Origin of the sequence: Lentzea pudingi (assembly GCF_014646255.1) — a bacterium.
GTDB classification, from domain to species: Bacteria; Actinomycetota; Actinomycetes; order Mycobacteriales; family Pseudonocardiaceae; genus Lentzea; species Lentzea pudingi.
This window is the reverse complement of the sequence record NZ_BMNC01000003.1, coordinates 171185-226578: the sequence shown is the minus strand read 5'-3', so window position 1 is coordinate 226578 and position 55394 is coordinate 171185. Positions and strand designations below refer to the sequence as shown.

58 protein-coding genes (1 of these 58 cut by a window edge) are annotated in these 55394 nt (G+C 70.2%); 22 read left to right on the top strand and 36 right to left on the bottom strand.

The annotated features are described in order from the left end of the window. A protein-coding gene (locus IEY88_RS11965) for a carbamoyltransferase family protein (protein WP_189154765.1) crosses the window boundary here: on the bottom strand, positions 1-640 show its 5' portion. Its footprint begins 956 nt before the window's first position; only the first 640 of its 1596 coding nucleotides appear in the window; the start codon lies at positions 638-640; its stop codon lies beyond the left edge, outside the window. Between the two features lie 9 nt (positions 641-649). Next, the gene (locus IEY88_RS11960) at positions 650-1579 is read right to left on the bottom strand and encodes an NAD-dependent epimerase/dehydratase family protein (RefSeq protein ID WP_189154764.1); all 930 of its coding nucleotides are present in this window, start codon (positions 1577-1579) and stop codon (positions 650-652) included. 172 nt (positions 1580-1751) lie between these two features. On the opposite strand from IEY88_RS11960, the gene IEY88_RS11955 reads away from it, so the two are divergent. The 3 genes from IEY88_RS11955 to IEY88_RS11945 are packed head-to-tail and all read left to right on the top strand — an operon-like array spanning position 1752 to position 4328. After that, the gene (locus tag IEY88_RS11955) at positions 1752-2294 is read left to right on the top strand and encodes a hypothetical protein (protein ID WP_189154763.1); all 543 of its coding nucleotides are present in this window, start codon (positions 1752-1754) and stop codon (positions 2292-2294) included. A 10-nt stretch (positions 2295-2304) separates the two neighbouring features. Beyond that, the gene (locus tag IEY88_RS11950) at positions 2305-3951 is read left to right on the top strand and encodes an AbeC-like domain-containing protein (protein WP_189154762.1); all 1647 of its coding nucleotides are present in this window, start codon (positions 2305-2307) and stop codon (positions 3949-3951) included. A gap of 14 nt (positions 3952-3965) precedes the next feature. Continuing rightward, positions 3966-4328 carry a hypothetical protein gene (locus IEY88_RS11945; protein ID WP_189154761.1) on the top strand — a complete coding sequence of 121 codons (363 nt, stop codon included), beginning with the start codon at positions 3966-3968 and terminating at the stop codon, positions 4326-4328. Positions 4329-4334: 6 nt separating this feature from the next. Here the strand turns inward: IEY88_RS11945 and IEY88_RS11940 are convergent, their stop codons facing one another. After that, positions 4335-6110 (bottom strand): sugar phosphate isomerase/epimerase and 4-hydroxyphenylpyruvate domain-containing protein, encoded by a 1776-nt coding sequence (locus IEY88_RS11940; RefSeq protein WP_189154760.1) that lies wholly within the window; start codon positions 6108-6110, stop codon positions 4335-4337. Further along, positions 6100-6948, bottom strand: coding sequence for a shikimate dehydrogenase (locus tag IEY88_RS11935; protein WP_189154759.1), 849 nt, complete (start codon positions 6946-6948; stop codon positions 6100-6102). Before IEY88_RS11935 ends, IEY88_RS11940 begins: the two co-directional genes overlap by 11 nt. A gap of 109 nt (positions 6949-7057) precedes the next feature. On the opposite strand from IEY88_RS11935, the gene IEY88_RS11930 reads away from it, so the two are divergent. Both IEY88_RS11930 and IEY88_RS11925 read left to right on the top strand, forming a co-directional pair. Further along, positions 7058-7702, top strand: a complete 645-nt coding sequence (locus IEY88_RS11930) for a TetR/AcrR family transcriptional regulator (RefSeq protein ID WP_189154758.1) — start codon at positions 7058-7060, stop codon at positions 7700-7702. Between the two features lie 75 nt (positions 7703-7777). Beyond that, complete coding sequence (locus IEY88_RS11925) at positions 7778-9082, top strand: MFS transporter (protein ID WP_189154757.1); 1305 nt, start codon at positions 7778-7780, stop codon at positions 9080-9082. Between the two features lie 25 nt (positions 9083-9107). On the opposite strand, the gene IEY88_RS11920 is transcribed toward IEY88_RS11925, so the two are convergent. Genes IEY88_RS11920 through IEY88_RS11900 form a run of 5 tightly spaced genes read right to left on the bottom strand, consistent with a single transcriptional unit; the run spans position 9108 to position 13865 of the window. Beyond that, positions 9108-9938 carry a class II fructose-bisphosphate aldolase gene (locus tag IEY88_RS11920; RefSeq protein WP_189154756.1) on the bottom strand — a complete coding sequence of 277 codons (831 nt, stop codon included), beginning with the start codon at positions 9936-9938 and terminating at the stop codon, positions 9108-9110. Then, positions 9935-10849: a 1-phosphofructokinase family hexose kinase gene (locus IEY88_RS11915; RefSeq protein ID WP_189154755.1), complete on the bottom strand. Its 915-nt coding sequence runs from the start codon at positions 10847-10849 to the stop codon at positions 9935-9937. Before IEY88_RS11915 ends, IEY88_RS11920 begins: the two co-directional genes overlap by 4 nt. Beyond that, positions 10846-11769 (bottom strand): DMT family transporter, encoded by a 924-nt coding sequence (locus tag IEY88_RS11910; RefSeq protein ID WP_189154754.1) that lies wholly within the window; start codon positions 11767-11769, stop codon positions 10846-10848. Before IEY88_RS11910 ends, IEY88_RS11915 begins: the two co-directional genes overlap by 4 nt. Positions 11770-11779: 10 nt before the next feature. Next, positions 11780-12733 carry an N-acetylglucosamine kinase gene (locus IEY88_RS11905; RefSeq protein WP_189154753.1) on the bottom strand — a complete coding sequence of 318 codons (954 nt, stop codon included), beginning with the start codon at positions 12731-12733 and terminating at the stop codon, positions 11780-11782. A gap of 1 nt (position 12734) precedes the next feature. Continuing rightward, the gene (locus tag IEY88_RS11900) at positions 12735-13865 is read right to left on the bottom strand and encodes an SIS domain-containing protein (protein ID WP_189154752.1); all 1131 of its coding nucleotides are present in this window, start codon (positions 13863-13865) and stop codon (positions 12735-12737) included. A 231-nt stretch (positions 13866-14096) separates the two neighbouring features. On the opposite strand from IEY88_RS11900, the gene IEY88_RS11895 reads away from it, so the two are divergent. Next, the gene (locus IEY88_RS11895; protein WP_189154751.1) at positions 14097-14903 is read left to right on the top strand and encodes a DeoR/GlpR family DNA-binding transcription regulator; all 807 of its coding nucleotides are present in this window, start codon (positions 14097-14099) and stop codon (positions 14901-14903) included. A gap of 44 nt (positions 14904-14947) precedes the next feature. Here IEY88_RS11895 and IEY88_RS11890 read toward each other — a convergent pair whose 3' ends face one another. Genes IEY88_RS11890 through IEY88_RS11880 form a run of 3 tightly spaced genes read right to left on the bottom strand, consistent with a single transcriptional unit; the run spans position 14948 to position 16639 of the window. Next, a complete protein-coding gene (locus tag IEY88_RS11890; protein WP_189154750.1) occupies positions 14948-15487 on the bottom strand; it encodes a carboxymuconolactone decarboxylase family protein in 540 nt (179 codons plus the stop codon). Between the two features lie 29 nt (positions 15488-15516). Continuing rightward, complete coding sequence (locus IEY88_RS11885; RefSeq protein ID WP_229693299.1) at positions 15517-16044, bottom strand: redoxin domain-containing protein; 528 nt, start codon at positions 16042-16044, stop codon at positions 15517-15519. Between the two features lie 4 nt (positions 16045-16048). After that, complete coding sequence (locus IEY88_RS11880; RefSeq protein ID WP_189154749.1) at positions 16049-16639, bottom strand: protoglobin domain-containing protein; 591 nt, start codon at positions 16637-16639, stop codon at positions 16049-16051. 157 nt (positions 16640-16796) lie between these two features. Here IEY88_RS11880 and IEY88_RS11875 point away from each other — a divergent pair, with 157 nt between their 5' ends. Continuing rightward, complete coding sequence (locus tag IEY88_RS11875; RefSeq protein ID WP_189154748.1) at positions 16797-17438, top strand: MarR family winged helix-turn-helix transcriptional regulator; 642 nt, start codon at positions 16797-16799, stop codon at positions 17436-17438. 6 nt (positions 17439-17444) lie between these two features. Here IEY88_RS11875 and IEY88_RS11870 read toward each other — a convergent pair whose 3' ends face one another. Further along, the gene (locus IEY88_RS11870) at positions 17445-18119 is read right to left on the bottom strand and encodes an MOSC domain-containing protein (protein WP_189154747.1); all 675 of its coding nucleotides are present in this window, start codon (positions 18117-18119) and stop codon (positions 17445-17447) included. Continuing rightward, positions 18116-18784, bottom strand: coding sequence for a type 1 glutamine amidotransferase (locus tag IEY88_RS11865; protein WP_229693298.1), 669 nt, complete (start codon positions 18782-18784; stop codon positions 18116-18118). Before IEY88_RS11865 ends, IEY88_RS11870 begins: the two co-directional genes overlap by 4 nt. A gap of 112 nt (positions 18785-18896) precedes the next feature. Here IEY88_RS11865 and IEY88_RS11860 point away from each other — a divergent pair, with 112 nt between their 5' ends. Together IEY88_RS11860 and IEY88_RS11855 are read left to right on the top strand one after the other, a co-directional pair. Beyond that, positions 18897-19301: a Fur family transcriptional regulator gene (locus tag IEY88_RS11860; RefSeq protein ID WP_189154745.1), complete on the top strand. Its 405-nt coding sequence runs from the start codon at positions 18897-18899 to the stop codon at positions 19299-19301. A gap of 17 nt (positions 19302-19318) precedes the next feature. After that, positions 19319-20785, top strand: a complete 1467-nt coding sequence (locus tag IEY88_RS11855; protein ID WP_189154744.1) for a catalase — start codon at positions 19319-19321, stop codon at positions 20783-20785. 3 nt (positions 20786-20788) lie between these two features. Here IEY88_RS11855 and IEY88_RS44135 read toward each other — a convergent pair whose 3' ends face one another. Together IEY88_RS44135 and IEY88_RS11845 are read right to left on the bottom strand one after the other, a co-directional pair. Next, complete coding sequence (locus tag IEY88_RS44135) at positions 20789-20971, bottom strand: hypothetical protein (protein ID WP_229693297.1); 183 nt, start codon at positions 20969-20971, stop codon at positions 20789-20791. A 163-nt stretch (positions 20972-21134) separates the two neighbouring features. Further along, positions 21135-21578: a YdeI/OmpD-associated family protein gene (locus IEY88_RS11845; protein WP_229693296.1), complete on the bottom strand. Its 444-nt coding sequence runs from the start codon at positions 21576-21578 to the stop codon at positions 21135-21137. A gap of 94 nt (positions 21579-21672) precedes the next feature. Between IEY88_RS11845 and IEY88_RS11840 the strand changes: the two genes are divergently transcribed. After that, positions 21673-22191, top strand: coding sequence for a GNAT family N-acetyltransferase (locus IEY88_RS11840; RefSeq protein WP_229693295.1), 519 nt, complete (start codon positions 21673-21675; stop codon positions 22189-22191). Between the two features lie 64 nt (positions 22192-22255). On the opposite strand, the gene IEY88_RS11835 is transcribed toward IEY88_RS11840, so the two are convergent. Both IEY88_RS11835 and IEY88_RS11830 read right to left on the bottom strand, forming a co-directional pair. Continuing rightward, positions 22256-22549: a DUF4342 domain-containing protein gene (locus IEY88_RS11835; RefSeq protein WP_189154741.1), complete on the bottom strand. Its 294-nt coding sequence runs from the start codon at positions 22547-22549 to the stop codon at positions 22256-22258. Further along, complete coding sequence (locus tag IEY88_RS11830; RefSeq protein ID WP_189154740.1) at positions 22546-23814, bottom strand: CynX/NimT family MFS transporter; 1269 nt, start codon at positions 23812-23814, stop codon at positions 22546-22548. Before IEY88_RS11830 ends, IEY88_RS11835 begins: the two co-directional genes overlap by 4 nt. Before the next feature lie 248 nt (positions 23815-24062). Between IEY88_RS11830 and IEY88_RS11825 the strand changes: the two genes are divergently transcribed. Both IEY88_RS11825 and IEY88_RS11820 read left to right on the top strand, forming a co-directional pair. Continuing rightward, the gene (locus IEY88_RS11825) at positions 24063-24965 is read left to right on the top strand and encodes a DUF1996 domain-containing protein (RefSeq protein WP_229693294.1); all 903 of its coding nucleotides are present in this window, start codon (positions 24063-24065) and stop codon (positions 24963-24965) included. A 32-nt stretch (positions 24966-24997) separates the two neighbouring features. Further along, positions 24998-25483, top strand: a complete 486-nt coding sequence (locus tag IEY88_RS11820; protein WP_189154739.1) for a DUF305 domain-containing protein — start codon at positions 24998-25000, stop codon at positions 25481-25483. Here IEY88_RS11820 and IEY88_RS11815 read toward each other — a convergent pair. From IEY88_RS11815 to IEY88_RS11785, 7 genes are all read right to left on the bottom strand, one after another. Continuing rightward, positions 25474-27615, bottom strand: coding sequence for a pectate lyase-like domain-containing protein (locus tag IEY88_RS11815; protein ID WP_373294067.1), 2142 nt, complete (start codon positions 27613-27615; stop codon positions 25474-25476). The genes IEY88_RS11820 and IEY88_RS11815 overlap by 10 nt on opposite strands. Before the next feature lie 146 nt (positions 27616-27761). Beyond that, a complete protein-coding gene (locus IEY88_RS11810; RefSeq protein ID WP_189154737.1) occupies positions 27762-28775 on the bottom strand; it encodes a LacI family DNA-binding transcriptional regulator in 1014 nt (337 codons plus the stop codon). A 39-nt stretch (positions 28776-28814) separates the two neighbouring features. Further along, the gene (locus tag IEY88_RS11805; RefSeq protein WP_189154736.1) at positions 28815-31907 is read right to left on the bottom strand and encodes a PA14 domain-containing protein; all 3093 of its coding nucleotides are present in this window, start codon (positions 31905-31907) and stop codon (positions 28815-28817) included. Positions 31908-32070: 163 nt separating this feature from the next. Continuing rightward, positions 32071-32709, bottom strand: coding sequence for an HAD-IA family hydrolase (locus IEY88_RS11800; RefSeq protein WP_189154735.1), 639 nt, complete (start codon positions 32707-32709; stop codon positions 32071-32073). 8 nt (positions 32710-32717) lie between these two features. Next, positions 32718-32975, bottom strand: a complete 258-nt coding sequence (locus tag IEY88_RS11795; protein ID WP_189154734.1) for a DUF6510 family protein — start codon at positions 32973-32975, stop codon at positions 32718-32720. A gap of 13 nt (positions 32976-32988) precedes the next feature. After that, entirely contained in the window at positions 32989-33726 is a 738-nt protein-coding gene (locus IEY88_RS11790) for a ferredoxin reductase (protein ID WP_189154733.1), read from the bottom strand. Next, complete coding sequence (locus IEY88_RS11785; protein ID WP_189154732.1) at positions 33696-34295, bottom strand: sulfite oxidase-like oxidoreductase; 600 nt, start codon at positions 34293-34295, stop codon at positions 33696-33698. Before IEY88_RS11785 ends, IEY88_RS11790 begins: the two co-directional genes overlap by 31 nt. A 294-nt stretch (positions 34296-34589) precedes the next feature. Here IEY88_RS11785 and IEY88_RS11780 point away from each other — a divergent pair, with 294 nt between their 5' ends. Further along, positions 34590-34910 carry a hypothetical protein gene (locus IEY88_RS11780; protein ID WP_189154731.1) on the top strand — a complete coding sequence of 107 codons (321 nt, stop codon included), beginning with the start codon at positions 34590-34592 and terminating at the stop codon, positions 34908-34910. Further along, positions 34907-35413, top strand: coding sequence for a YceI family protein (locus IEY88_RS11775; protein ID WP_189154730.1), 507 nt, complete (start codon positions 34907-34909; stop codon positions 35411-35413). The genes IEY88_RS11780 and IEY88_RS11775 overlap by 4 nt, the downstream gene beginning before the upstream one ends. On the opposite strand, the gene IEY88_RS44130 is transcribed toward IEY88_RS11775, so the two are convergent. Together IEY88_RS44130 and IEY88_RS44125 are read right to left on the bottom strand one after the other, a co-directional pair. After that, a complete protein-coding gene (locus IEY88_RS44130; protein WP_229693293.1) occupies positions 35401-35580 on the bottom strand; it encodes a hypothetical protein in 180 nt (59 codons plus the stop codon). The genes IEY88_RS11775 and IEY88_RS44130 overlap by 13 nt on opposite strands. Beyond that, the gene (locus tag IEY88_RS44125) at positions 35577-35894 is read right to left on the bottom strand and encodes a class I SAM-dependent methyltransferase (RefSeq protein WP_229693292.1); all 318 of its coding nucleotides are present in this window, start codon (positions 35892-35894) and stop codon (positions 35577-35579) included. Before IEY88_RS44125 ends, IEY88_RS44130 begins: the two co-directional genes overlap by 4 nt. Before the next feature lie 152 nt (positions 35895-36046). Between IEY88_RS44125 and IEY88_RS11765 the strand changes: the two genes are divergently transcribed. Further along, a complete protein-coding gene (locus tag IEY88_RS11765; protein WP_189154729.1) occupies positions 36047-39640 on the top strand; it encodes a discoidin domain-containing protein in 3594 nt (1197 codons plus the stop codon). Here the strand turns inward: IEY88_RS11765 and lgt are convergent. The 4 genes from lgt to IEY88_RS11745 form a co-directional block, all read right to left on the bottom strand. Next, positions 39561-40475, bottom strand: a complete 915-nt coding sequence (gene lgt, locus IEY88_RS11760) for a prolipoprotein diacylglyceryl transferase (RefSeq protein WP_189154728.1) — start codon at positions 40473-40475, stop codon at positions 39561-39563. The two genes, IEY88_RS11765 and lgt, sit on opposite strands and share 80 nt — an antisense overlap. A 102-nt stretch (positions 40476-40577) precedes the next feature. After that, positions 40578-42362 carry a CocE/NonD family hydrolase gene (locus tag IEY88_RS11755; RefSeq protein WP_189154727.1) on the bottom strand — a complete coding sequence of 595 codons (1785 nt, stop codon included), beginning with the start codon at positions 42360-42362 and terminating at the stop codon, positions 40578-40580. 120 nt (positions 42363-42482) lie between these two features. Beyond that, the gene (locus IEY88_RS11750; RefSeq protein ID WP_189154726.1) at positions 42483-43601 is read right to left on the bottom strand and encodes a fatty acid desaturase family protein; all 1119 of its coding nucleotides are present in this window, start codon (positions 43599-43601) and stop codon (positions 42483-42485) included. Positions 43602-43677: 76 nt separating this feature from the next. Beyond that, a complete protein-coding gene (locus IEY88_RS11745) occupies positions 43678-44745 on the bottom strand; it encodes a ferredoxin reductase (protein ID WP_189154725.1) in 1068 nt (355 codons plus the stop codon). Positions 44746-44861: 116 nt separating this feature from the next. On the opposite strand from IEY88_RS11745, the gene IEY88_RS11740 reads away from it, so the two are divergent. Then, complete coding sequence (locus IEY88_RS11740) at positions 44862-45974, top strand: PucR-like N-terminal domain-containing protein (protein WP_229693291.1); 1113 nt, start codon at positions 44862-44864, stop codon at positions 45972-45974. Here the strand turns inward: IEY88_RS11740 and IEY88_RS11735 are convergent. Then, the gene (locus IEY88_RS11735) at positions 45971-46609 is read right to left on the bottom strand and encodes an 8-oxoguanine DNA glycosylase OGG fold protein (RefSeq protein WP_189154723.1); all 639 of its coding nucleotides are present in this window, start codon (positions 46607-46609) and stop codon (positions 45971-45973) included. The genes IEY88_RS11740 and IEY88_RS11735 overlap by 4 nt on opposite strands. Positions 46610-46720: 111 nt before the next feature. Between IEY88_RS11735 and IEY88_RS11730 the strand changes: the two genes are divergently transcribed. The 6 genes from IEY88_RS11730 to IEY88_RS11705 all read left to right on the top strand — a co-directional run bounded on the left by IEY88_RS11730 (position 46721) and on the right by IEY88_RS11705 (position 51575). Continuing rightward, positions 46721-47269 carry an RNA polymerase sigma factor gene (locus IEY88_RS11730; RefSeq protein WP_189155379.1) on the top strand — a complete coding sequence of 183 codons (549 nt, stop codon included), beginning with the start codon at positions 46721-46723 and terminating at the stop codon, positions 47267-47269. A 25-nt stretch (positions 47270-47294) separates the two neighbouring features. Then, positions 47295-48080, top strand: coding sequence for a cupin domain-containing protein (locus tag IEY88_RS11725; protein ID WP_189154722.1), 786 nt, complete (start codon positions 47295-47297; stop codon positions 48078-48080). After that, positions 48077-48835, top strand: coding sequence for an ABC transporter ATP-binding protein (locus tag IEY88_RS11720; RefSeq protein WP_189154721.1), 759 nt, complete (start codon positions 48077-48079; stop codon positions 48833-48835). The genes IEY88_RS11725 and IEY88_RS11720 overlap by 4 nt, the downstream gene beginning before the upstream one ends. Before the next feature lie 78 nt (positions 48836-48913). Then, the gene (locus tag IEY88_RS11715; RefSeq protein ID WP_189154720.1) at positions 48914-49666 is read left to right on the top strand and encodes an ABC transporter ATP-binding protein; all 753 of its coding nucleotides are present in this window, start codon (positions 48914-48916) and stop codon (positions 49664-49666) included. Continuing rightward, positions 49663-51015, top strand: coding sequence for an ABC-2 family transporter permease (locus IEY88_RS11710; protein ID WP_189154719.1), 1353 nt, complete (start codon positions 49663-49665; stop codon positions 51013-51015). Before IEY88_RS11715 ends, IEY88_RS11710 begins: the two co-directional genes overlap by 4 nt. Then, on the top strand, positions 51012-51575 hold the full coding sequence (locus IEY88_RS11705) for a hypothetical protein (protein WP_189154718.1): 564 nt from the start codon (positions 51012-51014) through the stop codon (positions 51573-51575). Before IEY88_RS11710 ends, IEY88_RS11705 begins: the two co-directional genes overlap by 4 nt. A 54-nt stretch (positions 51576-51629) precedes the next feature. On the opposite strand, the gene IEY88_RS11700 is transcribed toward IEY88_RS11705, so the two are convergent. The 4 genes from IEY88_RS11700 to IEY88_RS11685 all read right to left on the bottom strand — a co-directional run bounded on the left by IEY88_RS11700 (position 51630) and on the right by IEY88_RS11685 (position 55288). Continuing rightward, the gene (locus IEY88_RS11700; protein ID WP_189154717.1) at positions 51630-52286 is read right to left on the bottom strand and encodes a response regulator; all 657 of its coding nucleotides are present in this window, start codon (positions 52284-52286) and stop codon (positions 51630-51632) included. Beyond that, positions 52283-53407, bottom strand: a complete 1125-nt coding sequence (locus IEY88_RS11695; RefSeq protein ID WP_189154716.1) for a sensor histidine kinase — start codon at positions 53405-53407, stop codon at positions 52283-52285. The genes IEY88_RS11700 and IEY88_RS11695 overlap by 4 nt, the downstream gene beginning before the upstream one ends. Beyond that, positions 53404-54231 (bottom strand): CPBP family intramembrane glutamic endopeptidase, encoded by an 828-nt coding sequence (locus IEY88_RS11690; protein WP_189154715.1) that lies wholly within the window; start codon positions 54229-54231, stop codon positions 53404-53406. Before IEY88_RS11690 ends, IEY88_RS11695 begins: the two co-directional genes overlap by 4 nt. Positions 54232-54298: 67 nt before the next feature. Beyond that, a complete protein-coding gene (locus IEY88_RS11685) occupies positions 54299-55288 on the bottom strand; it encodes a helix-turn-helix domain-containing protein (protein WP_229693290.1) in 990 nt (329 codons plus the stop codon). Positions 55289-55394 lie beyond the last annotated feature (106 nt).

Genomic DNA, 55394 nt, shown 5'->3' with positions numbered 1-55394 from the left:
AGTGCTCGCGCATCAGGTCGAGGTGCGTCGGCTTGGCGTGCGAGGCGAGGGCCATCACCTTGTACTCGTCGCTGGAACGCAGGAAGCCGAGGTGCTCGGTCAGTTCCTCGTACATCAGGCCGAGCGAGTGCGGAAGCCGCTGGGACGCCAGGGTCGTCAGCGTGTGGCCGACGTACCGGCCGGCGAGGTGCGAGCCGCACTCGCCGCGGCCGTCGGCCACGAGCACGGCGCAGTTCCCGCCGAACGGTGCCGCGAGCCCGGCGGACGCGGCGTGCGCGACGTGGTGCGGTACGAACCGCACGATCTCGGGATCGAGGCCGGGCAACGAGGTCGCGAGGAACTGCGGGGCCTGGCGCGCGTAGGTCGTCCGGAGTTCCTCCCACGGCGCGTACTCGGCGTCGACCAAAGTGGGGTCGTACGAGTACGCGACGGCGTCGAGGTCCGCCGCGGTGAGCCCGGCCTGGTCCAGGCACCAGCGCGCGGCCAACTCCGGCTGTTCCCACGCGGAGAACGGCACCGGTCGCTTGCCGTGTTTGCGGCGGGAGAAGCGTTCCTCCTCCGCCGCGGCGACGACGACTCCGTCGATCACCAGCGCCGCCGCCGGGTCGTGGAAGATCGCGTTGATCCCGAGAACTCGCATGACCTGCGGCTACCCGGCGAACTTCCCGGCAAACGAACGAAGTCCGTCCTCCAGTGAGATCCGCGGTTCCCAGCCTAGGACCTCCTGTGCCAAGGCGATGTCCGGCCGCCTGCGGCGGGGATCGTCCACCATCGACTCGACGTGCCGCACGCACGACGAACTGCCCGTCACCTCGATGCTGCGGTGGGCGACGTCGAGGACGGTGACCTCGTCGGGGTTGCCGAGGTTGATCGGCCCGGGGTGGTCGCTGCGCGCCATCGCGAGCAGGCCGCGCACGAGATCGTCCACATGGCACAGTGACCGGGTCTGCAGCCCGTCGCCGTGCACGGTCAACGGCTCCCCGGCCAGCGCCTGCCGCAGGAACGTCGGGATCATCCGGCCGTCGTGCGCGCGCATCCGCGGCCCGTAGGTGTTGAAGATCCGCACGATGCCCGCGTCGACCCCGTGCTCGCCCCGGAACGCCACGGTCAGCGCCTCCCCGAACCGCTTGGCCTCGTCGTAGACGCTGCGCGGCCCGATCGGGTTCACGTGGCCCCAGTAGGACTCCCGCTGCGGGTGTTCCTCCGGGTCCCCGTACACCTCGCTGGTCGACGCGACGACGATCCGGCATCCCTTGCGGCGGGCCAGGTCCAGCGCGTGGTAGGTGCCGAAACCGCCGGTGCGCAACGTGTCCACCGGCGTGCGCAGGTAGTCGGCGGGCGACGCCGGGCACGCGAGGTGCAGGATCAGGTCGACCGGCCCGAGCAGGTCGAGCGGGCGGGTCACGTCGGCGGTGACCACCGAGACGCCGTCGGGCACGTTGCGCAGCGAGCCGGTGCGGAACGAGTCCACGCACACCACCCGCTTGCCCTCCCGCAGCAACGCGTCGCAGACGTGCGAACCGAGAAAACCCGCGCCTCCCGTCACCACCACCCGGTCCGGCACCGCTGTCGTGGCCATCACGGCTCCCGTCGCGTGGAATCCTCTTCGGTCGCGATCGGCTACCCGTGCCGGATCGCGGCAAACTGATCCGGAACCCGTCACTCCTACGCCGATCGGCCGTCGCCGGGAAACGGCCGGGAGTTCTAGGTTTGCTGGTGTGACCGGGCAGGGGGAACCTCATTCACGGCGCATGTTCGCGCCTGGCGTCACCGTGCTGGCGGGCTTCGTGCTGCTGGTCGGCAACCCCTGGCTGAACCTGGAGATCGCCCGCGTGACGGTCGGTGCCGACTCGATCTTCCGCTTGGTCGGCGTGGTGGTGGCGTACCCGGTCTGGCACGTGGACGTCGACCGGGCAGGGCCGTTCCTGTTCTGGTTCGCGAACCTGCGAACGGCGCTGTTCGTGCTGCTGGCCGTCATGGGGCTGTCGAGGGTGCGGCGCTGGGTCGCCGAGACGGCGGGCGGCGCCGGTCTGTTCGTCACCACTGTCGGGCTGACGACGCTCAGCGCCGTGTCCGCCGGCCTGCTCTCCGCGCTGGTCACGGTCGCGTTGTTCGACGCGCGCACGACTGCCTCCTACGTCGGCGACTCCGAGGAGTTCTTCCTGACCCAGCTCGGCTCGTCGGCCTTGTTCGGCGTGCTGTTCGGGTCGGTGCTCGGCGCCGTCGTGGCCGCGCAGCGCAGGAGACCGGTGCGCCGCGAGCGTCCTGCCAACGCACCGAAGTCGTTGTGGTGAAGGGGAAACGATGAGCCGGCCGACCGCTTTCTCCCCTGACGACACGACCCGGTACCTGTGCGTCGCGGCCAGGACCGACGAGGCCTTCGCCGAGCGGATGACCAAGGCCCTGGTCACCGACGACCTGCACGCGGTGGCCCCGTCGGTCGGGTTCTCGCTGCGCCCGGTGCTGCTGCACGCGCTGGCCGGCGTCCGCCAGCGCCGGGTGCGCGACTGGGGCCTGCTCGCGGCGACGGCGCTGGCCCTCGTGCTCTCTCCACTGTGGACGGTCTTGGCCCTGCTGCTGGTCCTCCCGATCGCCAGTGCCATGGCCAAGCGCGCGGCCGAGTCCCGCAGGCTGCGCGACGTCGTCACGGCGCTCGGCGTGCTGGCGGTCCTGCTGCTGGTGACCGTGTCGATCGTGTCCGCGCTCGGCACCACCCCGGCGGCGACGCGGTCCCGGCCACGCCCGGAGCCCCCGGTCGACGACTGGCTGGTCGGCCTGCCCTGGCTCGCCCTGCTGACCGTCCTCGGCATGTACGCGCTGGTCGTCTGGAGCGAGTGGCATACCCGCCAGACTCTGCTGAGCGAGCTCACCCGTGCCGCGTTCCGCCCGGAATCCGCACCCTCACTGCCGGCGAGCCAAGCCTGGCTCGCCGACCGGCTGGCCGCGATCGACGAGACCGAACGCGGCAACGTCACGGTCTACGACGGCTTCGCCCCGTTCATCGGCCACGGCCCGCTCGTGTCGACGTGGTCGTTCGCCCTGCCGTCCCTGCGCCCCGGCTCCGAGGGCAGCACCGAGAGCGTGGTGCCGCTGGACGCCGTCGAACTGGTCGCGCACGTGCGGGACCGCTTGGCGGGCATCGGTGTGGAGCCCGACGAACTGCCCGGCCTGGTGCTCACCGAACGCGCGTTCGTCAGCGGCAACGCCCTCACCATGCACCCGGCCCTCCTGCCGGAACGCGACCAGCCGCCGTTGCCACAACTGCCCAGCGAGGACCTCGCCCGGCTCGCCGCACGTCCCCACGGCTCGGCGAGGCACTACCTCTGCGCGCAGGTCCCGTCGTGGGGCAGCGAGGTCGTCGCCAGCACGTTCCTGCACTTCTCCACCGACGGCAGGCTTCTCTACCTGCAGTGCGACCGGACCGTGCTGGGTCCGCTGTGGCAGCAGTACCACGACGTCGACCGGATCAGCCCGGTGCTCACCGCGGGCGCGATCGGCCGCATGCTCGCCCGGGCGGCGAGCGGCCTGTCCAGCGCCGTGCCACGTGCCCCGTTCCGGGTGGTGCGCGACCTGACCTTCCACTGGCGCTGGCAACGGCACCGAACCGTGGAACGCGCGATCGCCCAGCAGGACCTCGGCTACAGCTACGGCGCCCGGTTCAGCGTCCGCGAGGAGGCCACGGACGCCAACTACCACAACTACTTCCAGAAGACCGACGCCGCGAAACACCTCAAGCTGATCGAACGGCACGTGCTGGCCGCTCTGCTCGACTTCCTCGACGAACGCGGCGTGGACACCACCGAGTTCCGCCACCGCCAGATGACGATCCTCAACCAGGGCGTCATCCAGACGGGCGGCATCAGCAACGTGGGCAACCAGGCCATCGGCAGCGAGGCCACCGCCACGACGCACTTCCCCACTCCCGAGCCCGCCGCGGGCAAACCGACGTGACAGAAGGATTCCCCATGCCGGACAACTCCCCGAACTACGGCATCCAGCAGTCCGGCGGGGTGAGCAACGTCGGCAACCAGGCGGTCGGCCAGCACGCCCGCGCCATCAGCCACGGCCTCCAGTTCACCGCCGCGCCGTCGACCGGCGACCTGATGACCCAGCTGATGACGTTGCTGGAACGCCATCGCGCGGAGCTCCCCGACTCGGTCGACGAAGCCGCCGCGGAACTGCAGGACGAACTGGAGTCGCCCGAACCCGTTCGCGGTGTGATCGCGCGGGTCCTCGAGCGGCTCAACGGCATGGTGAAGCCGGTGGCACCGCTGGTCGAGACCGTGGGTGAGCTGACGAAGGCGGTCGACACGGCGTTCGGCGGGTGACTCGCCTCAGCCCGTGCCGGCGGCTCTCCGCGCATCGTGATGGGCCGCCATGCGCACGGGTGCGTTGACCACACCGAACCCGCTGTAGCCGCCGATCCGTTGCACCACCTCGAAGAACACCCTCGCGCCCACCAACTCGGTGTAGAAGTGCAGGTACTCACCGCGTTCGTCGCGGTCGTACAGCACCGAGTGCTCCCGCAACGCGTCGAGACGATCGGTGGCCATGCCCGTGCGTGCCGCGAGGTCGTCGTAGTAGTTGTCCGGGATGCCGAGCAGGTGGGCTCCCGACTCGCGCAGTGCCTGGGCGCACGCGACCGCGTCGGCACAGGTGAACGCGATGTGTTGTGGCGCCTCGACCGCGGGCGCCCACCCGCCACGGCGCACCAGCGCGGCGTCCAGGGTGAGCCGCACCCCGCCGCCGCTGACACCTCGGCCGCGCACCAGGCCGAACGGGGCCGCGAACTCCGCGGTGACACCGGGCTCGAGACCCAGCACCGAACGGTAGAACAGCGTGGCCTCGTCGAAGTTGTCGAACGGCTGGGTGAGCGCGACGTGGTCGATCCCGGTGATCCCCGCACCCGGCGCGGACTCCCCCGTTGGCAGGAAGTCGCCGGTCCAGTCGTCGTCCGCGCACAGGAAGATCTGCGTCCCGTCGGGCGCGGCAATCGCGGTCAGCGGTGCCTCGTCCGGCCCGGCCGTCCGCTCCAACGGCGGTGCGAGCAGTACCTTCGCGCGCTGGGCCGCCGCTGCCGGGTCCTCCACCGAGAGGCCGAGAGCGCCGATCGCGCCGGGTTCTCCCCGAGCGTTCACCAGCACACGTGCGTCGCCCTGGGTCCACAGCTCCACCGGTTTCGAACGGTGCACGCCTGCTCGGGTGAAGCCCAGCGCGGCGAGGTCCGACTCCCCCACGACCTCGGCGAAGGCGTAGCCGCTCAGGTCGGGTGCGGCCGGAACGTCCAGCAGGCCCAGCGAGTCCTGCAAGCTGATCAGCGACCGCATCGCGTCGACCGCGGCACGGTAGGGGTCGGACTGGCGGAAGACGTCGTTGAACACCTCGAGCGAGAGCGGGCCGCGGTAGCCGGCGTCGAGCACGTTGCCGGTGAACGTCCTCAGGTCGAAGTCGCCCTGGCCCGGGAAGAGCCGGTGATGACGGCTCCACTGCAGGACGTCCATCGGCAACGTCGGCGCGTCGGCCAGCTGCAGGAAGAAGATCTTCTCGCCGGGGATGGCGCGGATCGCCCGCGGATCGTCCCCTTTGGACAGGATGTGGAAGCTGTCGAGGCACACGCCCAGCGCCGGGTGGGCGGCGCGGCGCACGATCCGCCACGCGTGCTCGTAGCCGTTGACGTACCTGCCCCACGCCAGCGCCTCGTAGGCGATGCGCAGGCCGCGTTCACCGGCACGGGTGGCAAGCAGGTGCAGTTGTTCCGCCGCGAGATCGTCGTCGTCGATGGCGTCCGGCGACACAGACGAGCACACCAGCACGGTGTCCACACCGAGCTCGGCCATCACGTCGAACTTGTGCTCGGCGCGGCGCAGGTTGGCGGCGAGCACGTCCGGCGGCACGGCCTCGAAGTCGCGGAAGGGCTGGTACAGGTCGATGGTCAGGCCCAGGCCGGCGCAATGCCGCCGGATCTCCGCCGGGCCGCGGCGGGACGCGAGCAGGTCGTTCTCGAACAGCTCGACACCGTCGAAACCGGCCTTGGCGGCCGCGGCGAGCTTGTCGTCGAGCGTGCCGGACAGGCACACGGTGGCGATGGCGGTACGCGGGTCAGGACGCATGCGCGGGTTCTCCCTCCAGCTCCTCGAAGTGCGCGAGCATGCGGTCGGCGTCCGGTTCGGCGCCGGTGAACAGCCGCAGCGACTCGGCGGCCTGCAGCACGACCATCCCGCCGCCGTGCAGCACCCGGCAGCCCTTCGCACGAGCCACCGCCAGCAGCGCGGTCTCCAGCGGCCGGTAGACGATGTCCGCGACCCAGAGTTCCTTGCGCAGCAACGACTCGTCGATCGGCAGCCCGGGATGTGCCGCCATGCCGGTGGGCGTCGCGTGGACGAGTCCGTCGGCGGTCCGCACGGCCTCGGGACCGCAGGTGACGGCCCGGCCGGCGCCGAACCGGCGTTCCAGCGCCTCCACCAGTCGTTCGGCGCGTCCAGGATCGACGTCGTGCACGCCCAGGCGGCCGGTGCCGAGCGACAGCAGCGCGTGTCCCACCGCGGCACCCGCCCCGCCCGCGCCGAGCAGGACCACGTCGTTCATGCGCGCGTCCGGGAGGCCCCGGCGGAGGCTGCGCGCGAAACCGGTGGCGTCGGTGTTGTGGCCGATCGCCCTGCCGCTCCGGAAGACCACGGTGTTGACGGCGCCCAGTGCTTCCGCCTCGGGGACCAGTTCGTCCAGGTGCGGGAGGACCGCCTGCTTGCCCGGATGGGTGATGTTGAGGCCGTGGAACCCTTCGGCCCGAGCCGCGGCGAGCACCTCGGCGACCGGTTGCCGGAGCATGTCGAGGTCGAGCAGGCGGTAGGTGTAGGCCAGCCCGAGTTCGCCGGCCTCGCGTTCGTGCAGCGCCGGGCTCAGCGACGGGCCGATGCCAGAGCCGACAAGCCCGATCAGGTAGTGGGTCACCCGGCCCTCCCCGTAATGTACGAACTAGTGAGTTCACGGTAGCGCACCGGGCCCGCCGCCGGGAAGGCCCTAGAATTGGCTGGTCATCCGCAGAACCGAAGGGGGCCCGGTGGCCGCACCGTCGTCATCCGATGCCGAGCGCCAGCGGGACAAGGACCGCACGCGCGCCGACATCCTGGACGTTGCCACCCGGGAGTTCGCCGACAAGGGCTACACGGGCGCGCGCGTCGACGAGATCGCCGAGCGCACCAGCACGACGAAACGGATGATCTACTACTACTTCGGCGGCAAGGAACAGCTCTACATCGCGGTCCTGGAGCGCGCCTACCTTGCCATCCGAGCTCTCGAGGCCGAGCTCGACGTCGAGCACCTCGCACCCGAGGACGCCATCCGCCGGCTCGCGGAGCTGACCTTCGACCACCACGAGGCGCACCCCGACTTCATCCGGCTCGTCAGCATCGAGAACATCCACCGCGCCGAGCACATCGCGCGCTCGGAGGTGCTGGCGGGCCTCGCGAACCCGGCACTCGACGGCCTGACGCAGATCCTCGAACGCGGCCGCGCGGAAGGCCGCTTCCGCGACGACGTCGACCCGCTCGACGTGCACATGGTGATCAGCGCGTTCTGCGTCTTCCGGCTCGCGAACCGGCACACGTTCGCCGCGATCTTCGGGCGGGACATGCTCGACCCGTCCCGGCGCGAGCACCACCGACGCATGCTCGGTGACATGCTGGTCGACTACCTGACCAGCTGAAATCTGACCCTTGACACACGGGGGTGGCGTATCCGACCTTGTATTAACTAACTAGGTCGTACATGGGAGTACGCCGTGACCACATCGATGGCCCGCAAGACTGCGCTGGCAGCCTGGATCGGCAGCGCCCTCGAGTACTACGACTTCTTCATCTACGGCACCGCCGCCGCGCTGGTGTTCAACAAGGTCTTCTTCCCCGCCACCTCGCCGGCCACGGGCACCCTGCTCGCCCTCGCCACGTTCGGCGTCGGTTACCTCGCGAGGCCCCTCGGCGCGTTCGTCCTCGGCCACGTCGGGGACCGCTTCGGCCGCAAGAAGGTCCTCGTGTTCACGCTGCTGCTCATGGGCGTGGCGACCTTCGCCGTCGGCTGCCTGCCGACCTATGCCACCGCCGGTGTGCTGGCGCCGATCCTGCTCGTCGTTCTCCGTCTGCTGCAGGGACTTTCGGCGTCGGGTGAACAGGCCGGCGCGAACTCGATGTCGCTGGAGCACGCGCCAGAGCACCGCCGGGCGTACTTCACCAGCTTCACGCTCAGCGGCACGCAGGCCGGGCAGATCCTCGCCACGGCGATCTTCCTGCCCGTGGCCGCGCTCCCCGAGCAGGACCTCCTGACGTGGGGCTGGCGCGTGCCGTTCTGGTGCAGCGCGGTCGTCGTGGTGGTCGGGCTCGTCATCCGCAGCAAGATCGACGAGACCGCGGAGTTCAAGCGCACCAAGGTGGCCAAGCTGCCCGTCGCCGTGTTGTTCCGCACGCACTGGGCCGACGTGCTGCGCGTCGTCGTCGCGGCCACCATCGCCTCGGTCAGCACGATCTTCACCGTCTACGCCCTGAGTTACGCGGTGAACACGATCGGACTGGCACGCACACCCATGCTGTGGGTCGGCGTCCTCGCCAACGTCGTCGCGCTGGCCGCGATCCCTTTGCTCGCAAGCCTTTCCGACCGAGTCGGCCGCAAACCCGTGTTCCTGGCCGGCTGCGGGGCGTGCGCGATCTTGATCTTCCCCTACCTGTGGTCGATCTCCATCGGCTCGTACGGGCTGGTGTTCGCGCTCGGCATCGTGCTGTTCGGAGTCGCGTACTCCGCCATCAACGGCATCTGGCCCTCGTTGTACGGCGAGATGTTCAGCACCGAGGTGAGGCTGTCCGGGATGGCGATCGGCACGCAGATCGGTTTCGCCATCGCAGGTCTCGCCCCCAGCGTCGTAGCGGCGATCGGCTCCGGTCGTGACGACTGGATCGGCGTCGCGATCTTCACCGCAGCGGTGTGTGCGCTGAGTGCCGCAGCGATCGCGACAGGCCGTGAGACGTTCAACGCCCCACGGCGGAACTCGGTCGCACGGCGCAAGAATCACACGTTCCCGCAACGGCCTGAGGTGTAGCCGTGCGCGCCTCGGCGCGCACGGCTCACTTCGCCAGCACAGTGAGCAGCCTGGAGACCTCGTCGCGGACCGCGTCCCGGCCGGGTGCCAGGTAACGACGCGGATCGGTGAGCTGTTCGCGTTCCCCGAGCACCGCGCGGACCGCCTCGGTCAGCACCTGGTTCAGCCGCGTCCCGATGTTGACCTTGACGATGCCGGCGGCGACCGCTCCCCGCAGTCCGTCGTCGTTCACCCCGGACGAACCGTGCAGCACCAACGGCACCGGAACCGCCGCCGCCAGCGCGGCGATCAGGTCCTCGTCGAGCACCGCGCTGCGGTCCGTCATGGCGTGGGACGACCCGACGGCCACGGCGAGCGAGTCGACGCCGGTCGCCGCGACGAACGCCGCCGCCTCGCCGGGGTCGGTGCGCACGCCGGGCGCGTGGGCGCCGTCCTTGCCGCCGACCTCACCCAGTTCGGCCTCGACGAGACATCCGTTGGTGTGGCAGCGTTCCACGACCGCGCGGGTCCTCGCCACGTTGTCGGCGTAGTCGAGTTTGGAGGCGTCGAACATGACCGAGGTGATGCCCAGGCCGAGCCCCTCGTGGATGAGGTCCTCGTCCTCGACGTGGTCGAGGTGGACGAGCACGGGCACGGTCGCGTCGGAGGCGAGTTGGAGGCACGCGCGGGCGAACGGGGCGAGCGTGCCGTGGTAGCGCACGGCGTTCTGCGAGATCTGCAGGATCACCGGGAGCCCGCTCAGTTCAGCACCGGCGACGATCGCCTCCGCGTGCTCGATCATGATCGCGTTGAACGCGCCCACCGCACGGTGCTCGGTTCGCAGCCCGCCGAGCAACGTGGTCCATTCCGCGGTCATCGCGTCTCCTTCACGGTCGTCAGGGGAATCCAGCGGGCCCTCGCCTCGCGGTCGATCTCGCCGGCCACAGGTCGCAGCACGGCCGCCGCGGAGGTCGCCACCACGTCGGCCAGTGCGGCGGGCCAGTCGACCTCCTGTCCCGCACGGGCCAGGTGCAGTGCGAGCGCGGCGGCGGCCGCGTCCCCCGCACCGGTCGGGTTGCCGGTGACCACCTGTGCCGGGCGGGCGTGCCACGTGCCCCTGGGGGTCACCGCGGTCGCGCCGTCCGGGCCGGCGGTGGCGACCACGGCCGCCGCTCCCCCGGCCACCAGGTCCTCGGGGCTGGCGGCGAGCTCCGCGAGCTCGTCCTCGTTCGGCATCAGCACCGCCCCGCTGGACGCGGCCGCGCGCAGTGCCGCACCGGACACGTCCGCGATGACCGGCACGCCGTGCTCGGCGCACAGCCGGGCGAGCCGCGCGGGCACCTCCGGGTCCATCGACGCCGGCACGCTGCCCGAGATCACGACGGCACCTGCGCCTGCTTCGAGCTCTTCCTGCAATGCCGCGAGAATCTCCACGGCAGCCTCCGCGCGAGCCGGAAAGCCGTTCTCCTGCAACATCGTCGTGCTGCCGTCGTCGGCCACCACCGCGATTGTCCGGCGCACGCAAGCGAGCGCGGGCACGAGCCGATGTGCGATTCCCAGTTCCTGCAGGCCTTTGCGGAACTCGTCCAGCTCCGCAGTCGTGGTCAATGCCAGCACAAGGCTGTCCTCGCCCAGTGCGTTGACCACGGCCGCGACGTTCACGCCCTTCCCGCCCGCCCTCGACCGCACCTCCGGCACGCGGACGGTCTCCCCCACCCGCAGCGCCTGCACGCGGTAGGTCACGTCGATGGCGGGGTTGAGCGTGACGGTGACGATCCGGCCCGTCACGTCGTCGTCCCAGCGGGAACCGCCTCGCTGCTCTTCTCCGCGCGGTAGACCATCAGCGTGGAACCGGCGAGGGCCAGTACGATGCCCGCGACCTGGAACGCGCTGGGCTGGGCGCCGAACACCAGCAGCGACAGCACGATGGTCAGGACGGGAGCCAGCGCGTTCGTGACCGGTGCGACGATCGAGGCCTTGCCGCGGCTCATGGCCATGACGAGGAACAGCGCGCCGACGGCGTTGAGCAGCTGGGTGCCCGCGGTGAGCGCCGGTGCCTGCCACGGGAAGTCCAGCGGCAGCCCGCCCATCATCAGCAACGCCACCGGGATCAGCACCAGGCCGCTGATGGTCATCCAGCCGAACGTCGTCGCGTCGTCCACCCCGGCGACCGCCGCCTTGCGCATGAAGAACGCCTGCACACCCCACGCCACGCAGACCAGGACCGCGAGCAGCAGGTAGAGCCAGCCGCCGTCGGCCGAGTCCCCGGTGGACACCGAGAACAGCACCACGGCGACGAGTGCGAGCACCACGCCGGTCCAGGACAGGGCCCCGAGCCGTTCGCGCAGCAGGCCGAACGCCATCAGCACGGTGATCGCGGGCGACAGCGCGACGATCGGGAAGATCACGTACGCGGGCCCGATCGTGAGCGCCTTGAACAGCAGCAGCTGTCCGCCGGCACCCGTGAGCCCGATCAGCAGCCCGTACCCGGCGGCCGTGCGGCTCCGGTCGAACTTCTTGCCGCGCAACGAGACCCACGCGGGGATGAGCATCGTCAACGACCACACGACGTACACCATCGGGTCGGGGTAGGCGTAGAGCTTCGTGGGCAGCGCGGAGAAAGCGCCCCACACACCCCAGAACAACACCAGCAGTCCCGCGTAGGGAACCCAGCTGTTCGCACGGAAGAACGAGCCTGATGTGGCCATTTTCGGCTCCTCAGAGGGAGAGCGTGGCGGGAGAGATGTCCTCGGCCCGCAACGGGTGCCCGTGCAGGCGTGCCGCGTGCAGAGCGGCGCCGATGTGCGGTTCCAGCAGGGGTTCGCGCAGGTCGAAGTCGTGGCCGAGCGACTCGCGGAACGACGTCAGCACGTGCGCCGAGCCGAACATTCCGCCGGAGTACGACACCGGGACCTGCTGGGAGGCGGGAAACTCCAGTGCCTCGCGGCCGATGTTGACGAGCAGCGCGAGTTCCTGGCCCGCCTGACGCAGGATCTCGCCGGCGGTCGCGTCACCGGCGTCGGCCGCCGCGACCACGATCTTGCTCAGGCTCGCGATCCGGCCCCGGTCCCCGTTCCAGCGCATCATCACGACGTCGATGGCGTCGAAGTCCGCGGTCAGGCCCAGAGCCGTGCGCATCTCACCGACGAGCGGCCCGACCGGCAGCCGTCCGTCGACCATGCGGCTGAACGCGTTGAGGCCGTTGATCGCGACCCAGTAGCCGGACCCCTCGTCGCCGAACAGCTCACCCCAGCCACCGCCGCGCCACTGCCGGCCGAGTCGCTCGCCGTAGGCGATGGAACCGGTGCCCGCGACGACGTTGATGCCGTCGACCGCGCCGAGCGAACCGGCCCAGCCGCAGATCATGTCGTTGCCGCAGCGGTAGTGGTCGCCGCCGAGGATTTTCGCGGGCAACGCGTCGAGGAGCGGGACGTCCCCGCTGATCTCGCCGTAGGCGGGCAGGCCGAAGAACGCGTAGGTGATGTCCTGCACCCCGATGCCCGCGATGCCGCAGACCTCGGCGATTCCCTGGCGCAGCAGGGGTTCGACGATCTCGAAGCCGTCGTTGAGGTAGTACACGCTCGCGGTGCGGGCCTCCGCGAGCACGCGGCCGTGGAGGTCGATCAGGCAGAACGCGGTCTTGGTTCCTCCGCCGTCGACGCCGAGGAACATCTCAGCTCACCTCCTCGGGGAACTCGTGGATGACCACGCCCTGCACCACGCGGTTGACCTCGCCGCCCGGGAACGGGTTGTCCGGCGTCAGGTCCAGCGCGAGCGAGCACGCGAGCGCCGTGGCCTGGGCGGTGATCACAGCGACCAGCGCCCACACGGACGGCGAGGAGAACCCACCGCCGACCGGCCACACCTGCGCGCCACCGCACTCGGCGGAGTCCGCCTCTCCCACCACGACCACGCGATCGGCGCCGAGCGACTGCACGAGCTCCCGTGCGATGTCGACGTCGTACGAACGCGAGTACGGGTCCGGGGAGAGGAAGACGATCGCGATCGTGCGGTCGTCGAGCACCGACTTCGGGCCGTGCCGGAACCCCAGCGACGACTCGGCGAGCCCGACCACCTCACCGCGGGTGAGTTCCAGGCACTTGAGCGCGGCCTCCCGCGCCAGCCCCCGCAACGGTCCCGAACCCAGGTACACCAGGCGGGCCGGCTTGGCCCCGGCGATCGCCGACGCCCGTTCCGCTGCCTCGTCGAGCACCGCGGATCCCTGCCGTGCCAACGCTTCCACGTCGACGTCCACCCCGAAGGCGAGCAACGCGGCCAAGGCCATCCCGGTGAACGACGACGTCATCGCGAAGCCGCGGTCGTTCGTCTCGTCCGGAAGCGCGAGCACGACAGCGTCCTCCGCGCCGGACCACCGCCGAGCCAGCTGTCCCTGCGGGTCGCACGTGATCACGAGGTGCCGCAGACCGGGTGCGAGCCGGTGCAGGAGTTCCGCCGCGGCAAGGGATTCGGGACTGTTGCCGCTCCTCGCGAAGGACACCAGCAGCACGGGCCGGTCGTCCACGACCGCGCCCTGCGGGTCGGCGACGACCTCCGTGGTGGCGATCGCCTCCACCGGCCTGCCCAGGTGCCGCGCCACGGCCGGGGCCACGACCTCGCCGATGAACGCCGACGTGCCCGCGCCGGTCAGGACGACCCGTGTCCTCGCGTCGGCCAGCGCCGCGCCGACCAGGCCGTCGACCTCCACCCGGGCCTGCTCCACCGCTTCGGCCACCCGTGGCCAGACGGACGGTTGCTGACGGATCTCCGCCGCGGTCCAGCTGGTGCCGAGCCCACGTTCACCCATGGTGTCGCCTTCCGATTACCCAGGACGCTTCCCCGCCGCATTCGGACGATTTCTTCGAATGCCGTTGAGCGGTGCATTCGTACGTCCGGGGCTGCGGGAGCAGCAAGGTTCGCCGCCCAAATGAGCAATCCGAATGAGCGTTTCGCCGCGTCGGCCCAGTTCAGGGGTCCGCTGGAGTGAGCAGAGCGCGTACGATCGCTCACCCGGAAGAGTTGTCGTAGGCTCCGCGCCATGGCCGAGCGGAAAAGGCGGACGACGCGCGCGGAACGCATGTCCGAAATACTGCAAGTGCTCCGAGAAAGCGGTTCCCTGCAGGTCGGTGACCTCTGCGCGCGCCTGGGCGTCTCATCCGCGACGTTGCGGCGTGATCTGGCGCAGCTCGAAGAGCAACGGCTGCTGACGAGGACGCACGGCGGGGCGAAGCCGCAGGGTGGCGTGAACGAGGTGCCGGTGCGGTACCGCGGCGGCCGCTCCCGTGACGCGAAGCGGGCGATCGTGCGTCAGGCGGTCCGCATGCTGCCGTCGGGGTCGCACGTCATCGCGCTGACCGGAGGGTCGACGACGAGCGAGCTCGCGAAGCAACTGCCGGGCCGCGCCGACCTGACCGTGGTCACGAACGCGTTGAACATCGCGATGGAGATGGCGTTGCACCCCCGGCACAAGCTCGTGGTCGTCGGCGGTGTGGCCAGACCCCGTTCCTACGAGCTGGTGGGTCCGTGGGCGGAGCACGTGCTGGCGTCGATCAGCATCGGCACGGCGTTCATCGGCGTCGACGGCATCGACGCGGTCGCGGGCATCACCACGCACGACGAGAACGAGGCGCGCACCAACCACGCGATGCTCAGCCGTGCCGCGCGGGTCGTCGTGATGGCCGACGGCAGCAAGCTCGGCAAGGCCACGCTCGCCCGCATCGCCGACATCCACGACGTCCACGAGGTCGTCACGGACATGTCCGCCGATCCCGTCGCGGTGGCGGCGATCCGGGCGGCCGGGGTCCGCGTCACGGTCGTCGAGGTGGCGTCGGCGAAGAACGGCTGACGCCTCGGGGCACCGGGATCGCCCGGTGCCCCGAGGCGGGTCACTCACTTGCGGAGCGGCACGCGCGTGAAGTCGACGGGGACGTCGAGGGCCACGTTGATGTAGTTGGTGAACACGTTGAGGGCCACGTGCGCCACCGTCTCGACGATCTCCTCCTGGCTCAGACCGGCGTCCCGCGCGGCCTGGACGTCGGCGTCGTCGATCTGCCCGCGCTTCTGGACCAGTGCGGTGGCCAGCGCCAGCACGGCCGCGGTGCGCGGGTCGTCGGACTTGCCGCCCTGCGCGTTCGCCATCTCCTCGGCGCTGGCACCGGCCTTCCTGCCGAGCATGGTGTGCGCGGAAAGGCAGTAGTCACAACGGTTCTGGTCGGCGACGGCCACAGCGACCATCTCGCCGATCTTGGCGCCGAGCGTGCCGCCGCCCAGCGCGCCGAACTGCGCCCACATGCTGCGCAGGGCGGCGGGCGAGTGCGCGACGGCCTTGAACATGTTGGGCACCACGCCGAACGCGCCCTTGATCTGGGCCAGGGTCTCGGCGCGCTCGTCGGTGATCTGGTCGGGGTTGGTGAGTTCGATGCGGGACATGGTGTTTCTCCTTCTCGGGGTGATGGGTGTCAGGTGCAGGTGCCGTCGACGGCGCAGACGGCGGGCGGGACGGCGCCGTCGAGCAGCCGCGTGACGGCCGAGGCCAGCGACATGTCGTCGACCGGGCCGAGTTTCTGGCCGCGCAGCATGCCGTCGCGGTCGATGAGGACCGTGGTGGGCGTGCCCTGCATGCGGTAGCGGCTGAACGTGACCGGTGCGGGGTGCGCGCTGCGGAGCGCGTCGACGCCGACCGGGAAGGGGATGCGGTACTCGTGCAGGAACGCCTTGAGGCTGGTCGGGGTCATCGCCTGGTGGTGTTCGAACACGGTGTGCAGGCCGACGACGGCGAGCTCGTCACCGAACGCCCTGGACAGCCGGACGGCCTGCGGCAGCGCGTGGCTCACGCAGCTGGGGCACAGCATCTGGAACGCCTCGAGCACCACGACGCGGCCGTGCAGCTGGGCCAGGTTCAGCGGGTCGCTGTTGAACCACTCGGTCGTCTCCCAGGGCATCGCGGGCGCCAGGAGTCCGCTCGACGGGGACAGGAGCAGGCTCACGTCGTCACCACGCCTTGCCGGCATAGGGCTGCGACCACAGCGCGACCTGGAGGGTGACCGCCTTGAACCACGCCTGGTGCATCGCGTCCACCTGCTCGGCGTCGTGCCCGCCGGCGGCCAGGAACGGCCGGATCGTCGCGGTGATCGGGTAGATGAACGCGATGATGTGGCGCAACGGGATGTGCGGCACCGAATCGGCGTGGTCGGTCTGGTTCTTCTTCGGCTCGGTGTGCCGCAACGCGATCTCGTGCTGGTAGGCGAGCCAGCGCTCGTCGTACGGCCGCCGGCAGGTGTCCATGATCCAGCGGCCGAACCGGGCCCGCACCCGCCCCAGGTAGTCGCCGATCGGTTCGCCCTGGGGCGTGGAGAAGTAGGCCACGAGGTGCGGGTGCGCCCCGACGAAGCCGTACCAGACGTCCAGGACCTGCTCGATCTGTCCACTGAGGACGTCACCGGCGAGGCGCAGCGCCTCCTGGTCCGCGAGGCCGAAGAGGACGCTCGCGAGCAGCCCCTCCAGCTCGGCGGGGGTGACGGGCGACGGAGGCAGACCCGGGTCGTCGTGGGTGTAACCGGGTACGGGTTCGGGGAACGTCATGTCGCTTCCTTCACGAAGTCGGCTGCCAGAGCGGCTGAACGACACTCTGCCACAAAGTAAGTAGGAGTCCTACCTACTTTGCTCCACGGTGATCCGGGTCTCAACGCGGACGGCACGTACCATCGACGCGGAAAGCACTACGGGCGAGGCGGATCGCATGACTGACACCGACGGCACGGCCGGGCTCGACCGGCGGCTGGCCGACGCGCTGGAGCGGCTCGGGCACGGCATGCGGTCACTGGCGCAGCGCACGGCACGGGAGCACGGGCTCTCCCCGTTGCAGCAGCAGGCCGTGCTCGCACTCGCGCAGCACCCGCGCAACCGACACGAGGTGGCGGCGCTCGCCGCGGAGTTCGACGTCACCACGCCGACGATGTCCGACGCCGTGGCGGCGTTGGAGCGCAAGGAGATCGTGACGCGCTCACCCGGCACGGACGGCCGCCGGCGCTCACTCACGCTGACCGCCACCGGCGAGGAGGTCGCACGTGGACTGTCCTCCTGGGACGATCCGCTGACCTCGGCCCTGGCGGGGATCTCCGAGCACGACAGGGCGATCACGCTGCACACCCTGCTGCGGGTGATCGGGGGCTTGCACAGCGCGGGCGTCGTGAGCGTGACGCACATGTGCACGACGTGCCGCTTCTTCGGCCGCGACGAGTACCCCGATCCGGCCGTGCCGCACCACTGCCACCTGTTGCGCATACCGCTGCCGCTGGCGGGCCTGCGGACCGACTGCCCGGAACACGAACCGGCGGACGCGCCGGCGTCGAAGCGGAAGCAGCGCGCCACGCCACAGTGAGGCGGGTCAGCCGTGCAGGCGGGCGGCCTGGTCTTCGAGACGTCCGTCCAGGCGCCGGTGCAGCAGCTTCACCCACGACTCGGGCAGCACGCCGTCGTGAGCCAGCAGCCGCCGGGCCGCGGCCACGTCGTCCAGGTCCACGTTGAGCACGCGGTGCACCTCGGCCGCGGTGATCCCGTGCGAAGGTTCGCTGTCCAGCACCAGCGCGTCACCCGCCCCGACGTGCCCCTCTCGCAGCACCCGGCAGTAGAGACCAGTGCGGCCCGTGCGCTGGGTTCGCACGGCCATGTCCCCGACGTCGTGCCGTGCGGCGAGCTTGAAGCAGGGCCTGCGTGGCTGGCTCACCTGCAACAGCACCGAACCCACGGCGTGGACAGCACCGATCACGGCGTCGCTTTCCAGCAACCCGGACGTGGTCAGGTTCTCCCCGAACGCGGGGGTGACGAGCGGTCCGATCTCCTCCGCCCAGGCCGCGTAGTGCTCACTCGGGTAGAGCAGGACCGCCTTGTCCGGCCCGCCGTGGTTCACCTGGTCCCCCTGCTCGTCCCCGGCCAGGCCGAGGAAGCCGACGTCGACCCGGCCTGACACCGGCGACTTCGCGATCGCGGTGCTCACCTCCCGGCCTCGCCAGGGAAGTTGCCGCACCACACCGGTCGACACGACGACCACCCGCGCGCTCATGACCCCACCACCGCAGCGGCGAACGCGGCCCACCGCGCGAGCACCTGCTCCCCCACCGCGGACACCGCGTCGACCTCGGCGAGGGAGATCTTGCGGCCCGCCGGCAGGTACGGCGTGATCTCCCACAGCTCCGCGGAACCGATCTCGACGTGGAACTGCAGGCCGTAGGCCGTGCCCGCCCGGAAAGCCTGGTGCGCGTAGAGATCCGACCGTGCGAGCAGTTCCGCGCCGTCGGGCAGGTCGAACGTGTCCTCGTGCCAGTGCACGACCGGTAGCCGGGGCCCGGACGGCGACAACACCGGGTCGTCGGCGGAGGTGAGCTCGACCTCGCCGGCCCCGATCTCCGCCACCGGTCCGCGGTGGACGGACGCGCCCAGCGCGGCGGCGAGCAGCTGTGCGCCGAGGCAGACGCCGAGAACCGGTTTGCCGAGCCGGACGCACTCCGCGATCAACGCCCGTTCCTCCACCAGGTGCGGATGCTTCAGGTCGTCGAACGCCCCCATCGGGCCGCCCATCACGACGAGCACGTCGAGCTGTGCGGCGGCGGGCAGCGCGTCCCCGAGGTCGGCGCGGACCACGGACACCTTGCTCCCCACGGCGAACAACGCCGGTGCGATCAGACCCGGCCCTTCGAACGGAACGTGCTGGATGACCACCGAGCGCACGGAAGACCTCGTTTTCTTGAACCGGTCCGGACTACTTGCCCCGAGCGCGCCCAGCATGCCACAGTCTAGCTAGGAGTCCTAACTATCTTTGCCGCTCGCCGAGGAGACCGACTTGCCCGCAGAAGACCCGGTCGCCGCCCTGCGCAGCGTCTCGCTGAGAGTCACCAAGCAACGGATCGCCGTGCTGACCGCGTTGGCACACCACCCGCACGCCGACGTCGACCAGCTGGGCCGGATCGTCCGGGAGGACATCGGTTCCGTGTCCACGCAGGCGCTCTACGACGTGCTGGCGGCGCTGTCGGACGCGCGGCTCGTGCGTCGGCTCGAGACCGGCCAGCGGGCGCGGTTCGAACTGCGCGACCACGCCCACGACCACGTCGTGTGCCGCGGCTGCGGCGCGGTGGCGGACGTCGAGCGCGCTCCCCTGGAGTTCCCGCGGACGCACGGTTTCCGCGTCGAAGAGTCCGAGGTCCTGCACTGGGGGCTGTGTCCCTCGTGCGGCCCCGGCGACCACTGATCGGAGAAGTTCACCAGATGGCGTTCGAAGACAACACCGACCCGCTGACCACGGCCGCCGGCGCGCCGGTCGCCGACAACCAGAACAGCCTCACCGCGGGCCGGCGCGGTCCGGTCCTGCTGCAGGACCTGTGGCTGCTGGAGAAGCTCGCCCACTTCGACCGCGAGGTGGTCCCGGAGCGGCGGATGCACGCGAAGGGCTCCGGCGCGTTCGGCCGGTTCACCGTCACCGGCGACCTCACCGCGTACACGAGAGCGGCGCTGTTCAGCCAGATCGGCAACGAGTGCGAGATGTTCGTGCGGTTCTCGACGGTGGCGGGCGAGCGCGGCGCCGCCGACGCCGAACGGGACATCCGCGGCTTCGCGACCCGCTTCTACACCAGCGAGGGCAACTGGGACGTGGTCGGCAACAACACGCCGGTCTTCTTCTTCCGCGACCCGCTGAAGTTCCCCGACCTCGCCCGCGCCGTGAAGCGCGACCCGCGGACGAACCTGCGCGACCCCGAGAACAACTGGGGCTTCTGGACGAACCTGCCCGAGGCGCTGCACCAGGTGACGATCGTGATGAGCGACCGCGGCATCCCCCGCTCGTACCGGCACATGCACGGGTTCGGGTCGCACACCTACAGCATGGTCAACGCCGACGGCGTGCGGCACTGGGTGAAGTTCCACTTCCGCACGCGGCAGGGCATCGAGAACCTGACCGACGAGCAGGCGGGCCAGTTGATCGGCCGCGACCGCGAGTCGCACCAGCGCGACCTGTACGAGTCCATCGACAACGGCGACTTCCCGGCCTGGAAGCTCTACGTCCAGGTGATGCCGGAGGCCGACGCCGCCGGGTACCGCTTCCACCCGTTCGACCTCACGAAGGTGTGGAGCAAGAAGGACTACCCGCTGATCGAGGCGGGCGAGATGCGTCTGGACCGCAACCCCGGCAACTACTTCGCCGACGTCGAGCAGGCCGCCTTCACCCCGGCCAACGTCGTCCCCGGCATCTCGCTGAGCCCGGACCGGATGCTGCAGGGCCGGCTGTTCTCCTACGGCGACGCCGCGCGGTACCGGCTCGGCGTCAACCACCACCAGATCCCGGTCAACCACCCGAACGGCGCGCGCCTGGTGAACACCTACCACCGCGACGGCGCCATGCGGGTCGACGGCAACCAGGGCGGCGTCCCCGGCGTGCAGCCGAACAACTTCGGCCGCTGGGCCGAGCAACCCGCCTACGCCGAACCGGCGCTGTCCGCCGGTGACACCGCCGACCGGTTCGACTTCCGCGAGGACGACGACAACTACTTCGAGCAGCCGGGCGATCTCTTCCGGCTCATGACGGGCGAGCAGCAGCAGGCGTTGTTCGACAACACCGCGCGGGCGATCAAGGGCGCGCGGAAGGAGACCGTCGAGCGGCACGTCCTCCACTGCGGCAAGGCCGATCCGGCCTACGGCGAGGGAGTGCGCAAGGCCTGCGAGGCCATCGGGGCGTTGTGACGCTCAGGAGGTCAGCGCGGGCAGGCGCTTCGCGGTGATCTCGCCCAGGCGGGCGACGTCCTCGTCGGACAGGTGGTCGAAGACCAGCCTGCGCACCTCGGCGAGGTGACCCGGTGCGGCGGCGACGTCCCCGGTGAGGCACTCGCTGCGAGGCCGCACGAGCGGTGCGGCGCCGGTGGCGAGCACGGACCGCCACTCTCCGAGGGCCAGTGCCAGGTGTTCGCGGCCGTCGCCCGGTAAACGTGAACACCTCCGCGGTGGTGTACCCGTCGGGGGGTTCGAGAGGCACGGTCATCTGCGTGCGGACGTCCACACAGGAGGCAGTGGGCTGCGTCACCGCCGCCTGAGGTCAGGCCAGGTCGGCGACGATCTTCGCGATGCGTCGCGCACGGGTCTCGGCCTGTTTCGCCGCCGCCACCGCCTCGGTCCGCTGCCGCTGGTTGCTGTAGGACAGCGCGGTGAACGCGGCTCGGGCCGCGGGGTTCGCGTCGAGCGCGGCGGCGAGGTCTTCGGGCACCTCGACGGTGCGTTCGGCGAGGTCCGGTTCCAGCGCGACCTCGACGGTGTCCCCGGCCGCGACGCCCGCGGCCTCCCGGTTCGCGGCGCTCAACGGCAGCATGAAGTCACCGCCGTAGACCGCGACCGTGCTGCGGTAGGTGTGGGCTCCGATGGTCACCAGCACCTTGGGTTTCCTGCCCTGCCCCAACGCCTCGACGACGTCCGCCGGGACGCGGAGGCCGGTCGCGGTCTTGCCGTTGAGCTCGACGGGGGTGGTGAACGTGTGGCGCGTCAAAGGTCCGTCCTCCCGGGAGTCGTCAGCTCGGATGGTAGGCACCGGGAGGCGAAATTGGATGGTGACGGGCCGGGGCCTTCTGCAGGATGAAGCTGTGCAATCACCTGGAACCAAGTCGGCCGTCGCGATCCGCGAGGCGGGCGACGACGACTGGCCGCAGATCTGGCCGATCATCCGCGACGTCGTCACCGAACAGCGGACGATTCCCTACGACCCCGGCATGAGCGAGCAAGACGCCAAGCGGATGTGGCTGCTGGCCGCACCGGCGAGGGTCGTCGTGGCCGCGGACGGCGACCGGGTGCTCGGCACCGCGAACATGTACGCCAACCGGCCGGGGCCGGGGAGCCATGTCGCCTCCGGCACGCTGATGGTCGCCGAGCAGGCACGGGGCGCCGGCGTGGGGCGAGCCCTCACGACCGACCTGGTCGACTGGGCGCGGCGCGGCGGCTTCGCGGCCGTCCAGTTCAACGCCGTCGTCGACACGAACACGGCGGCCGTCCGCCTCTACGAGGACCTGGGATTCGTCACCCTCGGCACCGCTCCCGGCGCGTTTCGCCACCCCGACCTGGGAGACGTCGGCCTGCGCATCATGTGGCTGGACCTCACGAGCTGATCGTGAGAAAACCGCGGCGAGGACGCCAGATCCCCCTGGACGTCCTCGCCGCGGCGACTGCGGACTACACCCGCTCGGACTCGACCGTCGTCGTCGCGGGCTGGCTGGTGGGCTGCTCGCGGTTCTCGATCTTGATCCCGCACTTGCCGACCAGTGCGACACCGGCACCGATGGTCGTGACCACCGGGGCCGCGAAAGCCGCGACCACCCCGAGAGCCACCGGCACCTCCAGCACCACGTCGTCCTTGCTGTCACGCACGACCACGCGACGGTTGAAGCCCTCGCTGACCAGTCCGCGAACGGCATCGACCACCGAGTCGACGGCGGTGCGGGCGGACTCGGGCTTGGATTCGCTCATGTCTCTCCTCGAACTGCGGAATTCCCCTTACGAACTCCAGCCTGCCCGTGACCGGGCGCGCTGCCATCAGGGTTCCCCCTGAACTCCGCCTGATCTGCCCCTGGGGGCGACGAGGGGACACGGCCCACCGCGAAGGCGACGGCGACCTGCGCGACACCGAGCGCACCGACCAGCACGAGCGACGCCGTCCACGAGCCGGTGCGCTCGGCGAGGTGTCCGGCCAGGACCGGGCCCACCGCGGCCAGCAGATAACCGAGGGACTGGGCCATTCCGGACAGTTGCGTCGTGCCGTGCTGGCCGTGGCCGCGCAGGCTGATCAGCGTGAGGGCGACGACCAGCGACGCGCCCGTGCCGAGGCCCGCGATCACCGCCCACACGACGCTCCACGCCGGCAGGAGTACCAGCCCGATCACGCCGACGACCATCGGGACGCTGGCGGTGACGGCGGCGACCACCTGGTCGTCGTGTTTGAGCAGATGCGGGATCGCAAGCCCCGAGGCGACGCCGACCAGTTGGTAGACGAAGAGGTGGACACCGGCCCGCTCGGCCGGCACGCCCGCCGAGATCTCGACCGTCGGGAACCAGGTGACCATGATGTAGAAGGTCGTGGACTGGAGTCCCATGAACGCCGTCACCAGCCACGCGGTCGGCTGCCGCCACACGCTCACCGCGGGCCGCGAGTTCGCCGTCACGGGCTCGGCGACCGGTCCGCCGTTCCAGGCGCGCGGGAGCCACAGCACCGCGACGACCAGCGCCGGGACCGCCCAGAACGCCAGTGCGCCCCGCCAGCCCCAGGCGTGGGAGAGCGGCACCGCCACCGCGGACGCGATCGAGGCCCCGACGGTGATGCAGGCGGAGTAGACGCCGGTCGCCGGCGACACGTGGTCGCGGTAGTCCCGTTTGACGATCGTCGGCACCAGCACGTTGCCGATCGCGATCGCGCAGCCCGCGACGGCCGTGCCGATCCACAGGCCGGCGTCGCCCGTGCCGGAGCGCAACGCCGTGCCGAGCGCGAGGAGCACGAGTGCCGCCATCAGCGAGCGCTCCGCCCCGAACCGCCGGGCCGGGTGCTGGATCAGTGGCGAGATGGCCGCGAACGCCAGCAGGGGCAGCGCGCCCAGCAGTCCCTGCATCCCCTCGGTCAGACCGGCCTCCGCGCCGATCCGGGGCAGCAGCGGACCGACCGAGGTCAGTGCCGGCCGGAGGTTGAGCGCGACCAGGAACACCGACGCGACGAGCACAGGCGCCCACGTGCGCACCTTCATCGTTCGACCTCCAGAAGTGCGGATGTCGAACATTTGCACGTTTCCGCGCCACCGTGGTCGGCAGCCTGCCGACGATCGGTTCTGGTGAGGATCCGTGAGGAGAGCGCTCTCACAAACCTGCCGCCGCACCGTACGACCAGACCGCCGAACCTGTCAAAGAACCGGTCTTGACACCTCGCCCGAGGTGGCGGGAACCTGGCTGGGAGAGCGCTCTCCAAGCCGGAACCCCACTCGGCAGGAGGACAAAGGTGTCCCGAAAACTCAGCGCGTTGACGATGGCGGCCGCCCTGGCGGCGGCCGTGGTCGTGACCCAGTCGGCTCAGGCGGACGACCTGGTCACGCACCACGAGTTCCAGGCGAACTGCTCGGTCACGACCCACCTCCCGGACGACCCGATCGTCTTCCCGGGACTACCGGGCGCGTCGCACATGCACACGTTCCTCGGCAACAGCTCCACCAAGGCCGGCAGCACCAACGACTCCCTGAAAGCAGGTCAGACCAACTGCAGGACGCCCGACGACAAGTCCGCGTACTGGTTCCCGTCGGTCTACAACGGCGACCAGATCGTGCCGCCGAACTTCCCGCAGGTGATCTACTACAAGTCCGGCATCCTGCGGTACCAGGACGTCGTGCCGTTCCCGGCGGGCATCCGGTTCGTGGTCGGCAGTCCCACGGCCACGCAGGAGCAGTTCCGCACCGCACCCGGCGCGGTCGAGGGCTGGGAGTGCGGCGACAGCTTCCACAACTGGGACTTCCCGGCGTACTGCCCGCCCGGTACGCAGCTCAACGTCCGTTACCAGGCACCGAGTTGCTGGAACGGCCGTGACCTCGATTCGGCGGACCACAAGTCGCACATGGCCTACCCGGACCGCGCGACGCTGGTCTGCCCGCCGTCGCACCCCGTGGGGGTACCGATGATCGAGTTCAAGATGGCGTTCCCGGTCTCCGGCGACATGTCCCGCGTGCGGCTCGCCAGCGGTCGCGGGTACACCTGGCACTACGACTTCATGAACGCCTGGGACGCACCCACCCAGGCCGCGCTCGTCCGCCACTGCGTCAACGGCGGCCTGCAGTGCGACCCGCGCGGGTTCGACCTGTACAAGCCGAATCGAGGTGCCGCGCTCGGACCGGACTACCGGTTGCCGCGGTGAGGTTCCTCGCCTCATGCACCCCAGGGCGGCGCGTGCCCTGGGGTGTTCCCGCGTTGCTGCTGCTGGCGGGGTGCGCCGCGCCCGCTCCCCCACCGGCGCCGGTGTCCTCGTTCAACGCCACGGACACGGCGTGGGTCCAGCTGATGATCCCGATGAACGAACAGCTGCTGCCCGCCCTCGACTCCGCCCCACCGGCGCTGGCCGAGTTCGCCGCGGCGCTCAGAGCGTCTCACTCGGCCGAGCTGGTCCACTTGCGGCAGTTGCGGGACCGCGCCGGGCTGCCGGACACCAACCTGCACGCCGGCCACCAGATGCCGGGTCTGATCTCCGAGGCCGACCTGCTGGCCATCCGGACGGATCCCACCTCACTCGCGAAGAAGCTCCACGAGCACCTCGACCAGACCGTGAAACTCGCCCGCAGTGAACAGGAAGGCGGAACGGACGCCGCGACCAAGGAGTTCGCGGCGTCCGTCGAGTCATCCCGCAGGGATCAGCTCGGCAAGCTCGGTCACGGGTAGCTGACGACGTAGCGGACCTGGTTCGCCAGGTCCGCCTGACCACCCGTGCCGTTGATGACGTTGGCGATCGTGCCCACTCCGCCGAGCGACACCGCCACGAGGTGCGTGAACCGGACTCCCGGCCGGTTCGGCGCCTCGAAGCCGTTGTCGGTGACCACGCTCGGATCCGCCTGGTTGAAGGCGTAGACACCGACACCGAACGCCTCGTGCGTCGTCACGGCGTCCGCGACCTTGTAGCCGGCCCAGCCCCGCTTCGAGCCGTTCATCCACGCGGCCTGGTTCGGCGGGTCGTACGGCAGTTCGTTCTGGTAGAGGTAGACCCGGCCGCCGTTGCCGTTCCAGACCAGGTTGTGCTGCTGGTAGTGCTCCACGAACAACCCGTACGCGATGACGTTGTCACCGTTGACGACCACACCGTTCTGGCCCGGGTTCGCCGTCCAGCTCACACCCTCACCGTGGTCCGCCCGCCACACCCAAGTGTGGTCGATGATCGTGTTGCGGCTGTTCACACGCATGCTGACCGTTGCCTTGCCCGCCTGGGAGCCGCCGACACGCAGGTACACGTCGTGCAACGAGGTCGGGTTGGCCGCGTGCGAGTTCGCGCTCGAGTCGCCGATCTCCAGCAGCACCGGGGAGTTCTGCACCCCCGCGTCGACCAGGAACCCGGCCAGCTTCACACCGTCCACATCGGACGTCGTCAGCGCGGCCTTGCCCGTCGTGGGCGTCAGCGTCGCGAGACCCAAGCCGAGCACGACCGTGTTCGGCCTCGTCACACGGATCGTGTCGTCGACCTGGTGGATACCGGGCGTGAGCAGCAGGTGCTTGCCCTGCTGCAACGCCGCGTTGATCGTCGCGGTCGGGGTGCCTGGCTTGACGATGAAGAAGTCCGCGAGCGACACCGACGTGCCCGGGTTGCCGTTCTCCCAGCTCGTGCCACGCGAGTTCTGGCGCAACGCGGGCAGGAAGACGCGGTACTCACCGGAGTTGTCGAAGTACAGGTACGGCTTCTCCCGCGTCACCGGCGAGGTGTCGACCGTGGTGTGTGAGGGGTTCGGGAAGTTGTTCGGCGGCGCGCCCTGCGTCCCGGCGAACACCATGTTCCACACCGAACCCGACCAGCCGCCCGCGAGGTTGCTGTTGCGGGTCAGGAACTGCTGCTGCGAACCGGACACGGTCACACCATCGATCTTGCTGTCCACGATCAGACCACCGCTGGCCCAGCCGTCGTAGCCGTTCCACAGGTGCGCCTGACCGCGCAAGTGCATCCGCCGGTACGCGGTGGCCTGCGAGACCGCCCAGCGCTCGATCTGGTTGGGAGGCAACGTGACCGAGAGGTTCTCCGCGCCGCGCCAGAAGTTCTGGGTCGCGTTGCCGAGGTTGTTCGGGTCGCTGCCCTGCTGCAACCAGTCGGCCTCGACTCGGATGTGCCCGTTGATGTTCACATCGTCCGGCATGAGGCCGAGACCGACGATCTGGGTGTAGAAGCGCAGGTTCACGTCGGCGTTGTAGCTGCCCGGCTTGAACAGCACCGCGTGGCGCTGCGGACCGAACTGGTTCGTCTTCATCTGCGCCGAGATCGCGTCCAGCCGCGACTGCATCTCCGCCTGCGACGAACCCGGCCCGTAGACGTACACGTTCGGACCGAAATCAGGATTGCGCGGATCAGTCGGCGTCACACCCGGCGTGTCCGGGGTGCCGGTGAAGACACCAAGCTCCCACAACGAGTAGCCGTAGCCGGTGCCGCGCTGGGTGCCGAGCACGCGCAGGTAGCGGCCAGACCCGCTGACGTCGAGCGACTGGTTGCCACCCGTGCTCGTGGTGGTCGAGTAGACGTCACGCCAGGAGTTCGCGGCCGCCGTGTCGGACAGCTGGACCTGGAAAGCCTTGCCGTACGCGCCCTCCCAGCTCAGGGCCACGCGGCAGACCTGCTGGGTGGAACCGAGGTCGACCTGCAGCCACTGCGGGTCGGAGAACTGCGAGGACCAGCGGGTCCCCGCGTTGCCATCGACGGCAGCCGACGCGGGTGTGCCGCCGTTCTCGGTGGACGAGGTGGTGGCGGGGCGGTTGAGAGCGACGTTGCCGGTGCCGCACGCGGCGGCTCCGGCCTGAGATGTGGCGCTGACAGTGGTCACCAAACACAAGGCGGCAGCGGCGAACGCGGCGGCCCTGGACAGGGTCGATCCCATGATCCTGCCTGACGGGGAAGGGCGGAAGCCTTGGACAGGGGCGTGAGAGCGCTCTCCCAGGGGACGTTAACGGCAGGTGTCGGGCAGGTCAATCAGGCGGAGGCCCTGACGACGAGTTCCGGTTCGAAGATGACGGATCTCGGCCGTTGTCCCGGTTTTTCGAGGTCCGCGAGCAGCAGGTCGGCCATCTGCGCGGCCATCCGCTCCACGGGCTGCCGGACCGTCGTGAGCTGCGGACGGCACGCGAGGGCCGGGGCGCTGTCGTCGAACCCGACCACCGCGACGGCGTCGGGCACGCGCAGCCCGTGCTCCAGCAGCACGTCCACGGCCGCCTGCGCCATCAGGTCGTTCGCGGCGAACACGGCGTCGAGGTCGGGGCACTCGGAGAGGAGCTGGTGCATCGCCGCCGCGCCGCTCTCGGCGGTGAAGCCGCCCTCGACCGTCGGTACGTACGGGAAACCGTGGCGGGCCATGGCGTCGCGGAAGCCTGCGTGCCGGTCCTGGCTCGCCAGGACGTCCATCGGGCCGGAGATGGCGGTGATGTTGTACCTGCCCGCCGCCACCAGGTGGTCCGCGGCGAGCCGGCCGCCCGCGCGGTGGTCCATGTCGACGTAGCTGACCGGCATCGGGCTGCCGGGCCGCGCGTAGAGCACCGAGGGCACGCCGGCGTCGAGCAGGCGGGCGGGCAGCGGGTCGGCGGGGTGGGTGGAGACGAGCAGGGCGCCGTCGGCGCTGCCCTGTCTCAGGAACTCGACGACCTCGGTCCGCGCGTGGTCCGAGTCGGCGAGCATGAGGACCGGGTGGACGCTGTGGCCGCGCAGGAAGTCGACCACGCCCGCCGTCACGCGGCCGAAGAACGGGTCGGTGAAGACGTCCGACCCCCCGCCAGCGCCGGAGATCACCAGCGCGACGGTGCCGGTGCGGCGCGTGACGAGAGACCGGGCCACGCGGTTGGGCGTGTACCCGGTCTGCTCGATCGCGTTGCGCACCGTCTCCTGGATGTCAGGATCGACGTTCCGCGTGCCGTTGACGACACGCGAGACCGTCGCGCGGGACACTCCCGCGACTTTCGCGACGTCCTCCAGCGTGGGCGCAACCTTGCTCATACGACGGTTGTACCACGTCCGGAGAGCGTTCTCCCGAGATCAGGAGGTGACGCGGACGTCCTTGATCGCACCAGGCCAGAAATCGACGTTCTGGCCGTTGTACTTCGCACGTCCCACGGTGAACGCGCCGGTGCTCACGATCGCCGGTCCCGCCGCGGCGGTGGCGACGAGCGCACCGTCCACGTAGAGCCGGATCTCGTTGCCCTTGCGCTCACCCTTGAGCTCGTACCAGCGGCCGATCTCCGGCGTGGTCTCGAACCGGGCCCGGTTGCCGCCCGGCGTGCTGAACGCGAACGCACCCTGGCCGTACTGCAGGTAGAAGGGGTTCTCCCGCTCCCTGCCGTCCTGGCTCACCGCGGAGGCGTAGTTGCCCGGCACCTCGTCGAGGCGCACCTTCGCGGACACGGTGTAGTCCTTGGTCGTGTCGACGACCGGGCCGTAGGTGTCCGCCGAGCCGTTCTTGAACTGCAGCGCGCCGTCCTTCCACGTGGCGCCGCTCGGGCTGAGCGTCAGCGGGTTCTTGCCGGTCGAGTCCTTGGCCGTGGATCCCTTGGTCTCGTTCAGCTTCCACTCGCCGCTGCCCGCGTACGGGTACGGCTTGCCCGCGTTCGCCCCGGCCTCGATGACGCGCCGGTTGATCTCCCGGACGGGGCCGGGGTCGACCTTGATGCGCTTGCGGTCGTAGGTCCAGAGCCCGTTGAGCTCGCCTTCCAGGTCGGTGACCTGCGTGTAGACCGACGCGGACATCTCCTGCCGCGCCTGACCGAGGTAGAACGTGCGGGTGTTGTCGACGTACTTCGCCGTCAGCGCCGCCTTGTCGGTCACGCCGCTGTAGATCGCGATCGGCGCACCCGGCCACTGGTGACCCGGCGTGCGCAACGTGAAGCCGCCGTGCTCGCCGTCCATCACGACGCGCTTGCCGTCCGGGCGGGCCGGGTCGGTGTTGTTGTAGTCGTGGTGGTCGATGACGTCGCCCTTGCCGCTGTCACCCTTGGAGGCGCAGCAGTTCACGCCGCTGTGGGCGCTGACGACGCGGCTCGGGTCGAGCGCCTTGACCTCGTCGGTGATCTGGCCGGTGACGGTGCGGTCCCACTCGCCCCAGCCCTCGTTGAACACGATCCAGGCGTAGATGGAGGGGTAGTTCTGGAGCTGGTGCATCAGCTCCTTGCCCTCCTTGACGAACCGCTCCTGCGAGAGCGGGTTGTTGCCGTCCTCGAGGGCCACGAAGTCCTGCCACACCAGCAGTCCGAGCCGGTCGGCGTGGTAGTACCAGCGGGCGGGTTCGGCCTTGATGTGCTTGCGGACCGAGTTGAAGCCGAGGTCCTTCTGCGCCTTCAGGTCGAACACGAGGGCCTCGTCGCTCGGCGCCGTGTTCAGGCCGTCCGGGTAGAAGCCCTGGTCGAGCTGCATCAGGTTGAAGATCGGCTGGCCGTTGAGCGTCAGCTTGGGCGTGCCGCCGACGTTCGCGATGCCGGTGGAGCGCATGCCGAAGTAGCTCTTGACCTTGTCCTTGCCGAGCATGATGTCGAGCTTGTAGAGGTACGGGTCGTCCGGCGTCCACAGGTGCGCGTCCGGCACCGGCAGCGTCAGGTTCGAGTTCGCGGGACCGGTGACCGTGCCGACCTGCTTGCCCCTGGCGTCGCGCGCGACGGCGGTGACGGTGGCGGTGCCGGCGGACTTGACGTTGACCTTGAGCGAACTCGTGGTGAGGTCGGGGGTCGTCTTGATCTCGTCGATGCCCTTATCGGCCACCGGCTCCAGCCACACAGTCTGCCAGATGCCCGACGACGCCGTGTAGAAGATGCCGCTGGGGTTGGGCGACTGCTTGCCCTTGGGCTGGTTCGGGCCGGTGGTGTCGGTGACGCCGACGACGATCTCCTGCTCACCGCGCTTGAGCACGTCGGTGATGTCCGCGCTGAACGCCGTGTAACCACCGGTGTGCTCGGCGACGAGCTTGCCGTTCACCCAGACCTTGGCCTCGTAGTCGACCGCGCCGAAGTTGAGCTTCAACCGCTGGCCGTTGCCGATGCGCCAGTCGTGCGGCACGGACACGGTCCTGCGGTAGAACATGTGGTCCTCGTGCCGTTCGAGACCGGAGAGCTGCGACTCGATCGGGTACGGGACGATGACCTTCTCGCGCAGCTTCTTGCCGAACGCGGGCTGCTCGCCGGCCTTGGCCGCGGCGAACTCCCACGGCCCGTTGAGGTTCAGCCACTTGTCGCGTTCCAACTGCGGCCTCGGGTACTCCGGCAGCGGGTTGCGCGCGTCGAAGTTCTCGCCCCACGGCGTGCGGAGCCGTTCCGTGGAGACGTTGCCGGTCGTGCGCGCGGTCTTCCCGACCTTCTGACCGTCGACCGCGAGCGCGCCCGCGCCGTCGTAGTAGATCCGGACCCGCTGGCCCTTCAGCACCCGCTCGCCCAGCCGGATCGTCGCCCGGTTGCGGTTCGTGGTGATGAGCGAGATCGGGAACGGAGTGGCGTCGACCTCGACGCGCAGGTGGTCCTTCAGGTCGTTGGTGCCCGTGACGCGGCCACCGAAGTCGGCGGTGAGCGTGCGCCCGTCCCTGGAGACCTCGGCGGTGCGCGGCACGACCTTGAAGTCGGCGGGCGGCGTGAACGCGGACTCCGGCACGAGCTGCTTGGGCGTGTTCGCGCTGGACCAGCGCAGGAACATGTTGGCGCCGCCCACGTCCTGGAACATCTCCAGCTTGAAGGCGTACTGGCGTCCGGCGGTGAGCGTCACCGGCGCACTGGTCTGCTCGCGGTCCCAGTCCGGCACCCAGTGGTCGATCACGGACTTGTCGTCGATCAGCAGCCGGAAGCCGTTGTCCCCGATGGCGTGGAAGGTGTAGTCGCCGGTCTGCGGCACCGCGATCTGCCCGGTCCAGCGGGCGGTCGTGTGTTCGGTGCGGCCGGCCAGGAACCCGAACACACCGGTCAGGTCCCCTTGGTTCACGTCGGCGTCGAGCACGGTGCCGGCCAGGTTCGCGAAGTCCCGCGCGCCCGGTGCCGACATGGTGAAGTACTCGCCCTTCAGGCCGTGCACGGGCTCGGCGGCAGCTGCGGACGGCACGCCGGGCGCTATGCCCAGCGCCAGCAGCAGAGCGACGAGTACGGGGGCGGCTTTCTTCATCGGCGAAGATCCCCTTCGTTTTTACAACGTTGTAAGAGCGCTCCCACACATCAACGCACACGATTCAACATCGCGGCTACGGCCGTTCGGAGGTATCGGGCATGTCAAACCGGACAAGTTTCGGGGAAACGGCCCCAGGTCTGGAGACGTTCCAGGCCTGGGGCTAGTGCCTGAGGTTCTCGCTCACCTGGAGACCGCCGCCGATCCATCGGACCGAACGCAGATCCCTCACGACCACGGGCGCGGGTGTGTCCAGCGCGCCCTCGCCGACGCCGACCACGGCGGCGGGTCCGGCGGCGAGACCCGCGGCGATCCCGTTGCCGCTGTCCTCGAAGATCACGCACTCCCCGATCGGCAGTCCGAGCTTGCCGGCCGCCTTCAGGTAGCCCTCGGGATCGGGCTTGCCGCGCGTCACGTCGTCGCCGTTGATGACCACCGACGGCAGCGGGATGCCCACCGCGGCAAGCCGGACCGTCAGCAGCTCGGGCGGAGCGGACGTGACCAGCGCCCAGTTGTCCGGCAACGAGTCCACCAGTTCTCGGGCGCCGGGGATCGGGGAGGTCGAACCGGCGTCGGCTACCTCGATCTCGTTGATCCGCGCCAGCGCCTCGGCGTGCGCCGAATCGGGCACGTACAGGCGAACGGTGTCCGTGGCGCGACGGCCGTGCAGTCCGCGCAGGACGTCCTCGGGGTCGACGCCGTACTCGTGCGCCCATCGCGTCCACGCGTGTTCGGCGGACACCGTCGAGTCGGTCAGCACGCCGTCCATGTCGAACAGCACCGCCTGGCAGGCCAGGTCCATCGTTCTCCTCAAGGCAGTGGGATCTCCAGGCTCACCGTGCCGCGCAGGTCGAGCCACGCGCGGTCACGGCCGCGGACCAGCCGCAGCACGACCTCCTCGCAGTGCGGGCAGCGCGCCACGATCCCCGGAGCGTTCTGGTAGACGCGCAGGCTCGCGACAGAACCCTTGTAACCGCAGCCCGAGCACTGTCCCGTCGCCACCGTCAGGTCGACCGCGAAGATCTCCCGCAGGTCGCCTGCCAGCGCGTTGCCGTCCACGTGGGTCATCGGTGCTCTCCTGTCAGCCGAAGCGTTCCGTGCGGACGCGGCGGGGGTCGTGGCCGAGCGCCACGAAGATGTCGGACACCGTCTCGACGAACCCGGTCGGCCCGCACACGAAGACGTTCGGCGTGAAGTCGGCCGGCCAGGCGTGGGTGTTGAGCGTCGCGAGCCCCAGGCGCTTCGGTTCGGGCGCGCCTTCCGGGGCCTGGCGCGTGTACACGATGTGGACGTCGAGCCCGCTGTCCTCACGCGCACGCCGCCGCAGCTCGTCGGCGTAGTAGACGTCGTCGGGAGTGCGCACCGAGTAGATCAGCCGGAACGGGACGCGGCTGCCCTCCGCCGCCCGCGTGCGGATCATCGCCATCAACGGCGCGATGCCCGACCCTCCCGCCACGAGCGTGACCGGCGCCTGGTCCGCCGCCCGCCACACGAACCAGCCGCCGACCGGTCCGCGCAGCTCGATCTGGTCGCCCGGTGAGAGCACATCGCACAGGTACGGCGACACCTCACCGTCCTCGACGCGTTGCACGCTCAGCTCGAACCGCTCCCCGTCCGGTGCGGAGGAGATCGAGTAGCTGCGCTGCACCGAGTAGCCGTCCTCGGCGGTCAGCCGCACATCGACGTGCTGGCCCGGCAGGTGACCGGGCCAGCCGGGCACGTCGAACACCAGGCCGCGCGCGCTCTTCGTGATGTCGTCCGTTGAGGCCAGTTCGGCCACCCGCCAGGTCAGTCGCCCTGGTACCGCTGCTCGCGCCATGGGTCTCCGTAGTCGTGGTAGCCCGCGCTTTCCCAGAAGCCGGGTTCGTCCTCGAGCAGCAACTGGATCCCGCGGACCCACTTCGCCGACTTCCAGAAGTACAGGTGCGGCACCAGCAGGCGCGCCGGTCCGCCGTGCTCGGGCGTCAGCTCCTCGCCGTCGTACCGGTACGCGATCCACGCCTGGCCGTCGATCAGGTCTTCGAGCGGCAGGTTCGTGGTGTAGCCGCCGTAGGACTGCACGAGCGCGAAGTCCGCGGCCGTCTCGACGTCCTCCAGCAGCACGTCCAGCGAGACGCCCTTCCAGCGGGTGCCGAGCTTGGACCACTTGGTGACGCAGTGGATGTCCGTGGTGATCTTCTCCGCGGGCATTTCGATCAGCTGCTGCCACGACCAGTCGTAGCGCAGGCCGGCCTCGGTGTTGATCGTGAACTGCCACCGGTCGGTCGTCACGCGCGGTGTCGGCCCCGCCGTGAGGACCGGGAAGTCCTCTGCCAGGTACTGACCGGGCGGCAGTTCGACGTCCGGTGACTGGCGTCGCCCGGTGAAACCGGGAGAGACGATTGGCATCGTGTCAGTAAAGGACAGCGGCGAACCGAACGCCACTGCTGATCACGGAGGTCACATGGACGTCGAGGTCGAGATCACCGGCACGACGACGTTGATCAGGATGAACCGCCCGGACCGGCGCCGACGAGACCCGCCCGCAGCGAGGCCAGTTCGCGGTCGCGGCCGAAGATCGGGAGCTCCTCCACACCGGGAGTATCGCCGACCGGTGGAGGTTCAGCACCGGACTCCGTACTGGCACGGATCCGCATCGCCCCGCGCGAGCAGAGACTCGGTGCACCAACCAAGGAGGCGACCATGTACGCGCAGCTCACCTACTTCGACGGCCCCCGCGGCCCCGAACAGCTGGCCGCCGCGGACTTCGCGGCCAGGGAGCGCATCGCACCCGCGGCCACGGCGGTGCCGGGCAACATCAGGACCTACGTGCTGCGCCGCGAGGACGGCTCGGAGGTCGTGCTGACGATCGCCGAGTCCGAGCAGGTGCTGATCGACACGCAGAAGGCGATCATGAGCACCCGGCTCCTGCCCGGCGAGGACCCGGCCCTGCTGCGAGGCGCGGACCGCGTCGAGATCTACCCCGTGCTCCAGGTCTTCGAGTACGACGGGGTGCGGTCATGACCGCCACCCGAGCACTGGCTCTTGGCGTGTGGCAGGCCGACGTCACCCGCAGCACCGCGTCGTTCGAGGTCGGCAACCTGGGCCGCAAGACCCACGGCACCGTCCCCGTCACCGCGGGCACCGTCGAGATCGGCACGGACGGCACGCTGCTGGCCGCGCACGGAACGCTCGACCTGGGCGCCATCGACACGGGCAACACCAAGCGCGACCAGGACCTGCGCAAACCCGGCCTGCTCGACCTCGACCGGCACCCGTCGATGACGTTCACCGCGACGTCCGCGCGGACCACCGGCGACGGCTGGCAGGTCACCGGCACGCTCGCCGCCCGCGGCACCGAGACGGTGCTCGACGGCACCGTCGCACTGTCCTCGGAGGACGGTCAGGTGGTGATGACCGCGACCGCCCGGCTCGACCGCAGGACGCTGGGCATCCGCGCGCCGGGGTTCCTGATCGGCAGGTACGTCGACATCACCGTGACCGCGGTGATCACTCACTCCGCCTGAAGGACGAAGAACAGGAAGCTCGGGGCCGTGGCGAGCAGGTGGTGCTCGTCGGGGAACAGGTCGCGGGCCTGCGGGACCGGCGGCGGCTCGCTGATCCGGGAGGTCCGGAACCCGGCCGCGGTGAACGCGTCGGTCATCGCGTGCGGCGGCCGGTTCCGGAACGTCACCTCGACGACCTGGTCCCCACCGGCCACTCCGCGGCCTGCGCCCTGGTCTCGAAGTAGTCGGGCCGGCACCCCTGCAGGCGCTCGATGCAGTACTTGGCGGTGGGATGGTTGACCGACGCGATCAACCGCCCGCCGGTGCGCGGCGCCTCGGCCAGCACCGGGCCCCAGTCCTGCAGGTGGTGCGGCACCAGCGACGCGAAGACGACGTCGAACTCGGCGTCGGGACACGGCAGCGGGCCCGCTAGCCGGCAGACCGCCCACCCGTTGTACCGGTCTTTTACCCGTGCGAAACCGGGAAGACCCGACCCCAGCACCGTTCTCCCTGGCCAACCCGCATGACTCGATTCCGAGGCGATGACATCGATGTCGGCGCCGTGAATTCCTGTCTCGCTTGTCTCGTTGACCAGCACGCCAACGAGATCAAAGCTTCCTGGCAACGTTGTCAGCACAGGGATCGGAGCTCGCAATGGCGCAGGACTTCGGCAGTGCCGTCTCGCGCAGACAGGCGCTGGCCATGGGAGGCGGACTGCTCGCCGGCTTCGGCCTGGGCTCCGTGCTGCCGGGGTCCGCGTCGGCCGCGCCGGAGCAGGCCGCGGCCCAGAAGAAGGCCGTCGACCTGGCCCTGTTCCGCCCGGTCTCGGTGTCCTCCACGGACTACGCGGCGACCCCGGCGAAGTTCGCCGTGGACGGTCTCGCGCAGGTCGGCGTGCGGGGGTCCGGGTGGCGGGCCGCGCAGGGCGACGGGCAGTGGCTGATCGTGGACCTGCAGGGCCGGTGCGAGGTCAGTTCGATCGTCCTGACGTTCGAGGCCAAGCCGGGTGATCAGCCGTTCGACGCCAACGGGTCTCGCGCCGACACCATCGGCACCGAGATCCAGTCCAGCTACGCGACGGTCTTCGACCTCGACGTGTCCGACGACGGCAAGGTCTGGCGGACGGTCCACGCCACCGAGGCCGGTGCCGGCGGTGTGGTCACCGTGCCGTTCGCGCCCGCCGTGAAGGCGCGCTGGGTCCGGTTCTCCGCCTCGCGCCGGTCGACGTCGAACCCGTTGGGGCTCAACGGGCTCCAGGTCTACGGCACCAGCCGGGACAACCGGCCCGCGGTGAAGGGCTGGACGAACTGGCCGGTGCGGAACCACGAGAACCCCGCGCTGACCGTCGCCCCGGACGGTTCCGTGCCGCTCGAGTCGGGCTGGGTGCTGACGATGCAGGACTTCGCGCCCGCCGAGGACGGTGCCGCGCTGTCCGGCCCGGACGTCGACACCCGTGGCTGGGTGCCCGCGACCGTGCCCGGCACGGTGCTCGCGTCGCTGGTCGAGCAGGGGCACCTGCCCGACCCGGTGCACGGGATGAACAACCTCGAGATCCCGGAGGCGTTGTCGCGGCACGTGTGGTGGTACCGGCGCACGTTCGGGCTGCCGCGCGGGCTCGACACGGGCGCGGGCCGGCACGTGTGGCTGGAGTTCGACGGCATCAACCACGACGCCGAGTTCTGGCTCAACGGAGCCAGGATCGGCTCCATCAGCAACCCGTTCGGCCGCGCCGCGCTGGACGTCACCTCGGCGTTGCGCCAGAGCGGTGACCAGAACCTCGCGGTCAGGATCGCGCCGATGCCGTTCCCCGGCAGCCCCGGCGACAAGGGGCCGCGCGGTGAGGCGTGGGTCGGTGCGAACAGCACGATGTTCAAGAACTCCCCCACCTACCTCGCGGTGTCGGGCTGGGACTGGATGCCCGCCGTCCGCGACCGCGCCTCGGGCATCTGGAACCACGTCCGGTTGCGCTCGACCGGTGCCGTGGTCGTCGGTGATCCACGCATCGACACCGTGCTGCCGGACGCCACGACCGCCGAGGTCACGTTCACCGTGCCGGTCCGCAACGTCGAGTCGAGCGCGAAGACCGCCACCGTCACGGCCGAGTTCGACGGCGTCAAGGTCAGCAGCACCGTCACCGTGCCCGCGAACTCCGAGGCCAGCGCGGTGTTCAAGCCCTCCACGCACCCGCAGATGCGCATCAGGAACCCGAAGCTGTGGTGGCCCAACGGGTACGGCGACCCGACCCTGCACGAGCTGACGCTGACGGCCACCGCCGGCAACGCGGTCAGCGACCGCAAGAAGCTCAAGTTCGGCATCCGGCAGGTGACCTACGAGTACGACCTGCCGATCACGATCGTCGACGGCGCCGCGGACCAGACCGTCGACGTCGGCCCCCAGCAGGCCCGTTACGTCCGGATGCAGGGCGGCAGGCGCGCCACCAGCTGGGGCTTCTCGGTGTTCACGATGTCCGTGGTGGACAGCAGGTCCCCGGACGTGGACCTGGCGCGGGGAAAGACCGCCACCGCGTCGTCGGCCGCCGACTGGACCTCGCCCGGCGCCGTGACCGACGGCGACCCGAAGTCCCGGTGGACCTCGAACTACAACGACAACGAGTACGTCCAGGTCGATCTCGGCGCGGCGACCGCGTTCGACCGGGTGGTCCTGCGCTGGGAGACTGCCTACGCGGCCACGTTCACGATCCAGGTCTCCCAGGACGGCCAGACCTGGACCGACGTCGCGTCGAAGGACAACTCGCCCAAACCGCTGATCATCCATGTCAACGGCGTCAAGATCTTCGCCCGAGGCGGCAGCTGGGGCTGGGACGAGCTGCTGCGCCGCATGCCCGGTTCGCGCGCGGACGCCGCCGTCGCACTGCACAAGGACATGAACTTCACGGTGATCCGCAACTGGGTCGGCTCGTCGTACCGCGAGGAGCTGTTCGAGGCGTGCGACAAGTACGGCATCCTGCTGTGGAACGAGTTCTGGCTCGGCTGGTCCGCCGACCCCGCGAACCACGAGCAGTTCTTCGCGCAGGCCAAGGACACCGTGCTGCGCTACCGCTCGCACGCCTGCTGCGTGGTGTGGTTCGGCTGCAACGAGGGCAGCCCGCCGTACGCGGTGGACAAGGTGCTGCGGGAGATCGTGCACACCAACACCGACCTGATGTACCAGCCGAACTCGGCCGGCGGCGTGATCACCGGCGACGGCACGTACCGCTGGGTGGATCCGCGCACGTACGGCACCGGTGAGGCCACCGGCGGGAAGTTCGGGTTCTGGAGCGAGATCGGCCTGCCGACCGTGTCCGTGGTCGAGAGCATGCGGAACCTCGTGGGGCAGGGCAACTCCGGCTGGCCGATCGGTGACGCCTGGTACATGCACGACTGGTCGGAGAACAGCAACCAGCAGCCCAAGGGCTACCAGGCCGCGATCGACGCCCGCCTCGCGCCGTCGAGCAGCATGGAGGAGTTCTGCCGCAAGGCGCAGTTCGTCAACTACGAGAGCATGCGCGCGATCTTCGAGGCGTGGAACGCCAGGCTGTGGAACGACGCGACCGGCGTGCTGCTGTGGATGTCGCACCCGGCGTGGCACAGCACGGTGTGGCAGACCTACGACTACGACATGGACGTCAACGGCAGCTACTACGGCTCCCGCAAGGGCTGCGAGCAACGGCACGTGCAGGCGAACCTGACCACCTGGCAGATCACGGCGGTCAACCACACGGCGACCGCGCTCACCGGCGTGACGGTCAAGGCACAGCTGTACACCTTGGACGGCAAGGCGATCGGGCGGGCGCAGGAGCAGCAGCTCGACGTGGCCGCGACCTCGGCCAGCAGCCTGTTCACGGTGCCGTTCGACGCGGCGCTGCCCGCGTTCCACCTGCTGCGCCTCACGCTGACCGACGCCCAGGGCAAGCAACTGTCCGAGAACACCTACTGGCGTTACCAGACCGAGGCGTCGATGCACGCTCTCAACCAGTTGGCGTACACGCAGCTCACCACCACGTTGACCGCCAACAAGAACGGCTACACCGCGATCGTCCGCAACACCGGCAGGACGGTGGCCGCGATGGTCCGGCTGTCCCTGCGCGAGCGCAACGGGACCGACCGCGTGCTGCCGACCCTCTACAGCGACAACTACTTCTGGTTGCTGCCGGGTGAGAGCCGGACGGTCACGATCGATCCTCAGCGGTCCGTCCGGACGCCGCGCCTGCTGGCGGAGGCGTACAACTCGGCGCCGAAGCTGAGCTGAGGTCCTCCCGGCCCGGGTGCCGTCGCGCCGACCAGAGGGTCAGCGCGGCGGCGGCCAGCCCCACGAGCACCGACGTCCAGATGTTGAGGCGCAGAACCAGGACCGTGTTCGCCTCGTCGATGCGCAGCGCCTCGATCCACAGCCTGCCCAGCGTGTAGAGCACCACGTACAGCCCGAACGCCCGGCCGTGCCCGAGCCGGAACCGGCGATCCGCCCAGATCACCACGGCCGCCGCGGCGAAGGTCCAGAGCAGTTCGTAGAGGAACGCCGGGTGGAACGTCCCCAGCACCACCGGCTGCCCGTCCGCACCGATCACCGCACGCCCGGCGTCCAGGTCCCACTCGTGGATCGTGAGCGCCCACGGCAGGTCGGTCGGACCGCCGTAGACCTCGTTGTTGAACCAGTTGCCCAGGCGCCCGATCCCTTGCGCCAGCAGGATTCCCGGCGCGGCGGCATCCGCGAGCGGGGGCAGCGCCACCCCGGCCCGCCTCGCGCCGATCCACGCTCCGAGCGCGCCGAACGCGATCGCGCCCCACACGCCCATGCCGCCCTCCCAGATGTAGAGGGCCTTGATCGGGCTGCCGCCGGGGCCGAAGTACGGCTGCCAGGACGTGGCCACGTGGTAGAGCCGGGCGCCGACGATGCCGAACGGCACGCCCCAGGTCGCGATCTGGTTGATGACACCGGGCCTGCCGCCGCGCTGGACGTAGCGGCGTTCGGTGAGCCACGCGGCGACGAGAACGCCGGCGATGATGCAGAAGGCGTACGCGCGGATCGGCACCGGACCGAGGTGCCAGACGCCCTGGGTCGGACTGGGGATGGCGGCCAGAAGCATCGCGCCAGGCTAGTCAGGCCGGGGCCTGCGCACCGTGAAGTCCGCAGGCCCCGCCCTCGTCACTTGTTCAGCGCCAGATGTTTCAGCGCTACTTGTTCAGCGCTACTTGTTCAGCGCGCCGCCGACGATCGGCAGCACCACCTTGCTGACGCCCAGCGAGACCTTCAGCGAGGTACCGCCCGCCGCGGTGTCCGTGGCGAGGTAGGCGTTGTGGTTGGTGACGAGCACGATGCCGATCCGGTGCCCCGCCGGGATCAGCGCGTCCCTCGCGTGCAGCTTCCACGTCACGTCCGCGGTGGTCCCGTTGGTGGGCAACGGGGTCGCGGACTCCAGCGACAACCGGTTCTTGGCGTCGACGGCACCCTTGGTCAGCATCGTCGCGGTGACCGCCTGGATCGACACGTCCGGCGGGCGCGCGCAGCCGGTCTTGTCGCGCAGGTCGTTGCGGCCGCAGACCTCCGTGGACAGCTGCAGCGGGCTGCGTTCGGACAGCACCGCCTGCGTGCTCGGGCCGTAGTCCACCAGCAACGCGGTGAGCGGCGTCGACGCCCGGTTCGAGGCGATCCGGACCGTCAGGCTGACCTCGCCGGACAGCCGCGCGTCCTTGGTCAGCGGTGCCGTCACGTAGGCCAGCCGGTTCGCGTTCGCCGTCTCCGGGTTGGCCATCATGGACGCTTCGCTGATGTTCGCGTTCGCGCCCACCGTCTGCGTGCCGCTCGGAGTCGGCGCGTTGGTCAGCGAACCGGACATGCCCCCGGCCGCCGGGCCGAAGTACAGCGTCGTGTCCTGGGTGTTCGGCCGCGGCCACGTCGCCGCCTGCTCCCAGCCGCCGTCCGGCTTCTGCACGTCGGCCATGGGCTCGTCCATGATCCCGTTGTCGGCGCCCTTGAGCCAGTGGTCCATCCACAGCCCCATCACGCGCTGCCACTCGGCCTGCCGGAACGAGATCGGGTCGAGGTGCCCGCCGCGGTGCAGCCAGATCTTGCGCGGCACGTCGTTGTCCGCCAGTGCCTTCCACCAGCGGCCGAACTGCGACGGCTTGACGTTCCAGTCCGCCTGGCCGTGCACGACGAACACCGACGCGGTCGTGTTCTTCGCGCCGGGCCGGTAGTCGCGGGCCTTCCAGAACGACGTGTAGTCCCAGGACTCGTCACCGTCGTCCGCGGACAGCTTGTCGAACACCGGCTTGCACTTCGCCTTCTGCGCCGAGCTCACGACGTAGTTGGCGAGGAAGGTCGGGTAGTTGGACTCCCAGCCCTTGTAGCCGATGCCCTGGTCACGGGCGTACTCGTACCAGCTGGAGATCGCCGCGATCGGCACGATCGTCTTCACGCCGGGGATGTTCGCCGCGGCCGCCGCGTTGGGCAGCGTGCCGTTGTAGGAGACGCCGAGCATGCCGACGTTGCCGGTGCTCCAGCTCGCGACCGCAGCGCGGCCGTCCGCGTAGAACGCCTTCGCACGGCCGTTGAGCCAGTCCACGACCGCGCGGACGCTCGCGGTGTCCTCGGGACCGCCCGTCGTCGGGCAGCCGGTCGAGCGGGAGGTGCCTTGCATCTCCATCTCGACCACGGCGTACCCGCGCGGCACGAAGTACTCGTCGTACCAGCGGCCGAAGCCGCGCGGCACGTTCGTCGCCGTCGCGGCCGCCGCGCCCAGCCCGTAGTAGGGGCTTGCCTCCATGACGATCGGCACCCGTCCGGCGGTGTCCGGCCGCATGACGTCGGCGGCGATGCGGTCGAGCTTGCCGTCCGAGTCACTGTCTGTTGTGGACTCGACGTAGACGGTCTCGGTGATCGCCGCCGCAGCGGCCGGAGCCGCGTTCGAGGCAGGCGTGTGGATCGTCGCGGCCATGAGCAGGGTGGCCGTGACGAGGTAGACCCTTCGCATAGGTTCCTCCGTCGGAGGGCCCGATCGAGCAGCAGGGGTACAACTCGGGCCCTACGAAGGAATCTCACCGAACCCGGTGGTGTCACCGGTACGGCCGAAAGATCTAAACCATTGCCTGTCTCAGGCGGCGACCAGTTCCTTGTCCCGGTCCGAGGCCTTGACCTTGGGCTTCTTGTTCGGCAGCGACAGGCGGATCACCTTGCGCCACGCCGAGAAGACCTGCTTGGGCAGCGGGCCGGTCACGTACTCGAGCTCGTACTTCTCGAACAGCGCCTTCACCTTCACCGCGACCTCGGCGTACCGGTTGCTCGGCAGGTCCGGGAACAGGTGGTGCTCGATCTGGTGCGACAGGTTGCCGGTCATGAAGTGCATGGCCTTGCTGCCGCTGATGTTCGCGGAGCCCATCATCTGGCGCAGGTACCACTGGCCGCGGGTCTCGCCCTTGATCGACCGGCGCTCGAAGACCTGGACGCCCTCGGGGAAGTGGCCGCACATGATCACCGAGTGCGACCAGAGGTTGCGGACCAGGTTCGCCGTGAACGTCGCGGCGAGCGTGGTGAGGAACGACGGGCCCGACAGCAGCGGGTGGATCACGTAGTCCTTGAGCACCTGCTTGCGGATCTTGCGGCCCACGGCCGCGGCGCGCGCACGGAACTCGGGGCGGTTGCGGCGGCGCTTGTGCAGATTCTTGCCGAGCTCCAGGTCGTACGCGGCGATGCCGTACTCGAAGAAGCACGCGTTGATGAAGTTCCACAGCGGCTGGCCCAGGTGCATCGGGTGCCACTTCTGGTCCTCGTCCACGCGCATGATGCCGTAGCCGAGGTCGTTGTCCTTGCCGATCACGTTGGTGTACGTGTGGTGCAGCTCGTTGTGCGAGTGCTTCCACTGCTCGGCGGGCGAGACGTGGTCCCACTCCCAGGTGGTGGAGTGGATCTTCGGGTCGCGCATCCAGTCCCACTGGCCGTGCAGGATGTTGTGCCCGATCTCCATGTTGTCCATGATCTTCGCGACGGACAGACCGGCGGTGCCGATGATCCACGCCGGCGGGAAGAGCGAGAACAGCAGGATGCCGCGACTGGTCAGCTCCAGCTTGCGCTGCACCGAGATGACCTTGCGGATGTAGGCGGCGTCCTTCTCACCACGGCTCGCGATGATCTCGTCGCGGATCGCGTCGAGCTCGCGGCCGAGCTCCTCGATCTGCTCGGCGGTGAGGTGGGCGGTGGGATCGATGGCGGTCATGGAGCCTGCTTTCCGGGGAACAGTGGCTGGGGGGTTGCCACTTCACGGGGGAAGAAACGTCAGTGGTGGGCGCCGGTCAGCGTTCGAGTTCGCAGGGGCCCGCGGCGGCGGACACGCAGGTCTGCACGAGCACGTGGGCGGTGGGGCTGTCCGAGGCCTCGGTGATCTCGCCGGTGCGCAGGTCTCGCACGGCGCCCGCCTTCAGCGGCGTGACGCAGCCGAAGCAGATGCCCATGCGGCAGCCGGACGGCATCAGCACGCCCGCTTCCTCGCCGACGTTCAGCAACGGCGTGGCACCGTCCGCCGCGACGGTCTTGCCGGTCTTGCCGAACGTGACCTCACCACCCTCGCCCGCGACGACGACGCTGGGGCGGAACCGTTCGGTGTGGAGCTTCTCGGCGATGCCGTGCTCGGCCCAGTGCGCCTCGGCCGCGTCCAGCAGACCGGCCGGGCCACAGGCCCAGGTCTCGCGCTCGGCCCAGTCGGGCACGAGCTCGTGGAGCTTCGCGACGTCGAGCATGCCGTCGGCGTCGGTGTGCAGTTCCTTGAGCGTGAGGGCCTTGTCCGCGACGAGGTCGTGCAGGTCCTTGCGGAAGATCACGTCTTCCTGGCGCGGTGCGGAGTGCACCATCACGACGTCGGCGAACCTCGTGTCGCGCAGCATGCCCATCGCGGGCGTGATGCCGCTGCCGGCCGTCAGGTAGAGCACCTTGGCGGGCGTGGCGGCGGGCAGCACGAACTCACCGGTGGCCTGGTCGAGGTGGATGATCGTGCCGGGCTTCGCCCTGCGGACCAGGTGGTTGCTCACCTTGCCGTCGGGAATGGCCTTCACGGTGATGGTGATGCGGCCGTCGGCACGGCTCGTCGGCGACGTCACCGAGTACGCACGCCACAGGCGCACGCCGTCGACGTCGATCCCGACCCGGACGTACTGGCCGGCGACGTGACCGCGCCAGCCCTTGCCGGGCCTGATCACGATGGTCGCGGCATCGGCTGTCTCGTGGTGCACGGCCTCGATGCGGCCGCGCAGGTCAGCGCCCGCTCTGAGGGGGCTGACCAAATCGAGGTAGTCGGACGGCAGCAGTGGCGTCGTGACCAGCTCAAGCAGTTTCCACGCCCTGCTGCGTAGGGCGGCACTCGTCATGACTCCAGCTTGATGCGCCCCAGGGCGTAAAGTCCTGTCCGTAGGACGTGAATCTGAACCGCTGGATTGTTCGCAGGGAACAAATCGTGACGCACGCAATGAGGAGAGCCACCGAATTGGCTCTCGATGAGAAGACCGTGACCGCGTTGCGGGCGGTTCTGAGGCCGACGGCCGACGAGGTCGTCCGCGCCATCATCACCGAGGTGCCTTCTTACGCGAACGCACTTTCCGGCCGCATGGGTGGCACGATCCGCCGCGCCGTTCGCACGGCGCTCGGACACTACTTGGATTTGGCCAGCGGCACAGCAGGTGGCGGCGATGCGAGTGACGCGGCCTACGAACTCGGCCGAGGCGAGGTGCGCGACGGCCGCTCGATGGACGCCCTCCTGAGCGCCTACCGCGTGGGCGCCCGCGTGGCGTGGCGAGGCCTGGCAGCAGGCGCCGTACCAGCGGGTTTGCCCGCCGCAGAGGTCGCGAAATTCGCCGAACTGACCTTCGCCTACATCGACGAGCTCTCCGCCGCCTCCGCCGCGGGCCACGCCGACGAACTGGCCGCACGAGGCCTCGCCCACGAGCGCCACCTCGAACAACTGGCCCGAGACCTGCTGGCCGGCGCGAGCACCGAGGTGCTCCTGGCCGACGCCCAGCGAGCCGCCTGGCAGCCGCCGGCCACGCTCACCGTGGTCCTGCTCCCCGCGTTCCAGGCCCGCCCGGCCTACCGCCTGCTCGACCCCGGCACCCTGGTGCTGGACGACCTACCGGACTCCACGGGCGTGCTGCTCGTGCCCGAGGCAGACCGCGCCCACCTCTTGCGGCAGCTCATCGGCCGTAACGCCGTCGTAGGCCCCGCACGTCCATGGATGCGTGCGTCCGCCTCCTACGCACGTGCCGAACGCGCGCGCTCCCTCTCCCCCGACATCCGCGACACCGAGGACCACCTCGCTGCCCTGGTCCTGAGCGCGGACCCCGACGCGTACGCCGACCTGCGTGCGCGCGCGCTCGCTCCGTTGCTGGCCCTGCCCGCCACCACCGCTCGCAAGCTCGAGGAGACGTTGCGGGCGTGGTTGTTGCATCACGGGCGGCGTGAGGAGGTCGCTGCCACGTTGTTCGTGCATCCGCAGACCGTTCGGTACCGGATGGGGCAGCTTCGGGACCTGTTTCCGGATCTGGGGTCTCCGCAGCGGGTTTTGGAGTTGACGCTGGCGGTGGGGTTGCCTGCGGCGGACTAGTTTTGGTCAGCACTGAAGCCATAGAACAACATGAACTCGATCTCGTCGGGCGCACGTCCGGACTCCTGGCTCCATCTCGTCAGCAGTCCGCAGTAGCGCTCGTACGTCTCCGCCGGCCAGGGACCCGTGCGATGCAGGGAGGTCCACTCGCACCGGTCACGCAACGCGGTCGCCACCCGGCGGTCGAGGATCAGGCACGGATGACCTGGCGCTCCCCTGCCGGCGAAGTACAGGAACTTGGTGAAGAACGACGGGCCCAGGTACCGGATCGCGTTGTGGCGACCGGGCCTGAGCAGCGAGTACGCGGTGAACGGGTCGCGCCTGGACAGGTCTGCGGCCTCGGTCAGCAGTTCCTCGCAGCGCGGCACGTCGTCGGCGATGCTGTCAAGCCTCCGCGCGTTCAACCGCAGGCGGGGGCCCGCTCCCCAGGCGAGGCTCCACCACAGCGGGGTGAAGACGCCGTTCTCCGATGCCCGGACGTCGTCCCTGGTGAGGTGCCGCGCGGACGGCGGCGTGCCGGGCAGGCCACGCCGGCCGATCTCGTCCCGCCACCACGAGGGGTTGATGTCGACCGCGCACTGGTCGGGCGTCTTCCACTCCGGGAAGGGCAGCGTCGAGAGGTCCGTCATCGGCATACCGCCTGCATCGCGAACGGTGAGCGGCCGTTACCCGGCGCGAAGTGGCGCACGCCACACCCGTGCGAGAACCTGGCGCGCGATCCCGACGTCTTGCGGAGTGTGAGAGCCATCCGGGGTGAGCCGGCCGACCTCGACGAGGAACAGCTCGTGCGCCGAGTCGCACGGGGCGATCGCCGTGCGTTCGAGGAGTTGTACCGCCGCACGTCACCGTGGCTCGCAGTGCGGCTGCGCAGGCGGTGCGCGGATGAGCAGATCGTCGCCGAGGTGCTCCAGGAGACCTACCTCGCGGTGTGGCGGGCGGCCGACGCGTTCGCGGGAGCCGCGAAAGGGGGTAGCGCGGTCGGCTGGTTGTGGACCATCGCGGCGCGGCGGCTGATCGACGCGTTCCGCCGCCGTGCCCACCACGCGGCGCCTCCCTCGGCCGCGGCGCCCCCGGTGGCCGCCGGTGCCGACGAGGAGGTGCTCGGCGGGGTGGTCGGGGACGAGGTGGGGGACGCGTTGCGACGGTTGGCGCCGGAGTTGCGGCAGGTGTTGCAGGCGATGGTGCTCGACGGGTTGTCGGTGCGGGAGACGTCGGTGCTGCTCGGGGTGCCGGAGGGGACCGTCAAGACCCGTGCCCGGCGGGCGCGGATCGCGATGAGGGAGGCGCTGGCATGAGCACGGTGACCAAGGAGGCGCGGACATGACCCACCACCCCGGCGACTCGCTGCTGCGGCGCTACTCCGAGGGTGCCGTCATCCCCGCAGACGAGCTCTGGGCCGTCGAGTCGCACCTCGAGACCTGCGCCGCATGCCGCGCCCGGCTGGCTCCCGACCCGGTCGCCGAGGCGGTCTGGGCCGGTCTCTCGCCCCTCCTCGACCACACCCCGCAGATGCCACGGACGAAGCCGTGGCGGCGTGCGTACGGCTGGGTGTCGCCTGCGGCGGGACCGTGGCTCGCGATGATCCTGCTCGTCACCGCGGCGGCCGTGGCTCTGGACCGGGTCGGGTTCGCGGTCGGTGACCGGGTGTCGCTGGTGCTGCTGATCGCGCCGGTCCTGCCGGTCCTCGGTGTCGCCGCGTCCTGGGGGCGGGCGCTGGACTCCGCGTACGAGCTGACCGCCGCCACGCCTCGTGCGGGGTTGCCGTTGGTGTTCCGGCGGACCGCGGCGGTGCTGGCCGTGGTCGTGCCAGGACTGGCTGCCGCGAGCCTGCTCACCGACGTCGGGTTCGCGCGGTGGTTGTTGCCGTGTCTGGCGTTCACGGTGGGCACGCTCGCGCTCGGCACGTGGGTTGGCGTCACGCGTGCCGCGATCGGGCTTGTGTCGGTGTGGGCCGTGGCGATCGTGGCGCCGACGATCGCGTACAGCCGCACTGCCCTTGCGCTCGGCCCTGAAGCGGCGCCGGTGTGGGCCGCGCTGCTGGGTGCCGGGCTGGTCGTACTGGGAACGCGCAGGATGGCGTTCACGCGTCTGGAGGGGAACCGATGACCGCGCCCACCACCTACGCGTGGGAGATCGAGGCACGCGAGCTGCGGATCAAGGCCGGGCGGCGGACGGCCGTCGACGGGGTCACGCTCACGTTGGGGCGTGGTGTGCACGGGTTGCTGGGGCCCAACGGCGCCGGCAAGACGACGCTGATCCGCACGCTCGCCACCGTGCTCAGGCCCCGGAGCGGTGAGCTGACCCTGTTGGGCGGCATGGAGTTGCGGCACCTGCGCCGGCAGGTCGGGTACCTGCCGCAGGAGTTCGGGCACTACCGGCGGTTCACCGTGCGGGAGTTCGTCGCGTACGTCGCGTGGCTCAAGGAGATGCGCGACATCCCGGCGGCCGTGCAGCGCGCGATCGAGCGGGTCGGGCTCGCGGACAGGGCCGACGACAGGATGAAGACGTTGTCCGGCGGGATGATCAGGCGCGTCGGCATCGCGCAGGCGATCGTGAACGATCCCGAGATCCTCCTGCTCGACGAACCCACCGCGGGTCTCGATCCCGCCCAGCGCCTGAGGTTCCGCGAGTTGCTGACCGAGCTCGGCACGGACGCGTGCGTGGTCGTCTCGACGCACCTGGTGGAGGACGTCGCCGCTGCGTGCACGGACGTTGTCCTGCTGTCCCAGGGGAAACTCGTCTTCCAGGGCACGCCGGACCAGCTGGCGGCCCGAGGCACGGAACAACACGCGGGCGCCAGTCCCCTCGAACGCGGCTACAGCGCGCTGCTCGGCATCCCCAACCGACCCGGATCCTGGTGACCGTCGTCACAACGAGAACCTCGTGAGCCTCGCCGCCGTCTTGCCCGTCGAGAGCGGGAACACTTGAGGGAGAACAGGATGCAGGCGATCGAAGCGGACGGCCTGGTGGTGCGCCTGGGCAGGCGCAACGCGGTCGACAGGCTCAGCCTCCGGCTCGGCCGGGGTGTGCACGGGCTGCTCGGACCGAACGGCGCGGGCAAGACGACGCTGATCCGCACGCTGGCGACGGTGCAGTCCCCCACCGCGGGAACGCTATCGCTGCTCGGCACGCCGGCGAACGGGAAGTTGAGGCCCGTCCGGCAGAAGCTCGGCTACCTGCCGCAGCACTTCGGCCACTACAAGCGGTTCAAGGTGCGGGAGTTCGTCGAGTACCTGGCCTGGCTGAAGGAGATGCCGAAGAAGCAGATCCCCGGCGCCGTGAAAGAGGCACTCGAACGGGTCGGGCTGTCCGACCGCGCCGAGGACCGCATGAAGTCGTTGTCCGGCGGCATGGTCCGCAGGGCCGGCATCGCGCAGGCCATCGTCAACGAACCCGAACTGCTGCTGCTGGACGAACCGACGGTCGGCCTGGATCCCGCGCAGCGCCTCAGGTTCCGCGAACTGGTCGCCGAACTGGGTCAGCGGGCCTGCGTGCTGATCTCCACCCACCTGGTCGAGGACGTCGCGGCCGCGTGCACGGACGTGGTGCTCATGAACGAGGGATCCGTGGTGTTCCAGGGAACTCCGGCCGATCTCGCGACGGCCGGCACGACGACGCACGTCGGTGACAGCCCCATCGAACGCGGCTACTCGGCGCTGATCAGCGCGAAGTCCGCCGGGGGTGCCTGGTGACCGGGTTGCGCGTCGAACTGCGGCGCTCCACCGCGCTCTGGGCCGGGCTGCTCGTGCTGGTCTCCGGCACGGGGATGCTGCTGCTGATCACGTCCGGGAGCACGTGGTGGGCGGGCAACTCGACGTCGGCGGTGCTCCTGCTCCGCCTGCCCCTGGCCTACGTGTGGGCGCTCGTCGTCGGACTGGCCGTCTTCCAAGGGATGCGCGACAGCCGTGCCGGAGTGACCGAACTGTTCGCCGCCACCTCCCGCCCCGGCTGGGTCCGGCTCGGCACACTCGCCACGGCGGTGGCGGGCACGGTCGCGGTCGCGGGCGCGTTGCTGTGCGCGGGACTGGTGGCCAAGGTCGCGCTCGGCGGCGGGTTCGTGTCGATCGGGTTCGTCCCGCTCATGGTGACCGTGGTGCTCGCCCTGGCGTCGAGTGTCCTCTTGGGACTCGCGGTGGGCCGACTCCTGCCCCACCCGCTGACCGCACCGGTGGCGCTGGTGGCCACGTTCATGCTCGCGACCACGGCGGGCCGGGCGCTCGAGGTGCGTGAGCCCGGCGACGAGATCTCCCGGCTGGCCCTGCTCACGCCCGTCCTCGACCCGCCGAGCTCCGACCTCGTCACGACCTCGACGTCCGTCGACCTCGGCCAGGTCGTGTGGTTCACCGGTCTCGGCGTGACGGCGTTCCTGTTGCTCGTCGCACGAACCCACCTCGGACGCCTCACCGCGCTGGTACCGGCCGGACTGGCCGTCGCGCTCGCCCTCGCGATCATGCCCGTCAAGTACTCCGACGTGCTGGTGACGGACTCGATCGCGGGCAAGCTCGTCTGCGACGACGAGGTCTGCGTGAGCCAGGTGCACGCGGCCGGCCTGCCCACCGTCGCCGCGGCCGGGCGCAAGGCACTGGCGAAGCTCGCGGTGCTGCCCGGCGCGCCCACCGAGGTCCGCGAGGACACGTCGGCGATGGCCCATCTCACCGTGCCCCAACGGGATCAGCGGATCGTCTACCTGCCTTCGCAGGGCCGTCCCCGCGTGCTGACGATGACCGAAGACCAGGTGCGGCTCGAGATGCTCGCCGGGGCGGGCGTTCCGACCTGCTCGCCGCCGAACACGTTCGACACCTACGGAGCCGTCGTCCGCTACGTGACCGCCGGCTACTTCAACGGCGAACTGGCCGAGCTGCCGTCCGACTCCCTCATGTGGTCCAGCAGCCGGATGCGCGCCGAGATCGACGAGGCGTGGCAGCGGTTCCGCGGCCAGTCCCCGGACGAACAGCTGGACCGGGTCACCCGGGTCCGGCAGATGTTGCTGACGTGCCAGGACTCCGAACGCGTGCTCGACGTGCTGAAGGCGGGCCGATGAGGCCGCTCGCGCTCTACGCGCGGTCACGCGGAGTCCCCGCGGCACTGGTGGTCCTGCCGGTCGTGGTGCTGATCGCCTGGTCGGCGCTGCACTCACCCTGGACGCCGCTCAGCGCGTCGCTGACCACGCTGGCCGCCGTGCTGGTGACCACCACCGGCCTCGCGGGCCAGGACCCGGAGCTCGACAGGTCGACCGCCGTCCCCTGGCCGTCGTGGCGCCTCGGGCACCTCCTGCTCGCGGCGGCAGTGGCCGCCACGAGCGTGCTGCTGGTGCAGAGACTCGGCTACGAACCGTTCGACGCCGCGTTCGTCGTGCGCGACACGGCAGGCATGATCGGGCTGGCCGGACTCGCGGCGACGGTGGCCGGGGCCCGGCTCGCCGCGGCCGCACCGGTGCTGTGGTGGGCGGTGGCGGCGATCATGCCGCCCGCCGGGTCGACGCTCGGCCGGGTCGTCACGTGGCCGCTCGGCGCCCCGGACGACACCGCGACGCTCTGGACGGCAGGGGTGCTGTTCGTGAGCGGGATCGCGGCCTACAGCGCTCGCGGCGGTCGGCGCTAGTGGTGTGACGGCGTCGGCTGTGCAGCGCGACGGGAGCGCGGCGGCCGGCGCCGATCACGTCACGAGGCCGCGGCGGTACGCGTAGACGACGGCCTGCACCCGGTCCCGCAGGTCGAGCTTGGTCAGGATGCGCGACACGTACGTCTTCACCGTCTCCTGGCTGATCACCAGGGCCGCCGCGATCTCGCTGTTCGACAGGCCCTCCGCGATGAGCCGCAACACTTCCAGCTCCCGCGGCGCCAGCTGCGTCTCCGCGACCTCCCCCGCGGGCCGGACGCGTGCCGCGAACCGGCCGACGAGCTGGCGCGTCACCTCCGGCGCGAGCAGCGCGGCACCGCTCGCGACGGTCCGGATGCCGTGCAGCAACTGGGCGGGGGGCGCGTCCTTCAGCAGAAACCCGCTCGCACCGGCCCGCAGCGCCTCGTAGACGTACTCGTCGAGGTTGAACGTCGTCACCACGAGCACCTTGACGGGATCGGGGACACCGGCGCCCGCCAGCAGCCGGGTGGCCCCGATGCCGTCGAGGACCGGCATCCGCACGTCCATCACGACGACGTCCGGGTTCAGCCGCCCGGCCAGGTCGACCGCCGCGCGCCCGTCGCCGCACTCCCCCACGACCTCGAGGTCCGGCTGGGCGTCGATGATCGTGGCGAACCCGGTGCGGATGAGCGCCTGGTCGTCGCACACCAGCACGCGAACCGGTGCGGTCACGCCGGGTTCCCCGCGGGGATGCGCGCGCGGACCACGAAACCGCCGTCCCGCTGGCCCGCCGAGAACTCGCCGCCCAGCACGTCGACGCGTTCGCGCAGTCCTGCCAGGCCGCGCCCGCTGCCCCCTACCGGCGTGGACGACCTCGCGCCCTCCGTACCGACCTCCACGGTGATTTCCCTTTCGCCGTAACGAACGTGCACGCTCGTCGGGTTGCCGTGCGCGTACTTCAACGCGTTCGTCAACGCCTCCTGCACGACCCGGTACGCGACGGCCTCGGCGCTGCCCGCGTCCCTCGTCGCCTCGCCTTCCTCGGCGAACTCCACGGGCTGCCCGGCGAGACGGGTCTGCTCGACCAGCGTGCGCAGGTCGCCGGGCGATTCCGTGCTGTGGTCCGGGTTCAGCAGGTCGAGCAGGTGCCGCAGGTCGGTCAGCGACCGCCGGCCGGTGTCGGTGATCGCCTGCAACGTCTGGTCCAGCCGCTCCGGGGCCGCCGTCAGGTACCGGGCGGCCTCGGCCTGCACGACCATCGCCGTCACGTGGTGGGTCACCACGTCGTGCAGTTCGCGGGCGATCAACGTCCGTTCCGCGACACGGGTGGCCGCGGCGACGTGCACCCGGCGTTCGGCCTCGGCACTGCGGGAGAGCCGCAGCCACGCGCCGACCGCCCACGCGGCGGCCAGCGCCAGGTAGAACGTGACGAACCCGGTGACACCCTCGGTCGCCCCGTGCAGGTCCAGCGCGATGGCGAGCCCGATGTACCCGGCGGAGAGCGCGATCAAGGTGCCGCGGCGATGGTGCGAGAGGTGCAGGCCGGCGCTGATCAACGCGATCGGCAGGGCCGTGCCGGCGACGGTGTGGTAGCCGCGCAACTGGTCCACGGCGAACGCGACCGACACGAGCGCGAGGCAGATCAGGGGCCACTTGCGACGCACGACCAGCGGCCCGCACTCCAGTGCGATGACCGCGATCGCGAGCCAGTCGAACGGCCGGTTCGGCAGCCCGCCGAGCTGGGTCCCCTTGTCGTGCAACGCGGGCACCAGCGAACCCAGCACGAGGAACAGCGCGAGTGGCGCGTCCTGGACGCGGACGTCCCAGGTGCGCCACCGCTGGAGGCTGATCACGCGCCGAGCGTAGCGGCCGGAGCGGTGCGGCCACGGCGGGGCATGATGTTCCCGCGCCGCCGTGCCAGCCACAGGAACGCCGCCGTCACCACCACTCCCGCCAGCACCGAGTACGCGCTGGCCTCGGGCCCGAAGTCGCCGCCGGTGAGGATCGCCGGGCCGGACGTGACGCCGTCCAGCAGGCCCTGCGGCGCGTCCTGGCCGGAGACACTGGTGCTGAAGATGCCGCCCTGGGCGAAGTTCCACGCGAAGTGCACGCCGATCGGCACCCACAGGTTGCGGGTGGCCACGTACGCGGCGCCGAGCATCAGCCCCGCCTCGATCGCGATGGCGAGCGAGCTCCACACCGTGGCGCCGGGGTTGGGGAGGTGCGCGAAGCCGAACACCAGTCCGCTCAGGACCAGGGCGAGCCACGTGCCGATCTTCTCCTCGATGATCCGGAACAGCACGCCCCGGAACAACAGCTCCTCAGTGACCGCGACCGCGACCATGAACCCGAAGATCGCGAGCGTGCCGGTCAGCGAACCCCAGCCGCGCACCTCGTACCCGCCGAGGAACGCGATGTTCGCGATCACCGCGCCGAACATCGCGAGTCCGATGAGGACACCCCGCCCGAGCGCGGCCGGGGCGGACTTCAGCGAGACCTCGGCGGGCTCGCGGTGTTCGGTCTTCCGCACGACCCAGGCGTACGCGGCCAGTGCCAGCGCCGCCGCCAGGAACCCGGCGACCAGGGTGAGCGGCCAGTTCCACCCCAGCGCCTGCACACCGGTACCACCGGCCCACGACACGACCGCCACGACGACCAACTGCTTCAGAAATCGCATGACCGGAACGCTATGGACTTCCCGCTTCGCGAACGTTCCCCTGCGGTGGACATTCGCGTGTAGCTCGCTAGGGGGACACGGATGCTTTCAAAGCCGCGGACAGCCAGGCGAACGGCATGAACTCGGCGGCCTGCCGCGCCGACCCGTCGATGATCGCCACCAGCGACTGGTACCGGGTGTAAGGATCGGTCGACGTCTTGTACTCCTCGAGCGACTCCAGGTGCAGCCTTTCGATGTCGAGCACGTCGGCCGCCAGCTTCTCGCGGAACGCGGGGCTGTCCGGGGTCTCGGCGATCTCCCCGAGGTACGCCGTGTACGCATCCGCGATCTCACGTCCCAGCGGTGAGTCCGCGGGCGTGCCGGCCCGTTGCGCCTCCTGGGCGCGCCCCATGATCACGCCTCCCCGTTCGAACGCCGCCACCATCTTCGACGACGTCATCATCGCGGCGCCGGGGCCGGAGAAGGTCTCGCGCAACGCCTCGCGCACCTCGCGGCGGAAGTCCGCGTTCCGCAGGAGGTCGGCGAGCTCGATCCACGCTTCCAGCTGCTCCGCGGACGGCTCGTCCGGGAGCACGAGCGGACCGTTGCGCATGAGGCCGAGGAAGTCCGGGCTGACCTGGAGGCCCTCGCTGATCTCGCTCCAGAAGTCGTCCATCAGGCGGTCGCGGTCCTCGTCGGACATCCCGGCGAGCTTGTGCAGCAGGACCACCTGCTCGGCCTCGGTGTGCTGCCGGGCGATCGTGCGCAGCACGGCCTGCCTCGACCGGATGCGGCGGACCTGGTCGTCCAGACGCGACAGGTGTGCCGTCGCCAGTTCGGTCAGGGTCAGGCCACCGGCGAGCAGCCGCCGGATGTCCTCGAGGCCCGCGTCCAGTTCGCGCAGCGTGCTGACGAACTCCAGCCGCGCGATGGCGTGCACGTCGTAGAGCCGGTGCCCGCCCGCGGTGACCTCGACGGGCGGCACGACGCCCTCGTCGGAGTAGAACCGGATCGCGCTGACGCTCAGCCCCGTCCGGCGCGCGACCTCACCGATCGCGTAAAGCCTGTTGTCGTCCATGACGCCTACCATCGAACCTCAAGCCGCTCGAGATGCAAGCCACAAAACAGCTTACTTGAGCATTACCATCTCTTTACCTATGCTGACCGGCGAGGGGAGTACTTCC

What these genes read in the sequence shown, in the direction of transcription:
- IEY88_RS11960 (WP_189154764.1), bottom strand. Translation starts at nt 1,579, where the DNA reads ATGGCCACGACAGCGGTGCCGGACCGGGTGGTGGTGACGGGAGGCGCG.
- IEY88_RS11955 (WP_189154763.1), top strand. Translation starts at nt 1,752, where the DNA reads ATGTTCGCGCCTGGCGTCACCGTGCTGGCGGGCTTCGTGCTGCTGGTC.
- IEY88_RS11950 (WP_189154762.1), top strand. Translation starts at nt 2,305, where the DNA reads ATGAGCCGGCCGACCGCTTTCTCCCCTGACGACACGACCCGGTACCTG.
- IEY88_RS11945 (WP_189154761.1), top strand. Translation starts at nt 3,966, where the DNA reads ATGCCGGACAACTCCCCGAACTACGGCATCCAGCAGTCCGGCGGGGTG.
- IEY88_RS11940 (WP_189154760.1), bottom strand. Translation starts at nt 6,110, where the DNA reads ATGCGTCCTGACCCGCGTACCGCCATCGCCACCGTGTGCCTGTCCGGC.
- IEY88_RS11920 (WP_189154756.1), bottom strand. Translation starts at nt 9,938, where the DNA reads ATGACCGCGGAATGGACCACGTTGCTCGGCGGGCTGCGAACCGAGCAC.
- IEY88_RS11910 (WP_189154754.1), bottom strand. Translation starts at nt 11,769, where the DNA reads ATGGCCACATCAGGCTCGTTCTTCCGTGCGAACAGCTGGGTTCCCTAC.
- IEY88_RS11905 (WP_189154753.1), bottom strand. Translation starts at nt 12,733, where the DNA reads ATGTTCCTCGGCGTCGACGGCGGAGGAACCAAGACCGCGTTCTGCCTG.
- IEY88_RS11900 (WP_189154752.1), bottom strand. Translation starts at nt 13,865, where the DNA reads ATGGGTGAACGTGGGCTCGGCACCAGCTGGACCGCGGCGGAGATCCGT.
- IEY88_RS11895 (WP_189154751.1), top strand. Translation starts at nt 14,097, where the DNA reads ATGGCCGAGCGGAAAAGGCGGACGACGCGCGCGGAACGCATGTCCGAA.
- IEY88_RS11890 (WP_189154750.1), bottom strand. Translation starts at nt 15,487, where the DNA reads ATGTCCCGCATCGAACTCACCAACCCCGACCAGATCACCGACGAGCGC.
- IEY88_RS11880 (WP_189154749.1), bottom strand. Translation starts at nt 16,639, where the DNA reads ATGACGTTCCCCGAACCCGTACCCGGTTACACCCACGACGACCCGGGT.
- IEY88_RS11875 (WP_189154748.1), top strand. Translation starts at nt 16,797, where the DNA reads ATGACTGACACCGACGGCACGGCCGGGCTCGACCGGCGGCTGGCCGAC.
- IEY88_RS11870 (WP_189154747.1), bottom strand. Translation starts at nt 18,119, where the DNA reads ATGAGCGCGCGGGTGGTCGTCGTGTCGACCGGTGTGGTGCGGCAACTT.
- IEY88_RS11855 (WP_189154744.1), top strand. Translation starts at nt 19,319, where the DNA reads ATGGCGTTCGAAGACAACACCGACCCGCTGACCACGGCCGCCGGCGCG.
- IEY88_RS11835 (WP_189154741.1), bottom strand. Translation starts at nt 22,549, where the DNA reads ATGAGCGAATCCAAGCCCGAGTCCGCCCGCACCGCCGTCGACTCGGTG.
- IEY88_RS11830 (WP_189154740.1), bottom strand. Translation starts at nt 23,814, where the DNA reads ATGAAGGTGCGCACGTGGGCGCCTGTGCTCGTCGCGTCGGTGTTCCTG.
- IEY88_RS11810 (WP_189154737.1), bottom strand. Translation starts at nt 28,775, where the DNA reads ATGAGCAAGGTTGCGCCCACGCTGGAGGACGTCGCGAAAGTCGCGGGA.
- IEY88_RS11805 (WP_189154736.1), bottom strand. Translation starts at nt 31,907, where the DNA reads ATGAAGAAAGCCGCCCCCGTACTCGTCGCTCTGCTGCTGGCGCTGGGC.
- IEY88_RS11800 (WP_189154735.1), bottom strand. Translation starts at nt 32,709, where the DNA reads ATGGACCTGGCCTGCCAGGCGGTGCTGTTCGACATGGACGGCGTGCTG.
- IEY88_RS11795 (WP_189154734.1), bottom strand. Translation starts at nt 32,975, where the DNA reads ATGACCCACGTGGACGGCAACGCGCTGGCAGGCGACCTGCGGGAGATC.
- IEY88_RS11790 (WP_189154733.1), bottom strand. Translation starts at nt 33,726, where the DNA reads ATGGCGCGAGCAGCGGTACCAGGGCGACTGACCTGGCGGGTGGCCGAA.
- IEY88_RS11785 (WP_189154732.1), bottom strand. Translation starts at nt 34,295, where the DNA reads ATGCCAATCGTCTCTCCCGGTTTCACCGGGCGACGCCAGTCACCGGAC.
- IEY88_RS11780 (WP_189154731.1), top strand. Translation starts at nt 34,590, where the DNA reads ATGTACGCGCAGCTCACCTACTTCGACGGCCCCCGCGGCCCCGAACAG.
- IEY88_RS11775 (WP_189154730.1), top strand. Translation starts at nt 34,907, where the DNA reads ATGACCGCCACCCGAGCACTGGCTCTTGGCGTGTGGCAGGCCGACGTC.
- IEY88_RS11765 (WP_189154729.1), top strand. Translation starts at nt 36,047, where the DNA reads ATGGCGCAGGACTTCGGCAGTGCCGTCTCGCGCAGACAGGCGCTGGCC.
- lgt (WP_189154728.1), bottom strand. Translation starts at nt 40,475, where the DNA reads ATGCTTCTGGCCGCCATCCCCAGTCCGACCCAGGGCGTCTGGCACCTC.
- IEY88_RS11755 (WP_189154727.1), bottom strand. Translation starts at nt 42,362, where the DNA reads ATGCGAAGGGTCTACCTCGTCACGGCCACCCTGCTCATGGCCGCGACG.
- IEY88_RS11750 (WP_189154726.1), bottom strand. Translation starts at nt 43,601, where the DNA reads ATGACCGCCATCGATCCCACCGCCCACCTCACCGCCGAGCAGATCGAG.
- IEY88_RS11745 (WP_189154725.1), bottom strand. Translation starts at nt 44,745, where the DNA reads ATGACGAGTGCCGCCCTACGCAGCAGGGCGTGGAAACTGCTTGAGCTG.
- IEY88_RS11735 (WP_189154723.1), bottom strand. Translation starts at nt 46,609, where the DNA reads ATGCCGATGACGGACCTCTCGACGCTGCCCTTCCCGGAGTGGAAGACG.
- IEY88_RS11725 (WP_189154722.1), top strand. Translation starts at nt 47,295, where the DNA reads ATGACCCACCACCCCGGCGACTCGCTGCTGCGGCGCTACTCCGAGGGT.
- IEY88_RS11720 (WP_189154721.1), top strand. Translation starts at nt 48,077, where the DNA reads ATGACCGCGCCCACCACCTACGCGTGGGAGATCGAGGCACGCGAGCTG.
- IEY88_RS11715 (WP_189154720.1), top strand. Translation starts at nt 48,914, where the DNA reads ATGCAGGCGATCGAAGCGGACGGCCTGGTGGTGCGCCTGGGCAGGCGC.
- IEY88_RS11705 (WP_189154718.1), top strand. Translation starts at nt 51,012, where the DNA reads ATGAGGCCGCTCGCGCTCTACGCGCGGTCACGCGGAGTCCCCGCGGCA.
- IEY88_RS11690 (WP_189154715.1), bottom strand. Translation starts at nt 54,231, where the DNA reads ATGCGATTTCTGAAGCAGTTGGTCGTCGTGGCGGTCGTGTCGTGGGCC.
- IEY88_RS11685 (WP_229693290.1), bottom strand. Translation starts at nt 55,288, where the DNA reads ATGGACGACAACAGGCTTTACGCGATCGGTGAGGTCGCGCGCCGGACG.